At 54.8% G+C, this 57,543-nt stretch carries 54 protein-coding genes and 1 tRNA gene (2 of these 55 running past the window's edge); 39 read left to right on the forward strand and 16 right to left on the reverse strand.

The annotated features are described in order from the left end of the window. A protein-coding gene (locus EKM90_RS02175; protein ID WP_125579417.1) for an excinuclease ABC subunit UvrA crosses the window boundary here: on the reverse strand, positions 1-312 show its start. 2,226 nt of this gene lie to the left of the window's left edge; only the first 312 of its 2,538 coding nucleotides appear in the window; its start codon is at positions 310-312; its stop codon lies beyond the left edge, outside the window. Between the two features lie 47 nt (positions 313-359). Between EKM90_RS02175 and EKM90_RS02180 the strand changes: the two genes are divergently transcribed. Further along, a complete protein-coding gene (locus tag EKM90_RS02180; RefSeq protein ID WP_125579418.1) occupies positions 360-1,085 on the forward strand; it encodes a nitroreductase family protein in 726 nt (241 codons plus the stop codon). On the opposite strand, the gene EKM90_RS02185 is transcribed toward EKM90_RS02180, so the two are convergent. Next, a complete protein-coding gene (locus tag EKM90_RS02185) occupies positions 1,086-1,505 on the reverse strand; it encodes a MarR family winged helix-turn-helix transcriptional regulator (protein ID WP_164507818.1) in 420 nt (139 codons plus the stop codon). Between the two features lie 109 nt (positions 1,506-1,614). Here EKM90_RS02185 and EKM90_RS02190 point away from each other — a divergent pair, with 109 nt between their 5' ends. From EKM90_RS02190 to EKM90_RS02205, 4 genes are all read left to right on the forward strand, one after another. Beyond that, on the forward strand, positions 1,615-2,259 hold the full coding sequence (locus EKM90_RS02190; RefSeq protein ID WP_125579420.1) for an HD domain-containing protein: 645 nt from the start codon (positions 1,615-1,617) through the stop codon (positions 2,257-2,259). A 91-nt stretch (positions 2,260-2,350) separates the two neighbouring features. Further along, a tRNA-Thr gene (locus tag EKM90_RS02195) sits at positions 2,351-2,423 on the forward strand. 247 nt (positions 2,424-2,670) lie between these two features. Continuing rightward, positions 2,671-3,339 (forward strand): CPBP family intramembrane glutamic endopeptidase, encoded by a 669-nt coding sequence (locus EKM90_RS02200; protein ID WP_164507819.1) that lies wholly within the window; start codon positions 2,671-2,673, stop codon positions 3,337-3,339. Positions 3,340-3,448: 109 nt separating this feature from the next. Next, entirely contained in the window at positions 3,449-4,378 is a 930-nt protein-coding gene (locus EKM90_RS02205) for a DUF7916 family protein (RefSeq protein ID WP_125579422.1), read from the forward strand. A 64-nt stretch (positions 4,379-4,442) separates the two neighbouring features. Here EKM90_RS02205 and helD read toward each other — a convergent pair whose 3' ends face one another. Next, entirely contained in the window at positions 4,443-6,728 is a 2,286-nt protein-coding gene (gene helD, locus EKM90_RS02210) for an RNA polymerase recycling motor HelD (RefSeq protein WP_125579423.1), read from the reverse strand. A gap of 143 nt (positions 6,729-6,871) precedes the next feature. Here helD and EKM90_RS02215 point away from each other — a divergent pair, with 143 nt between their 5' ends. From EKM90_RS02215 to EKM90_RS02240, 6 genes are all read left to right on the forward strand, one after another. Beyond that, positions 6,872-8,404 (forward strand): ABC transporter permease/substrate-binding protein, encoded by a 1,533-nt coding sequence (locus EKM90_RS02215; protein ID WP_125579424.1) that lies wholly within the window; start codon positions 6,872-6,874, stop codon positions 8,402-8,404. Further along, positions 8,404-9,333, forward strand: coding sequence for an ABC transporter ATP-binding protein (locus tag EKM90_RS02220; protein WP_125579425.1), 930 nt, complete (start codon positions 8,404-8,406; stop codon positions 9,331-9,333). The genes EKM90_RS02215 and EKM90_RS02220 overlap by 1 nt, the downstream gene beginning before the upstream one ends. 68 nt (positions 9,334-9,401) lie before the next feature. Continuing rightward, positions 9,402-10,727 (forward strand): dihydrolipoyl dehydrogenase family protein, encoded by a 1,326-nt coding sequence (locus EKM90_RS02225; protein WP_125579426.1) that lies wholly within the window; start codon positions 9,402-9,404, stop codon positions 10,725-10,727. Positions 10,728-11,128: 401 nt separating this feature from the next. Next, a complete protein-coding gene (gene trpS / locus EKM90_RS02230; protein ID WP_125579427.1) occupies positions 11,129-12,145 on the forward strand; it encodes a tryptophan--tRNA ligase in 1,017 nt (338 codons plus the stop codon). Positions 12,146-12,285: 140 nt separating this feature from the next. Then, positions 12,286-12,870, forward strand: a complete 585-nt coding sequence (locus EKM90_RS02235) for a LemA family protein (RefSeq protein ID WP_125579428.1) — start codon at positions 12,286-12,288, stop codon at positions 12,868-12,870. A 9-nt stretch (positions 12,871-12,879) separates the two neighbouring features. Next, positions 12,880-13,758: a TPM domain-containing protein gene (locus EKM90_RS02240; protein WP_125579429.1), complete on the forward strand. Its 879-nt coding sequence runs from the start codon at positions 12,880-12,882 to the stop codon at positions 13,756-13,758. Positions 13,759-13,820: 62 nt separating this feature from the next. On the opposite strand, the gene EKM90_RS02245 is transcribed toward EKM90_RS02240, so the two are convergent. Then, entirely contained in the window at positions 13,821-14,675 is an 855-nt protein-coding gene (locus EKM90_RS02245; RefSeq protein WP_125579430.1) for an AraC family transcriptional regulator, read from the reverse strand. Positions 14,676-14,799: 124 nt separating this feature from the next. Here EKM90_RS02245 and EKM90_RS02250 point away from each other — a divergent pair, with 124 nt between their 5' ends. The 7 genes from EKM90_RS02250 (at position 14,800) to lepB (ending at position 24,092) form a co-directional block, all read left to right on the forward strand. Further along, a complete protein-coding gene (locus EKM90_RS02250) occupies positions 14,800-16,101 on the forward strand; it encodes a PTS sugar transporter subunit IIC (RefSeq protein WP_125579431.1) in 1,302 nt (433 codons plus the stop codon). Between the two features lie 26 nt (positions 16,102-16,127). Next, positions 16,128-16,601 carry a DUF3284 domain-containing protein gene (locus EKM90_RS02255; RefSeq protein WP_125579432.1) on the forward strand — a complete coding sequence of 158 codons (474 nt, stop codon included), beginning with the start codon at positions 16,128-16,130 and terminating at the stop codon, positions 16,599-16,601. Further along, positions 16,573-18,810: an alpha-galactosidase gene (locus EKM90_RS02260; protein ID WP_225422678.1), complete on the forward strand. Its 2,238-nt coding sequence runs from the start codon at positions 16,573-16,575 to the stop codon at positions 18,808-18,810. Before EKM90_RS02255 ends, EKM90_RS02260 begins: the two co-directional genes overlap by 29 nt. Before the next feature lie 96 nt (positions 18,811-18,906). After that, a complete protein-coding gene (locus tag EKM90_RS02265; protein ID WP_125579433.1) occupies positions 18,907-20,946 on the forward strand; it encodes a beta-galactosidase in 2,040 nt (679 codons plus the stop codon). Between the two features lies 1 nt (position 20,947). Further along, positions 20,948-21,940 carry an SGNH/GDSL hydrolase family protein gene (locus EKM90_RS02270; protein WP_125579434.1) on the forward strand — a complete coding sequence of 331 codons (993 nt, stop codon included), beginning with the start codon at positions 20,948-20,950 and terminating at the stop codon, positions 21,938-21,940. Between the two features lie 171 nt (positions 21,941-22,111). Beyond that, positions 22,112-23,494 carry an MATE family efflux transporter gene (locus EKM90_RS02275; protein WP_125579435.1) on the forward strand — a complete coding sequence of 461 codons (1,383 nt, stop codon included), beginning with the start codon at positions 22,112-22,114 and terminating at the stop codon, positions 23,492-23,494. Then, a complete protein-coding gene (lepB, locus tag EKM90_RS02280) occupies positions 23,475-24,092 on the forward strand; it encodes a signal peptidase I (RefSeq protein ID WP_125579436.1) in 618 nt (205 codons plus the stop codon). The genes EKM90_RS02275 and lepB overlap by 20 nt, the downstream gene beginning before the upstream one ends. 39 nt (positions 24,093-24,131) lie before the next feature. Here lepB and EKM90_RS02285 read toward each other — a convergent pair whose 3' ends face one another. Further along, a complete protein-coding gene (locus EKM90_RS02285; protein WP_125579437.1) occupies positions 24,132-25,142 on the reverse strand; it encodes an SDR family NAD(P)-dependent oxidoreductase in 1,011 nt (336 codons plus the stop codon). Positions 25,143-25,245: 103 nt separating this feature from the next. On the opposite strand from EKM90_RS02285, the gene EKM90_RS02290 reads away from it, so the two are divergent. After that, complete coding sequence (locus EKM90_RS02290) at positions 25,246-25,686, forward strand: MerR family transcriptional regulator (RefSeq protein WP_125579438.1); 441 nt, start codon at positions 25,246-25,248, stop codon at positions 25,684-25,686. A 73-nt stretch (positions 25,687-25,759) separates the two neighbouring features. On the opposite strand, the gene EKM90_RS02295 is transcribed toward EKM90_RS02290, so the two are convergent. Together EKM90_RS02295 and EKM90_RS02300 are read right to left on the reverse strand one after the other, a co-directional pair. Continuing rightward, positions 25,760-28,462, reverse strand: coding sequence for an SEC10/PgrA surface exclusion domain-containing protein (locus tag EKM90_RS02295; RefSeq protein ID WP_125579439.1), 2,703 nt, complete (start codon positions 28,460-28,462; stop codon positions 25,760-25,762). Positions 28,463-28,851: 389 nt separating this feature from the next. Then, positions 28,852-29,769 (reverse strand): aldo/keto reductase, encoded by a 918-nt coding sequence (locus EKM90_RS02300; protein WP_125579440.1) that lies wholly within the window; start codon positions 29,767-29,769, stop codon positions 28,852-28,854. Positions 29,770-30,564: 795 nt separating this feature from the next. Here EKM90_RS02300 and EKM90_RS02305 point away from each other — a divergent pair. From EKM90_RS02305 to EKM90_RS02325, 5 genes are all read left to right on the forward strand, one after another. Then, positions 30,565-32,094, forward strand: a complete 1,530-nt coding sequence (locus EKM90_RS02305; RefSeq protein ID WP_125579441.1) for a Ppx/GppA phosphatase family protein — start codon at positions 30,565-30,567, stop codon at positions 32,092-32,094. Further along, positions 32,091-34,271 (forward strand): RNA degradosome polyphosphate kinase, encoded by a 2,181-nt coding sequence (locus EKM90_RS02310; protein WP_125579442.1) that lies wholly within the window; start codon positions 32,091-32,093, stop codon positions 34,269-34,271. Before EKM90_RS02305 ends, EKM90_RS02310 begins: the two co-directional genes overlap by 4 nt. Then, positions 34,268-35,206: a Ppx/GppA family phosphatase gene (locus EKM90_RS02315; protein ID WP_125579443.1), complete on the forward strand. Its 939-nt coding sequence runs from the start codon at positions 34,268-34,270 to the stop codon at positions 35,204-35,206. Before EKM90_RS02310 ends, EKM90_RS02315 begins: the two co-directional genes overlap by 4 nt. Before the next feature lie 96 nt (positions 35,207-35,302). Beyond that, positions 35,303-36,286: a DUF1002 domain-containing protein gene (locus EKM90_RS02320; RefSeq protein WP_125579444.1), complete on the forward strand. Its 984-nt coding sequence runs from the start codon at positions 35,303-35,305 to the stop codon at positions 36,284-36,286. Between the two features lie 74 nt (positions 36,287-36,360). After that, positions 36,361-36,591 carry a hypothetical protein gene (locus EKM90_RS02325; RefSeq protein WP_125579445.1) on the forward strand — a complete coding sequence of 77 codons (231 nt, stop codon included), beginning with the start codon at positions 36,361-36,363 and terminating at the stop codon, positions 36,589-36,591. A 52-nt stretch (positions 36,592-36,643) separates the two neighbouring features. Here the strand turns inward: EKM90_RS02325 and EKM90_RS02330 are convergent, their stop codons facing one another. Both EKM90_RS02330 and EKM90_RS02335 read right to left on the reverse strand, forming a co-directional pair. Further along, the gene (locus tag EKM90_RS02330; protein ID WP_125579446.1) at positions 36,644-37,183 is read right to left on the reverse strand and encodes a dihydrofolate reductase family protein; all 540 of its coding nucleotides are present in this window, start codon (positions 37,181-37,183) and stop codon (positions 36,644-36,646) included. 59 nt (positions 37,184-37,242) lie between these two features. Further along, positions 37,243-37,752 (reverse strand): YbhB/YbcL family Raf kinase inhibitor-like protein, encoded by a 510-nt coding sequence (locus EKM90_RS02335; RefSeq protein ID WP_125579447.1) that lies wholly within the window; start codon positions 37,750-37,752, stop codon positions 37,243-37,245. A gap of 227 nt (positions 37,753-37,979) precedes the next feature. Between EKM90_RS02335 and EKM90_RS02340 the strand changes: the two genes are divergently transcribed. The 6 genes from EKM90_RS02340 to metG all read left to right on the forward strand — a co-directional run bounded on the left by EKM90_RS02340 (position 37,980) and on the right by metG (position 43,775). Next, positions 37,980-38,759 carry a PHP domain-containing protein gene (locus EKM90_RS02340; RefSeq protein WP_125579448.1) on the forward strand — a complete coding sequence of 260 codons (780 nt, stop codon included), beginning with the start codon at positions 37,980-37,982 and terminating at the stop codon, positions 38,757-38,759. A gap of 17 nt (positions 38,760-38,776) precedes the next feature. Then, complete coding sequence (locus tag EKM90_RS02345; protein WP_225422680.1) at positions 38,777-39,715, forward strand: hypothetical protein; 939 nt, start codon at positions 38,777-38,779, stop codon at positions 39,713-39,715. Between the two features lie 11 nt (positions 39,716-39,726). After that, a complete protein-coding gene (locus EKM90_RS02350) occupies positions 39,727-40,413 on the forward strand; it encodes an NAD-dependent protein deacylase (protein ID WP_125579449.1) in 687 nt (228 codons plus the stop codon). A gap of 10 nt (positions 40,414-40,423) precedes the next feature. Further along, the gene (locus tag EKM90_RS02355; protein ID WP_125579450.1) at positions 40,424-40,897 is read left to right on the forward strand and encodes an NUDIX domain-containing protein; all 474 of its coding nucleotides are present in this window, start codon (positions 40,424-40,426) and stop codon (positions 40,895-40,897) included. Beyond that, positions 40,890-41,711 carry a DUF72 domain-containing protein gene (locus EKM90_RS02360; protein WP_125579451.1) on the forward strand — a complete coding sequence of 274 codons (822 nt, stop codon included), beginning with the start codon at positions 40,890-40,892 and terminating at the stop codon, positions 41,709-41,711. The genes EKM90_RS02355 and EKM90_RS02360 overlap by 8 nt, the downstream gene beginning before the upstream one ends. Positions 41,712-41,795: 84 nt before the next feature. Next, positions 41,796-43,775: a methionine--tRNA ligase gene (metG, locus tag EKM90_RS02365; RefSeq protein ID WP_125579452.1), complete on the forward strand. Its 1,980-nt coding sequence runs from the start codon at positions 41,796-41,798 to the stop codon at positions 43,773-43,775. A 474-nt stretch (positions 43,776-44,249) separates the two neighbouring features. Here metG and EKM90_RS02370 read toward each other — a convergent pair whose 3' ends face one another. The 4 genes from EKM90_RS02370 to EKM90_RS02385 form a co-directional block, all read right to left on the reverse strand. Continuing rightward, entirely contained in the window at positions 44,250-44,645 is a 396-nt protein-coding gene (locus EKM90_RS02370) for an iron-sulfur cluster biosynthesis family protein (RefSeq protein ID WP_125579453.1), read from the reverse strand. A 60-nt stretch (positions 44,646-44,705) separates the two neighbouring features. Further along, on the reverse strand, positions 44,706-45,866 hold the full coding sequence (locus tag EKM90_RS02375; RefSeq protein ID WP_125579454.1) for an MFS transporter: 1,161 nt from the start codon (positions 45,864-45,866) through the stop codon (positions 44,706-44,708). A gap of 255 nt (positions 45,867-46,121) precedes the next feature. After that, complete coding sequence (locus tag EKM90_RS02380) at positions 46,122-47,126, reverse strand: tagatose 1,6-diphosphate aldolase (RefSeq protein ID WP_125579455.1); 1,005 nt, start codon at positions 47,124-47,126, stop codon at positions 46,122-46,124. A 92-nt stretch (positions 47,127-47,218) separates the two neighbouring features. Continuing rightward, positions 47,219-47,977, reverse strand: coding sequence for a DeoR/GlpR family DNA-binding transcription regulator (locus EKM90_RS02385; protein ID WP_125579456.1), 759 nt, complete (start codon positions 47,975-47,977; stop codon positions 47,219-47,221). 253 nt (positions 47,978-48,230) lie between these two features. Here EKM90_RS02385 and EKM90_RS02390 point away from each other — a divergent pair, with 253 nt between their 5' ends. The 7 genes from EKM90_RS02390 to EKM90_RS02420 all read left to right on the forward strand — a co-directional run bounded on the left by EKM90_RS02390 (position 48,231) and on the right by EKM90_RS02420 (position 53,351). Continuing rightward, complete coding sequence (locus EKM90_RS02390) at positions 48,231-49,004, forward strand: TatD family hydrolase (RefSeq protein ID WP_125579457.1); 774 nt, start codon at positions 48,231-48,233, stop codon at positions 49,002-49,004. A gap of 2 nt (positions 49,005-49,006) precedes the next feature. Further along, positions 49,007-49,570, forward strand: coding sequence for a ribonuclease M5 (gene rnmV / locus EKM90_RS02395; RefSeq protein ID WP_125579458.1), 564 nt, complete (start codon positions 49,007-49,009; stop codon positions 49,568-49,570). After that, positions 49,563-50,447, forward strand: a complete 885-nt coding sequence (gene rsmA / locus EKM90_RS02400) for a 16S rRNA (adenine(1518)-N(6)/adenine(1519)-N(6))-dimethyltransferase RsmA (RefSeq protein WP_125579459.1) — start codon at positions 49,563-49,565, stop codon at positions 50,445-50,447. Before rnmV ends, rsmA begins: the two co-directional genes overlap by 8 nt. Positions 50,448-50,581: 134 nt before the next feature. Further along, the gene (locus EKM90_RS02405; RefSeq protein WP_125579460.1) at positions 50,582-50,833 is read left to right on the forward strand and encodes a Veg family protein; all 252 of its coding nucleotides are present in this window, start codon (positions 50,582-50,584) and stop codon (positions 50,831-50,833) included. Between the two features lie 55 nt (positions 50,834-50,888). Beyond that, positions 50,889-51,380 (forward strand): GNAT family N-acetyltransferase, encoded by a 492-nt coding sequence (locus EKM90_RS02410; RefSeq protein WP_125579461.1) that lies wholly within the window; start codon positions 50,889-50,891, stop codon positions 51,378-51,380. A 68-nt stretch (positions 51,381-51,448) separates the two neighbouring features. Beyond that, a complete protein-coding gene (gene ispE / locus EKM90_RS02415; protein ID WP_125579462.1) occupies positions 51,449-52,297 on the forward strand; it encodes a 4-(cytidine 5'-diphospho)-2-C-methyl-D-erythritol kinase in 849 nt (282 codons plus the stop codon). 175 nt (positions 52,298-52,472) lie between these two features. After that, positions 52,473-53,351: a cation diffusion facilitator family transporter gene (locus EKM90_RS02420; RefSeq protein ID WP_125579463.1), complete on the forward strand. Its 879-nt coding sequence runs from the start codon at positions 52,473-52,475 to the stop codon at positions 53,349-53,351. Positions 53,352-53,616: 265 nt separating this feature from the next. Here EKM90_RS02420 and EKM90_RS02425 read toward each other — a convergent pair whose 3' ends face one another. From EKM90_RS02425 to EKM90_RS02435, 3 genes are read right to left on the reverse strand one after another with little or no spacing between them, the layout of a single operon-like run. Then, positions 53,617-54,375: an ABC transporter permease gene (locus tag EKM90_RS02425; RefSeq protein WP_125579464.1), complete on the reverse strand. Its 759-nt coding sequence runs from the start codon at positions 54,373-54,375 to the stop codon at positions 53,617-53,619. Beyond that, positions 54,372-55,022 carry an ABC transporter ATP-binding protein gene (locus EKM90_RS02430; protein ID WP_191987460.1) on the reverse strand — a complete coding sequence of 217 codons (651 nt, stop codon included), beginning with the start codon at positions 55,020-55,022 and terminating at the stop codon, positions 54,372-54,374. Before EKM90_RS02430 ends, EKM90_RS02425 begins: the two co-directional genes overlap by 4 nt. Positions 55,023-55,082: 60 nt before the next feature. Beyond that, positions 55,083-55,610 (reverse strand): GNAT family N-acetyltransferase, encoded by a 528-nt coding sequence (locus EKM90_RS02435; RefSeq protein WP_225422682.1) that lies wholly within the window; start codon positions 55,608-55,610, stop codon positions 55,083-55,085. Between the two features lie 208 nt (positions 55,611-55,818). Between EKM90_RS02435 and purR the strand changes: the two genes are divergently transcribed. Next, positions 55,819-56,667: a pur operon repressor gene (purR, locus tag EKM90_RS02440; protein ID WP_125579467.1), complete on the forward strand. Its 849-nt coding sequence runs from the start codon at positions 55,819-55,821 to the stop codon at positions 56,665-56,667. Then, positions 56,664-57,543, forward strand: the 5' portion of a protein-coding gene (locus EKM90_RS02445) for a VanZ family protein (RefSeq protein ID WP_125579468.1). It continues 275 nt past the right edge of the window; the window shows 880 of its 1,155 coding nt (coding positions 1-880); it begins with the start codon at positions 56,664-56,666; the stop codon falls past the right edge of the window. Before purR ends, EKM90_RS02445 begins: the two co-directional genes overlap by 4 nt.

The following is a 57,543-nucleotide window of genomic DNA, read 5'->3' on the forward strand; positions in this document are numbered from 1 at the left end:
CGTGGAACGAATGCCCGGCACCACCGGGCGCTGACGCAAGGCAATGGCGCTGGGAATATGCTGAATCGATTCGACTTGGGCATGGCCGACTTGGCCGAGCCGGCGCCGGGTGTAAGTCGACAGCGCCGAGACATAGCGCCGCATGCCTTCTGCATACAACACGCCCATGGCCAGCGATGATTTACCGGAGCCGCTGCGGCCGGTGATAGCCACTAGCTTGTGCAGGGGGATATTCACATTAACATGTTTGAGGTTATTGACGTACGCGCCAGTGACCCGAATTTGATCTGGAATCGTGGTAGACTGTGACATAGAAACCCTTCTTGGTGGATAAATTTGATGGTGAAAGTAGGCAAAAGATGACTGAGCAACCTTTGAAACACCGCAGTATTCGCGATTTTGCCGCGGCGCCGAGTGCCGCGCAACAGGCAGCGCTTGAGACCACCGCGCAGGAAACCGCCTCGAGCAATTATTTGCAGCAGTTCACCTTGATTAAGGTGACGGATACAGCCAAAAAACAGGCCATCGCTGAGCTGACGCATTGCCCGTTTGTGGCTGGACCGGGGCTGCTTTATGTGTTCGTGCTGGATACCCACCGCAACTTGCGGCAGGTGCCTGCTGCTGACGCTCATAATTTAACCGGCTGGGCGGCATTTCTCGCTGGTGCGGCGGATTGCCAGTTGGCAGCGCAGGCGCTGGTCAGTGAAGCCGAAACGCAGGGACTGGGGACGTGCTATTTGGGCAGTATCTTAAATGACCCGCGGCAGATGATTAGCCTGTTGCAGTTGCCGCGCCATACTTTTCCGTTGCTTGGCGTGATGGTTGGCGTGCCAGAAGGCTTATCGCAGCCCAAGCCCCGCCTGCCGCATGCGGTGGTGGTTGGGGACAATCAATACCCAACCTGGGATGCTGCTGCCCTTCAGGACTATGATAACACCACCCGCGATTATTATCGGAATCGCCCGGTGAATGCCCGTGATAGCGGCTTCGTCGACATGCTTTTGGCCTACACAAAAACCGACCTGCATCAAAGAGATGAGATCGGTCGAATTTTGAAGGCTCAAGGGTTTGAGCTGCCGCAATGATTACTCGGGATTAATCAGCACCTCATTGGCTTGATCCAGCAGGTCAATGAGTTTGTTGAATTGCTTTTTACCGAGGCCGGCTTTGAGCGTGTTCATCGGCTTGAAATAGGCTTCCGCCATTTCTCGCACAGCTGCTTTGCCTGGTTCGGTGACCACCAAGGTAAAACTGCGATTATCGTTAGGGTCGCCGATTCTCTCCAGCAGGCCGTCATCGAGCAGTGGTCCCATCATTTTGGTGATGGCGGCTTTGGATAGACCCATGGCATCAGCCAGCTCGGTCGGCGTTGGCGGCGTGTCCTCTGCCGCGACCCAAAACAGCAGATTTTGCTGCGCCAAGGGCCGCTCCTGGGCGCCTTCTGTGGCGGTGAGGCGGGTGAACTGGTTCAAGGTTTGGTTGATTTGAAGATGACGCAACTTCATGAAGTTCACTTCCTTTATGTTGATGATCCGGTTGACTACTTTAAGCATAGCCGGTTGCCAGTAAGGAAAGCAATTAAGAGGCGTCAAGGAAAGTGGAAGGAGTAAGCAGATGACCCCAGAAGCACAATTAATGGCCTACGCCGAGGCGGTACTGGCCGCGGACCATAGCGGCCACGGGCTGGACCATATCAAGCGGGTGGTGGCCACGGTCAAAACCCTGCTCGTGCAGACACCAGCAGCCAATCCGCGAGTAGCCATTGCCGCGGCGACGCTGCATGATACCTATGATGACAAACTGGTGGCTGACGTTGCCGCTGCCAAAGCGCGAACTGGCAAGGCGTTGACCGCGGCGGGGTATGCTGATGAAGAACAACAAGCCATTTTTGCCATTATCGATCACATGAGCTTTAAGGCCAACCTGGCTGGCCATCAGCCGCTGACGCTGACCGGCCAGCTGGTGCAAGACGCCGACCGACTTGATGCCATTGGCGCCATTGGCATTGCCCGGGCGCTGATGTATGGTGGGGCCCATGCCCGCCGCTTGTACGATCCGGCCGTGCCGCCGCGCTGTGAGCTGGATGCGACCAGCTACCGCGATACCACCAGCACCACGATTGATCATTTTTACGAAAAACTGCTTAAACTCAAGGATCAAATGAACACAGAAGCCGCCAAAACCTTGGCCGCTGGGCGTCAGCAGGTGATGCTCGACTATCTCGCTGAGTTCAAAGCCGAATGGCAAGGTGAACGGTAAAAAATTCTGCCGGAATTTTCCGGCCGAGGGTTGCGAGCACCTGATATATATAGTATATTGTTTAGGCAGTTGTTTTTACGAACAACGACATGCCGTCTTAGCTCAGTAGGTAGAGCGCATCCATGGTAAGGATGAGGTCGTCGGTTCAAATCCGATAGACGGCTGCACAGACCCGACAGAGATGTCGGGTCTTTTTGAATATAGGCGCGGAGGCCACCGTACTTAGCCCAATGAGCAGCCTAACCCAAGGCATTGCCGCTGCTTTTTGGCGGCGAGGCATTGGGTGTAGCTGGTCACTTGGGCGTTGGTGGCCGGAGCGCAACTATGCAAGGCTGCGGAGGGTGGCCGGTTTTAGCCACTCCCGCGTTGCCCACCGGAGCGCAACTAGAAGCTGTAGAAAAGAGGTCCCTCATGCTCAAACTACTTGGACGGGCATTGTTGACGATGTTGGCATTTGTTGCTTATTCCTTTGCCCAGTCGCTGGCGCTGGTGCCAACTCTAATGACGAAAGGCCAGGCTAGTGCCTTAGAAGTGGCTGGCGTCTTCATCGTGGTGTTTGGCGCATTGCTTTGGGGGCTTTGGCGCCTGTATCAACGCTTCTTAGCTAAGGAGCCGGCAGGGAAAACGTGGGGCCTCAAGCGCCTGGACCGGCAAACCTTGGGCTTTACCGTGCTCATGGCGGCGCTGTTGATCCTCATTCAAATCGGTGGCGGCTACTTGCAGTTGCGGCACATTACCGCCGAACCGGCCAATCAAAGCGCCCTTTTGCAGTTAATGCAGCAAGCGCCCTTGGCAATGGTGTTGATTGCCTGCGTCGGCGGCCCGGCCGCGGAAGAACTGATTTTTCGCGGGCTGTTGATGCATTGTTTCCCGCATCAGGATCAAACGCGCTGGCGCGCATTAAGCGGCTTGGTGTCGGCAATCATTTTTGGTCTGGCGCATAGTGGCTTCAGTGATCCGCTGAACTGGCTGATTTATGCCGGCTTAGGCGCGGTGTTTGCCGCAACGTATGCCCACACCAAAGATATTCGCTATTCAATGGTGCTTCATTTTCTTAACAACTTAGCCGCCTTATTATGATCCAGCATCGCGCTTGCGGTGCTTTTTTGTATGGGTGGCAGACTTGAACCGGGCGGCTCGTAAGTGTACCCTCGAACCTGTAAGCGGTTTAGCGCAAGGAGGAATTGATATGGTAAAACGTTTGATCAGTGCCAATACTAGTGAAATATTGGCCATGAACGGTGAGGAATTGAAGCAAAGCATCAAGGCCTCAGAAGGGCGCACGGTGCTGTCAGAGAATGTGGTGCTGCATGAGCCTGGCGATGGCATCACCACGGCGGAAATTGCAGCCGCATTTGGGGCGGATCTGATTTTGCTAAATGTGCTGGATGTGTTCAATCCGGTGATTTTGGGCCTGTATCCCGGCGAAGAAACACTGGCCACGGCCAAGCCGCATCATGATGGCGAAAGTATTCATCGCCTGCAGAAGCTGGTGGGCCGGCCCATCGGTGTCAACCTTGAGCCGGTGGATCCTGATGCCGACATGGCGGAAAATCGTCGCGTGATTCCGGAAGGGCGGATGGCCTCAGAAAAGACTTTGATTGAAGCGGAAAAACTGGGGATGAATTTTGTCTGCCTGACCGGCAATCCCGGCACCGGCGTCACCAACGCCCAAATCGCCGCCAACATCAAAGTGGCCAAGCGCGTCTTCAACGGTTTGATCATCGCTGGCAAAATGCACGGCGCTGGCGTGAACGAACCGGTGGTCTCCGTGGAAGCCACGCAAAGCTTCCTGGATGCTGGGGCCGATGTCATTTTGGTGCCAGCCGTGGGCACGGTGCCTGGGCTCGATGATGCTGACATTAAGGCCGTCGTGCGGCTGGCGCACGCCCATGACGCGCTGGTGATGAGCACCATTGGCACGTCGCAGGAAGGCTCCGGCGCCAGCTATGTGGAATCGATTGCCATTCGTAACAAAATCGATGGCGTCGACATTCAACACATGGGGGATGCCGGCTGGGGCGTTGTTTCACCACTGGAGAACCTTTACGCCTTAAGCCGCGCAATTCGCGGCGAGCGGCACACCATCTCGCGCATGGCGCGGTCGATTAATCGTTAGTCTGGTATCCATCCTACAAAAATACCGGCACTGTCCACACGGGATGATGCCGGTATTTTTTGCGTTAGAGCTGCTTGAGCGCCGTGGTTGGCTGGGTGTAGAGACTGGCATCCAGGGCCGTTAACAGCGGACTTGGTGCATCCAAACTGATCAAAACCAAGGTGTGCAGGGCGCGTGAGGCCAAGGTGTACAAGGTATCACGATCGCCGGGCTGATTGTAAGTGGTAGCTGAAATGTCAAAGCCGATCACCGCATCAAATTCCAGCCCTTTAGCTAGATAAACCGGTAAAATCACGCAGCCGGTTTGCATCTGATGATCATTGGGGGACAGGAGGGTGATTGGGACATCGAGCTGCAAGGTAGTGAACAGCTGCTCGGCGGTTTGCATATCCCGGGTTAAAATCGCCACTGTCGTGTTGGTCGCGAGGAGCTGGGTCACCTGCTTGATGAGACCGTTGCGGTAATCCGCGCGCGGTAGGGTGAGCACTTGCGGCTTTTGCCCATCGCGGTTGAAGGCTTGAATGTGATCGCTGGCCGGCAAAAAGGCCTTGGCAAAGTTGGTAATCGGTAGCGTGGACCGATAGCTGCGGTTTAGGGCAATGAGGCGCATGCTGCTGCGCGGAAAGACGGTTTTGATGTCGTGGCTGAAGTCACTCGGCGCATAGTCGCTGCTGAAGACATCCTGGCGCGCATCGCCCAGCAGGGTCAGCTTGGCTTTAGGGAAAGCGAAGTGCAAATAGCGCAGCTGGGCCATGCTGTAATCCTGCATTTCATCAATGAAGACGTACTGAATATTGTGGTTGCGCCCGGTGCCAGCAATCAAATCACGCAAGTACAGAATCGGAGCGGCATCGCTGAGGCGCAAGACGTGTTGCTCCAAGTCCTGACGGTAAGCGGTAATCATCTCTTGCCACACCGCTGCGCTCACCGGCGCCTGGCATTGGCTCAAAAAGCGGGCGTAGTCTTCGTAGGGATCCAAGAAGTAGTCATTGTAAATGGCATCATACACTGGGGCGAAGGCCTGCTTGACGAGCTGGGTGGCAATATAGCGCTGTTCGTCTTCGCCAGTGTCAAAGCGGCGGTCCTGCAAAAAGTCGCGAATCTGCTCATCGCTTAAGCTGCCCATGGCGTCTTGCACCCAGTCTTCATACACCGCCATTTTGATGCGAGTTTTCAGGCGGCGAATGAGCGTGTTTTTGGTGTCGAGAAACTTGTTGGCTGCGGTGGCTTGCGCCGGCTGGCTGGCGTAGATTTTGGCAATCGTACTGGCGGCGAAGAACACTTCACCGTTCAGGACGATGTCGACAAAGTACGGAATCTGGCCAGCTGTGTTGGCGTAAGCTTTCAGGGCCGTTAAGTAGGCGGCGTCTTCCTTGTAGCGGCGCATGGTTTTGGCTGCTGCTGGAAGGCCATTTAAGTCGCGTTCATAGCGTTCGAACAAGGTTTCCACATGCAATCCAGAGAAACGCTTGGCCAAAAACTCGCCTAAGGTGGCCTGCCGCATGTTCTTTTCCCCTAAACTGGGCAGCACGGCAGAAATGTAGTTGGCAAACAGCTGATTGGGCGAAAACAGCACCATTTGATCCGCATCCAAGCCGCTTTGGCTGTGGTACAACAGGTAGGCAACGCGCTGGAGCACCGCGGAGGTTTTCCCTGAACCAGCGACCCCTTGTACCACGAGCAAGTCGTGGCTGGTGTCGCGGATAATATCGTTTTGTTCCTGCTGAATCGTAGCGACGATGTTCTTCATATAGATGTCGCTTTGCGCGCCGAGCACGGCTTGCAGGATCTCGTCGCCGACGGTTTCATCGGTATCGAACATATTGGTGATGTGGCCGTTTTGAATCGTGAACTGGCGTTTGTTGACCAGCTGCACAGTTTCGGGGCCAAACGGGGCAGCGTAAGTGACTGGTCCCAGCGTGCCGTTGTAGTAAATGGCGGCAATCGGGGCCCGCCAGTCATACACCAAAAACTCATCATCGCTGTCGATGAAAGTGCCCAGGCCGATGTATAAAGTGTCAGGCTGACCGTCTTGAATGATATCGATGCGGCCGAAATACGGGTTGTCTTGAAGGAGCCGGAGCCGCTTTTGCTCGCTTTCGAGAATCATTTCATTTTCCACCGCGCGGGCAACCATGGTTTTCTGCTGCTGGACGGCAGCGTTGGTCTCCATCCGGTCATCAATTTCGGTGACGTTAACGCGGGTGGCTTCACCGTATGCCTGCTCGATGCGGGTGGTTTCCGCATGCGCCTTAGCGATTTGATCGGCAATGGCGACCAATCTGGCCTTGATGCGACTGCGCACCCAGTCCACCCGGGTTTGTTCTTCGGCTTGAGTCATATTTTGCACAGCGAAGGCCTCCTTTGGTGAAATCGTCCTACTAGTTTAGGGCACCGGCGCACAAAAGTAAAGTGACCAGCGCACGGCTGTTCGCTTACGATTTGTCAGCTATGTTATGATTAAAGTATCAATAAAAGCCTTGGAGGCGCAACATGCAGAACTTATGGGAGACCTTCCTGACCAGGCGCAGCGACCTGCTGGCAGCGCTCGGCGAACATATTCAGCTGTCGCTGATCGCCTTGCTGCTGGCGTTATTAATTGCGGTGCCGTTGGGAATTTGGGCGCAAAACCACCCGCGTTTTGCCGGCGCGTTGCTTCAGGTGACTGGCGTGCTCCAAACCATTCCTTCGCTGGCACTGCTGGGTTTACTGATTCCGATTGTCGGCATCGGGACGGCTCCGGCCATCATTGCGCTGGTGGTGTACGCCTTGCTGCCGATTTTCCAAAATACATACACTGGCTTGCACGAGATTGATCCAGCATACACCGAGGCGGCGGATGCCTTTGGGATGTCGAAGCCGCTGAAGTTGGTGAAGGTGCAGCTACCACTGGCGATGCCGGTCATTATCGGCGGTATTCGCACCGCTACCGTGCTGATTATCGGCACGGCGACGCTGGCAGCGTTGGTCGGTGGCGGTGGCCTAGGGACGTTTATTTTGCTTGGCATCAATCGCAACGACACGACCCTGACGCTGCTCGGTGCGATTGCCGCGGCACTGCTCGCGCTAGTGTTTTCCTGGTTCATCGCCCGACTGCAAAAGTGGCCGTGGCGCGTGTCAGTAGGCGTACTGGCGGCGCTGGCGTTGGCCTTTGGCGGCACTGCCGTGTATCAGGCGGTTGCCCCGCAACCGGAAACCATTATCGTGGCCGGCAAGCTGGGGAGCGAGCCTGAGATTTTGATCAATATGTACAAACAGTTGATTGAACAAACGGACGCCAAGGTCAAAGTCAGCCTGAAGCCTAACTTTGGCCAAACCAGCTTTCTTTTTAACGCGTTGAAGAGTAAGAAAATTGATGTCTATCCTGAATTTACCGGTACCGTCGTCACCAGTTTGGTGAAACCAACAGCCAAGCAAAATCAGGCTATTGCCAATGGCGCCGACAGCTATCCGATTGCGGAAAAGCTGCTTAATCAGCAACAACTGACCATGGGCAAGCCGATGAAATACAATAATACGTACGCCGTGGTGGTGAAGCGGGATTTTGCTAAGGCTCACCAGATCACCAAATTATCGCAGCTCAGTCAGTTTGCCACGCCGCTCAAAGCTGGCTTTGACTTGGAATTTAACTCGCGGCAAGACGGGTACAAAGGCATTCAAAGCTTGTATGGCCTGACCTTCAGCGTGCAGACCCTTGATGCCTCGCTGCGGTATCAGGCGCTGGATGGCGGTCAGGTGCAAGTCACCGATGGCTACTCCACGGATTCGCAAATCCGGCAGTATCACCTGCTGGCACTGCAAGACGACAAGCACCTGTTTCCGGTGTATCGCGGCGCACCGCTGATGCGTCAAGATTTTGCCCAAGCGCATCCGCAAGTGGTCAAAGCCTTGAATCGGCTGGCTAATCGCATCACGGAACCCGAAATGCAGGAAATGAATTACCAAGTCAATGTGAAAGGGCAAAGTGCGGCCAAAGTGGCTAAAGCTTACCTGAAGGCCCATGGCTTGCTCAAGGAGGCGCGCTGATGAACGTCTTAAAATTTGACCATGTCACTAAGCGTTACGATGGCCGCGCCGTGGTCGAGGACTTGTCCTTGACGATTGGAGAAGGGGAACTGTTCGTGCTGGTCGGGGCGTCTGGCTCCGGGAAAACCACCACTTTGAAAATGATCAACCGCCTGATTGAGCCCACCGATGGCGATATTTACTTCAATGATAAGCGGCTGATTGATACTGACCTGCGCGATTTGCGCTGGAATATCGGTTACGTCTTGCAACAGATTGCCCTGTTTCCGAACATGACCGTCGGGGCCAATATTGCGCTGATTCCGCAGATGAAACACTGGCCGAAAGATCAAATCAAGCAGCGAGTGGATGAGATGCTCGAGGCAGTCGACCTCGCCCCGGAGAAATATCGCGACCGCATGCCAGATGAACTGTCCGGTGGTGAACAGCAACGCGTCGGCATTTGCCGGGCCCTGGCTTCCAAGCCGCCGATGGTGCTGATGGATGAACCGTTCTCGGCGCTGGATCCCATTTCCCGCACCAGCCTACAAGACATGGTGCTGCGGTTGCATCGTAAGCTCAAAACCACGATTGTTTTCGTCACGCATGACATGAACGAGGCGATGAAGTTGGGGGATCGCATCGCGGTGATGCGTTCGGGCAAGTTGCTGCAAGTGGCGACGCCAGAAGAAATAGCCGCTAACCCCGCCACCAGTTTTGTGTCGGACTTCTTCGCCGGCGCGGCGCCGGCACTGCTTGAAACGCCGATTTTTGAACTGGCCAGTTTTGGCACCCCGACCACCGAGCAAGGTAGTTATGCCGAAGACACCCCGTTGCAAGTCGTGCTAGCGCCCCTGGCCGAGGGTAAACACGTGACAGTGGCGGCGCAAGCAGGTAACTTTAAGTTGAATGCCTCGCAAGTGTTGGGGTATCTGGCGAAGGCGAAATAGTTGTGAGATCCCATTAGTGTGCTCCCTTTCACGCATCAAAAACGCTGACTTTCAGGAGGTTTGATCCTATGGAAAAGTACGATGTCATTGTTATCGGCGGCGGTCCTGGCGGCTTGGCCGCGGCATATCCTTTGGCTGCTGGCGGCAAACGGGTGCTAGTGGTGGAGCGCGACTTATGGGGTGGTACCTGCCCGAATTACGGCTGTGACCCCAAGAAAATGCTGTATAGTGCGGTTCAAGCTAAAAAACGCGCCGCGCGAATGACACGGGCGGGCCTCGTTGGCATTCCGGACATCAACTGGCCCAACTTGATGGCCTTTAAAACTAGCTACACTGAAACGGTGCCCACCGGGACCCGCGCCGGGTTAGTTGACCAACGCATTGCTGTTGTTGATGGTGAAGCGCATTTTGTCGATGAACAAACCATTGTGGTGGGCGAGCAGTCCTTTTGGGGTGCTGACATCATTATTGCCACCGGCCTGCAGCCGGTTTTGCCAAATGTCCCTGGCAGCAGCTTAGTCCAAACCAGTCGTGATTTTCTTGAAATGCCGCAAATGCCGCAAAAAATTGCCTTCATCGGGGCCGGCTATGTGGGCATGGAACTGGCTAACATTGCTGCCGCCGCGGGGGCGGAAGTGCATATCATCATGCACGGCGACCGCGCCTTGCGCGCCTTCCCAGCTGCGGCGGTGACCGCTTTGGAAACCGAAATGGAAACCGGCCATGTTTATTTTCACAAGAATGTGACCTTGGACGCCATCGAACCGCTAGGCAATGGCGTGCGGCTGATGGCCCCGGACTTTACGCTTGATGTGCAGCAAGTCTTTGCTGCGATGGGCCGGCGCCCAGATGACCAGCTGATGCTCAATCGTGGCCGGATCCGATCCACCCCGCAAGGCATTTTGGTTAACGACCACCTCCAAACCAGTAATCCGCATGTCTATGCCATTGGGGATGTCGTGGCGAAAAACCAGCCGAAGCTCACGCCAGTCGCCGGTTATGAAGGCCGCTATGTCGCGGCTCAAATTCTTGGTGACACCGAGCCCATTAGCTACCCAGCGATTCCGGTCACGGTGTATGGCGCTTTGGAAGTGGCCCAAGTTGGCCTGAGCGAAGCGGAAGCCAAAGCCGCACCAGACTATTATGCCGTTAACACCCAGGATGTCACCCACTGGTACACTTACAACCGCACCTTGGAACCCCACGCCAGCGTCACCATCATCAAGGCGAAAGCCACCGATGAAGTGGTCGGCGCCGTGGTGGTATCCAGCAGCGCCGAAGACCTGATCAACGTTCTCACCGTGGCCATCAACCAACACTTAACCGCAAAAGCCGTCACCGCCATGATTTTTGCCTACCCAAGTGAAGCCAGCGATTTGAGCTACTTGCTATAAGTGTGATGGGGCGACCGCAGAAATTAGTGGCGAGTGGACCGACTCATCACTGGCCTGCAGATGGGTCGGTCAGTCAGGCCTTGCTACGGAGGCTGTCCTGCCCGGCCGCTACCGTCCCGGCTGTGCGGGCGGTAATTGACTTTCAAGACCGCCTTAGCTATCATCAAGGTATATTCGCGTCAATGCGTGTGATGAGTAGCTAACCCAAGCGTGTGCAGGAAGCCGTCGAAACTGGAAAGACGACCACGGGGGTGAGTGAATTGGCTCACACAAGACGCTCGGTGGGTGCGCCTTAAGCCAACGAGAGCATCCAGATTTTGGATGAAGTTAGGTGGTACCGCGCATCAGCCGTCCTATGTTGATTTCAACATAGGACGGTTTTTTATTTTTAGGAGGTTAACATGACAAAAAAAGTGATTTTAACAGGTGATCGCCCAACCGGCCGCTTGCACATTGGCCATTACATCGGCAGCTTGAAGAACCGCGTGGCGCTACAGAATTCCGGTGATTACAATACCTTCATCATGATTGCGGACACCCAGGCGCTGACCGACAACGCCCGCAATCCTGAGAAAATCCGGCATTCCCTGATGGAAGTTGCCTTGGATTATCTGGCGGTGGGCATCGATCCCGCCAAGTCCACGATTTTGGTGCAAAGCGGTGTGCCGGCGTTAACCGAGCTGACGATGTATTACCTGGACTTGGTGTCGGTTTCCCGGTTGAATCGCAACCCAACGGTCAAAACCGAAATCAAGCAAAAAGCGTTTGGTGAATCTGTCCCGGCTGGCTTTTTGATTTATCCGGTCAGTCAGGCTGCCGATATCACAGCGTTTAAGGCTGACACGGTACCAGTCGGTGATGATCAAGAACCGATGCTGGAACAAACGCGTGAAATCGTGCGCACCTTCAACCGCACCTACCAAAAAGACGTCCTAGTAGAACCGGAAGGCTATTTTCCGCCTAAGGGCCTCGGCCGCCTGCCTGGCATCGATGGCAACGCCAAAATGAGCAAGTCACTGAATAACGGCATCTACTTGGCCGATGACGCCGATACCGTACAAAAGAAAATCATGAGCATGTACACTGACCCGGATCACATCCACGTCCAAGATCCCGGCAAGGTTGAAGGTAACGTGGTCTTTACTTACCTGGATGTTTTTGATCCGGACAAAGCCAAAGTCGCTGACCTCAAAGCCCAGTACGAACACGGCGGCTTAGGCGATGTGAAGATCAAGCGCTATTTGAATGAAGTCATGGAAGCAACCCTGGCCCCAATTCGGGCGCGGCGGGAAGAGTACGCCAAGGACATGGATGCGGTCGCGGATATGTTGATTGCTGGTACCAAGCATGCCAATGAAGTGGCGAACCAAACCTTGACCGAAGTGCGTGATGCGATCGGGTTCAATTATTTCAAATAAATGAATGTGCAGGATTATTCCTGGCGATAAACATCCTGCTTAGGGCTGATGCCCCTTAGTCGAAACATGATAGACTTAGGGTATCAGCCCATTTTAATGAGGACGGTTGAAGCTTGCTTCGGCCATGAAGGAGAACAATTATGGACAAGAAAAAACTCAGCCCAGTGGCCATTACGGGGATTGTGATTGGCATTGTGGCGGTGATTATCGGTATCTACAGCATCAGTACCTACAACTCTTTGCAACGTGAAAACCAAGCGGTGGAAGCACAGTGGAGTCAGGTAGAAAATGTGATGCAACGACGCGCGGATTTGGTTCCGAACCTGGTCAACGCCGTTAAGGGTTCCATGAAGCATGAAGAGAAAATCTTCACGGCGATTGCCCAGGCCCGCGAGAACTACAACAAGGCCACCAGCACCACCAAAAAGGCCCAAGCCGATGCCCAAATCAACACCAGCGTGGGTACCTTGTTGTCAGCGATTAACGAAGATTATCCTGATCTGAAGAGCAACAGCAACGTGCAGACCCTGATGACGCAACTGGAAGGCAGCGAAAACCGCATCTCCGTTGAGCGCAAACGTTACATCGAAGATGTGCGCGACTACAACCAAGCTGTCGTGACCTTCCCGAAAAATCTGTTTGCCAACATGATGGGACTGGGGCAAAAGGCGACCTTTAAGGCTGACCCTGGCGCTGAAAAGGTTCCAACCGTCAATCTCGATTAGAGGCCCGCGATGAAAAAACGGTGGCTTTGGTTCCTCCTGCCACTGGTGCTGCTATTTGGGCACGCCAGTCCAGTCCAAGCAGCCGCTTATCCAGCGGCCCCAACGAACGGGCATTACTATGTGGACCAGCTGAATCTGCTGGATTCATCGACTCGCGAGTTGATTGATCAGAAAAACCACACCTACGAAGCGACCAAGCAAAATCCTGCCATTGCGGTGGCAGTGATTAAATCTTCGGATGGCCAAGACCTTGGCGAGTATGCGCCCGAACTCTTCAGTCGCTGGGGCGTCGGCCAAAAAGGCAAGGATAACGGGGTGCTGTTGGTGTACGCCGACAATGATGGCCAGCAAAATCTGTTCATCGAAGTCGGTTATGGCCTTGAAGGCGTGCTGCCCGATGCCTTAGCCGGGCAAATTCTTCAGCAAAACAAGGCGGCCATCAAAGCCAAAGACCCGGCGAAGATCAACGCCGGCTTGCGGAAAGTCTTCAACGCGGTGGCCACGGTCATCGACAAGAAGTATAAATTTCCTAAGGATAGTAACACCTTGTCCAGCAGTCAGCTGGCCCGCTATCAAAACGAAGACGAAACCGATAACGACAGCGGCGGGGGCGGCATTCTCGTGACGCTGATCACGATTTTCATTGTGCTGGCCGTGATTGCCTTGCTGTTTGGCGGCAATAATCGCGGCGGGCGCGGTGGCGGTGGCTCCAGCTTCTGGCTATGGATCCTGCTCGATGCGCTATTTTCTAGCAACAATCGCGGCGGCCGCTGGGGCGGTGGCTCTGGCTTCGGCGGTGGCGGTGGTTTTGGCGGTGGCGGCTTCGGTGGGGGCTCCGGCGGTGGTTTCGGCGGCGGCTCTTCTGGCGGCGGCGGCGCCGGCATCTAAGCGTAAGAAAAAACAAACACAGGCCCGAACGCGCTATTGCGTTCGGGCCTGTTTGTTTTTGACTATTCGGTCGGTTGATGTTGCTTGCGGTAAGCGCGCGGCGACAGGCCAGTTTCCTGGCTAAAGGCTTTGGAAAACGAGAAGGGATTCTGATACCCCACCGCATGGGCGATGACGCCGATGGGGTAGTCGGTTTCGGTGAGGAGCTGGGTGGCGTGCTGCATGCGGTAGGTTTTGATATACTGCTGCGGCGACTGGCCAACATGCTTGACGAACAGGCGGTGCAGGTAAGTACGGTCGATGTGCAGCGAATCGGCAATTTCACTGACCGAGATGTCTTCACCGTAGTTATTGGTGATATAAAACAGTGCTGATTCCAAGGCTTCTTTTTGGTCCAGATTGGTACGCACCGCGAGACTGGGGTAGGTGGAGCTCAGCTGATAAAGGAATTCATACAGGCGGCCGGTCATCAAAAGATTCCGATTGCGGCTGGTGTGTGAGGCAGCAATCACCGCCTGCGCCGCTTGGATCACTGGGCCATCCGGGTTAAAACTGAAGGTAGGGCTGCTGTTATCCAGCGCGGTGGTTTGCACATAGCGCTCAGCGGCCCGGCCGGAAAAGCCGATCCAGAGGTAGGTCCAAGGCTGACGATGATCCGCTTCGAACCGAATAAGGGTGTGGGGTTCAATAATAAAGCCCTGACCAGCTTTCAAGGCATAGAAGTGGTTGCGCACCGTGTAGCTGCCTTCACCGGCCAAGACAAAATACAGCATATAGCCGCTGCGCACGGTGGGGCCGTACGAATGATCCGGCTCGCAGCGTTCGGTGCCGCAAGTATAAACATTGATATCAAGATTAGCGTTGCGATTGAGACTAGAGAAATCATCAACGCGGTGGTTTTCGTCATTTGTCGACATTTGGACAGGTTACCTCAACATTCTGCTATTTTGTTAGGGCTTACACGCAGTTATCATAACTCTTGTAAACCGATTTACAAAATTCATTTTATTGCTATTATCAACCCAAGGAGGGGTGGATCACATGAGTTTACAAGACACCATGAACGAGAAAGTGTTGCCACTGGCAACCAAATTCTCCCAAAATAAGTTCCTCATGAGTATCCGTGATGGCTTCATGGTTGCGTTCCCAGCGACCATGTTTGCTTCCATCATGATCATCATCCAGAACTTGCCAACGACTTTCGGCTTTGCCAAGTACATGCCGCAGCCGGTGACCGACTTTTTGAACAATTTCCTCGGCCCGGTTTCTAACGCGACGATGAATATTACCTCACTGTTTGTTGTCTTCGGGGTTGCTTATGCGTTGGCTGGTCAATACCATGCCACTCAGCTGTATGCTGGTGGGATCGCAATGTCCGCCTTTGTTATGTTACTCCCAATTATGTCCAATAAGAACGGTTCCTACATTGACATCAATTTGCTTGGTTCCAAAGGCATGTTTGTGGCTTTGCTGACCGGGATTTTTGCCACGATTATTTACTCCAAGCTTGAAAACGCCAACATTACGATTAAGATGCCAGAATCCGTGCCACCGGCAATCGCGCAGTCCTTTATCGCGGTGATCCCTGGTGCTGCTTCGCTGCTGACGTTCACCTTCATTCGCTGGTTGTTCACCTTCACCGCCTGGGGCAATGCCTTTGACTTCATTTATGATGTCCTGCAAGTGCCAATTCAAGGTTTAGGCGCAACGCTGCCAGCGACGATTGTGGTTTTGTTCTTCTCCCAGTTCCTCTGGTGGTTCGGGATTCACGGCACTTTGCTGGTTAACTCAGTGGTTTCGCCTATTTATGCCGCTTTGGATATCCAAAACTACAATGCTTACCAAGCAGGCAAGTCCATTCCTAACATCATCTGCTCCACGTTTGCCGGCAGTTTTGAAACCACGGGGATGATTTTGGCCATTTCCTTGGCTGGTTTGTACATTGCCAAGTCTTCACGGCTGAAGCACACCATGGAGCTCACTGCGGTGCCATCGGTCTTTAACATCAGTGAACCGATGACCTTCGGGGTGCCAATGGTCTTAAACCCAACCATCTTTATTCCTTGGATTTTGTCGCCAATCATTGTTGCTAGTGTCAGCTACTTTGCTTTTGCTTCTGGTCTGGTGCCATACCCAACTGGTGCGACGGTCGTTTGGTCCACACCAATCATCCTTCAAGGCTGGCTTGCTACCGGTTCTTGGCGTGGTGCGGTATTGCAGATTGTGATGTTCGCGTTGTACTTCGTGATCTGGTTCCCATTCCTCAAGGTTTTGGACAAGCAATATCTGAACGAAGAAAAAGCACAAGCAGCCGAAACGCAAACCGAAACTTCGGCGCAGTAATCGCTGATTAGACTGGAGGGACCAACATGGCCAAAACAATGACGGTCGTCTACACCATGGCGCAGCCTAGCGCTGCCGTGTACCAGACGATTGTGGCGTCGCAGCTGGCATACTTCAAAGACCGCAACGCCGGTATTCATGAGCTGGCTGTTGGGACTTCCGTCGCGACCACACTGCACACCAAAACTGATCAAATGCCGGTCGCCGCGACCATGACTGTGACGCAGCTAGAGGTTGACCGCGTGTTTGAGACCGAAGTGACCTATGCCGCTGGTCGAATTGTGACCACCTATCAGCTGGCGCCAGCGGCTGAAGGTACCAAAGTCACTTATAGTGAAACCAATACCTTTAACAAGAAAAATTTTACCAACAGTTTTTGGGTGGTTGGTTGGGTCTACACGCTGTTTTACCGGCGTAATATCAAAAAACGGCTGCAGTGGATCGAAGAAACTGCCGCTCTGAGTAAAGTAGGTGAGTCTAACGGCACTGCAAGTCATTGATGAAAAGTTTTTTCACTTAAGTAACGACCGCGTCAGCTATATTATCGCGGTGATGCCCAATGGTCAGTTAGGCCACGTGTACTTTGGCCCAAAACTGACCCTGGATCGAGCGCAACTGGAAGCCTTGGTGGCTCCGGTGAGCAAATCTGCCGGCACGGTCAAGTTCAGCGCTGACGATCACCAATTCAGTTTGGCGGATCAGCAGCAAGAACTGCCAGTTTATGGCTCCACCGATTACCGGCAGGGTAGCCTCGGCCTCAAAGCCGATGGCGCACCGTTGTACCTTGATCTCAAGTATCAAAGTTATACCACCGCTAGCAGCAAACCCCGGGTGTTGACCACCCCAGGCGCGTTTGGCGATCAGGCTGATTGCCTGAACTTGACAGTGAAAGATAGTACCTGGCAAGTGGAGGCGGTGCTGCATTACACGCTGTTTCCTGATGCCGCCGCGGTCGTGCGGTCGGTGACGGTGACCAACCACGCCCAGCAGTCTTATCTGCTGGAGCGGTGCCTGAGCGCCACGCTAGATCTGCCCACGGCTGATTATGAATTTCTTCATTTGTCGGGCAACTGGGCCCGCGAACGCCAGGTGCAAACCCAGTCGCTGGCGCATGGCATTGCCAGTGTGGAATCGTTGCATGGGGCTTCCAGTCATCAACAGAATCCCTTTGTCGCGTTGGTGGCCACTGACGCCACGTTGCGGCATGGTGAGGCTTACGGGGCTAATCTGATTTACTCCGGTAACTTCCAGGCCAGCGCTGAAGTCAATGAGTGGCGCCAGACCCGGCTGACCACTGGGATTCATCCTGAGCAATTTGAATGGCAGTTGGATCCTGAGACGGCGTTTACCTCACCCGAAGCGGTGCTCCTGTACTCGGATAGTGGCCTAAACGGGCTGGCGCAACAAGCGGCGCAGTTTGCCAATCAGCATATCATTGCGCCGCATTGGCAGCACCGGCCGCGGCCAGTGGTACTGAACAGCTGGGAAGCGGCGTACTTCCATTTGGATCCTAAGGTCTTGCTGAAGTTAGCGGATCAAGGCAAACAAATCGGTGTCGACTGCTTCGTGCTGGATGACGGCTGGTTTGGTAATCGTGATACGGACAATTCCTCGCTGGGCGACTGGCAAGTGGATCGCCGCAAGTTTCCGGCTGGGCTAGGGGCTTTTGCTCAAGCCATTCATGCTAAAGGCCTGCAGTTTGGCCTGTGGTTTGAACCGGAAATGGTTTCCCCGAACAGTGCGCTGATCAAGGCGCATCCTGACTGGGTGGTGGGTCCAAACCGTGGGCGCCGCTCGGTTGGTCGCCATCAGTACGTGTTGGACTTTGCCAATCCGGCGGTGGTTGAGAATCTGTATGAGCAGATGCGGCGCGTGATTGATGAAACGCAGCTGGATTACATCAAGTGGGACATGAACCGCGATATCACCGAAGCTTATTCGGCTTACCTCGCGCAAGTGGGGCGGCCGCAAGGGGAATTCTTCCACCGGTATATTCAAGGCGTTTATGCCTTGTATGCGAAATTGCTGACGGCCTACCCTGATGTGCTGATTGAAGGTTGTGCCGGTGGCGGCGGCCGCTTTGACCTTGGTATTCTGTTCTATTCGCCGCAGATCTGGGTCTCTGACGACAGTGATGCGGTGGAACGCCTGCGCATTCAGTTCGGCACCAGTCTGGGTTATCCGCTGAGTGCGATGAGTAATCACCTCACCAAGGTGCCCAATGATCAAGTGGGCCGCACCACCCCGCTCGCCATGCGCTTTAACGTGGCAACGTTCGGCGTGCTGGGCTATGAGCTGGATCTCACCAAGTTGACACCAGCCACGCTGACGGCCCTCAAACAGCAAATCGTCCAGTACCGGCAAAACCAGGAATTGATTTTGCATGGCCAGTTCGAATTGCTGCCGCCAACCGGGAAAAACTCGAATGAGTTTGCTTGGGCGGTCGTGAACGCGGCACGCACAGAAGCGCTGGTGGGGTTCTATCGGCTATTAGCCACCCCAGGCCAGACCGTGGCCGACCGCTTATCGTTGCCATTTTTGAACGGCGAGCAGCAGTACCAAGTCGAAGGCCAAACCGTGCCCATCAGCGGCAGTGTGCTAAAGCATGTCGGCTTGCCGCTGCCGGTGCAGTTCAATGGGGTGAACCCCGACACCGCCACCCTCAAAGGTGACTATCAATCATGTTTGTTGCATCTGCTGGCCCTTTAATCGCTGCCGGATGCCATATAATGGGGATGTGATGCCATCACATCCCCTTTTGTGAATAAGGCGGCGCGGGCTGCCTGCTGATAGGAGGAAAGACTCGTGAACTTCAATGTTGATGAACGCTTGCTGCATGGCGGCGATTACAACCCCGACCAATGGCTGGATTATCCAGCGGTAATTGAAAAAGATTTTGCGCTGATGAAAAAGGCGCAGATCAACACGCTGACCTTAGGCGTTTTTGCTTGGTCGGCGCTGGAACCGGAGGAAGGCCACTTTGACTTTGGGTGGCTGGATGACATTTTTGACCGGGTGAACCAAATGGGTGGCAATGTGATTTTGGCCACGCCAAGCGGGGCGCGGCCGCAGTGGCTCAGTGAAAAGTATCCGGAAGTCAACCGGGTGGATGAGCGCCTGCAGCGTCACACCCACGGGTTCCGGCATGATCATTGTTTTTCCAGCCCAGTTTATCGGGAAAAGGTCCGCATCATCAATACCAAGCTGGCCGAGCGGTATGGCCATAATCCGGCGCTGGCGATGTGGCATGTGTCCAACGAATATTCCGGCACCTGCTTCTGCGACTTGTGTCAGGCGAACTGGCAGCAGTGGCTACAGAATAAGTATCACACCCTCAAGGCCTTGAACGATGCCTGGCTGATGAGTTTTTGGGGTGGCACTTATACCGACTGGGCGCAAATCAAAGTGCCTAGTCAACTGGGCTCCAGTAAGGTCCATGGCATGGCACTGGACTGGCAGCGGTTCAACACGGCGATGACGATCGACTTTTTCGACGCTGAAGTCAAGCCGCTGCGGGCGGCGAACCCAACCATTCCGGTGACGACTAACTTTATGGCAGAAGGCCCGAATGGCGATTTTATTCCGCTGCAAGGCATCGACTATGGCGCTTTTGCCAAGCATGTCGATGTCGTCTCCTGGGACAGTTATCCGCAATGGAACAACAACTTTGAACCGCTCGCCGAAACCGCGATGAAAACGGCCTTTGTCCATGACACCTTTTACGGCCTGAAAAATCAGCCCTTCTTGGTGATGGAATCCGCGCCTTCGCGGGTCAATACCGCGGTGGCGAAGCTGAAACGGCCAGGCGTGCATGCCCTGGCGTCGTTCCAGCAGATCGCGCATGGCTCTGAAGGATCCTTATACTTCCAAATTCACGCCTCCCGGGCGAATTCGGAAAAGTTCCATGGCGCCGTGATTGGCCATGATGGCACCGGCGACACCCGGGTGTTTAAGGAAGTGGCGGCCTATGGTGAACGCTTGACCCACCTTAAAGGGTTGCGCCACACCAAGCGTCAGCCGCATGTCGCCATTTTGTTCGACTGGGATGTCCTGTGGGCGCAAAACCGGGAAGCGGCATTCGGCCGCGACCGCAAGCGTTACTTCCAGACCTTGGAAGATCATTACAGCTACTTCTGGCAACATGACATTCCGGTAGCCGTCCAACCGGTCGATCACGATTTTAGTCAGTATGACTTGGTGATTGCCCCGATGCTGTACCTGATGCGGCCGGAATTGATGGCGCGGCTGCAGGCTTATGTCAAACAAGGCGGCACACTGGTGTCCTCATACTTCACCGGCATTGTCGATGAACATGACTCAGTTTACCTTGGCGGCTGGCCTAAGCCGCTGCAAGAGACCTTTGGCGTGGCACTCGGGGAGTTTGATTCAGTTTACCCTGGTGAGCACAATCATGTCAGCTATGCCGGCCAAACGTTTGAAACGCATGATTACAACCAGCTGATCACACCTAAAAGTGCGCAAGTGTTGGGTCAGTATGAGAACGACTTTTATGCTGGCACTGCCGCAGTGACCCAAAACGACTACGGCGCTGGCCACGCCTACTATATCGGGCCGTGCACTGGCCGCGACTTGCTAGATAAGCTGTATGCAGGACTGCCGGTGGTGCAGACCGTGACGAGCGACCAGTTGGCAGTGCCCAATGCCGCCGTGTCGATTCAAACCCGCCAAGGCGAAGCTGGGACCTTTGTCTTCATCATGAACTTTAGCGAGCAAGCACAAACCGTGACGCTGAAACAAGCGCTGGTTGATGTTGAAACTGGTGCGCCGCTCAGTGGTAGCTTGCCGCTGAATCCGTATCAAGTCGTGGTGGCCAAGGAGGCCTAACTTGGAGCAAGAGGGGATTGACTTTCATAATGTGGCGTTAATTCGGCCCACGCCGGCTGGGCCACTGCTGGATCGACTACCGGCAGCGGTGCGCGCTCAAGTCGATGAACCGGCGACACATACCTCATCGGATGCGTCAGGAGTCGAGCTGCGCTTTGTCATGCAAGCGCCACAGGTGAAGTTGACCTTGGCGGTGGAGGCGGCAGCGGAGGCGCAAATTGCCTACCTACGCTTCGGGACTTTTCCCGGCACTTGGACCGCTTCAACGCGGATTTTAACGACCAAACCGACTACGCTCACGATTGCCCAACCGCAAAACCTAGTGCGACTGCAAGGCCTCGCCAAGACCAAGCATCTGGCCTTTGATCCAGCTGTGGTGCGCGTCTGTTTGCCGTACTGTCGTAATTACTTCTATCGGGTCGAAGGGGCGGTGACGCTGCCAGACCCTCAGCAACTGCCGCCATGCACGTACTTGGCTTATGGTTCTTCCATCACTCATGGTTCGATGGCGCTGAATCCTATGGCGACGTATCCGCAATTAATTGCGGATCGGTTGGGGACGGATCTGCTGAACTTTGGCTTTCCAGGATCGGCGTGGCTGGAGCCGGCGGTGGCCGATTACCTGGTAAGCCGCTCAGATTGGCACTTGGCGTCGCTGGCCATGGGCATCAATATGCTTGACGCATTTTCGCCAGCCGCTTTCCGCGCGCGGGTGCGACGCTTCATCGCGCCTTTTGCCGCCGATCCGCGGCCGGTCGTGGCCACGGATATGGTGGTCACCGATTATCCGGCCGATCCTGGCAAAGTGGCGCAATTTCGGCAAATCGTTAAAGAGGAAACCGCTGGCAAGTTGCCCTACATCAGCGGTTTGGAGCTGCTTGGGGATGAAACTGACTTGAGTTCAGACTTGCTTCATCCCACGGCCACTGGCATGCGGCAAATTGCGCACCACCTCGGTGATTTTCTGGTGGCGCACGCCGGTAAAATGGATTAGGTACAATTGAATAAGGCGCCGCACCCATCCGCATGAGCGGCAGGTGCGGCGCTTTTTAAGTAGCTTCACCAGCTGGGAAAAGTTGCGGGGTTTCTTTGCGAAAATGACGCCTAAACCGTGGGCATTTGTGATAGAGTGGGGCAAGATATTGAAGATGAGGTAGGTTGTAGCATGCGGACTTTGACGAAAGGCAATCCCCTGAAGCTGGTATTCTTTTTCACGATACCGCTTTTGATTGGGAACCTCTTTCAGCAGCTGTATAGTTTCATGGATGCGCTGATTGTCGGGCGGACGATTGGTAAAGACGCGCTGGCCGCAGTCGGCGCCACCAGTAGTATCAATTTTTTGATTATCGGGTTCGCCCAAGGGTTAACCGCCGGCTTGTCCGTGCTGACCGCGCAAGCGTATGGCGCGCGGGATGAACGCGGAGTGCGCAAGAGTTTTGGCACCAGCGTCTGGATTTCAGCCGCCATTGCCTTGGTCCTGACCATTGTAGCGGTGGCGATGACGCGGCCGATGCTGGTCCTGATGCAAACGCCGCCGGCCATCCTGGAAGATTCGATTGCCTTTGTGCGCGTGATTTTCTATGGGATTTTTGCCTCGATGGCGTTTAACCTGTTATCCAACATGATGCGGGCGTTGGGCGATTCACGCACGCCGCTGATTTTTTTGATTATCGCGACCGTGATCAACATCATCTTGGAATTCACCTTCATCCTGGGCTTTCACATGGGGGTCGCCGGCGCCGGCTGGGCGACGGTCACCGCGCAAGTGATTTCGGCGTTGCTGTGTTGGTGGTACATCAAGCGCCGCATTCCGCTGCTCAACATTCATAAAGAGGACCTGGTCATCGACTGGGCCGCCATTAAGCATCACGTTGTCGTGGGGATGCCGATGGGCTTTTCCATGTCGATCATTGCGATTGGCTCGATTATTCTGCAGGTCATGCTCAATACCTTGGGTACCGATGCCGTGGCGGCTTACACCGCCGCTGGCCGGATTGATCAAATTGCGACGCTGCCGGCGTCTTCCTTCGGGGTGACGATGGCCACTTATGCCGCGCAGAACTTAGGGGCGCGTGAATATGGCCGCATTCGGCGCGGGGTGCATCAGACCTTGCTACTAAACGTCGGGATTTCGGCGGTGTTCGGGGCGTTGATTATTGTTTTCTCCAAGCCACTGGTCAACCTGTTCTTGGGCCCGAATCAGCCTGCCGTCACCGCACTGGCGCAGACCTATTTCCACTTTAATGCCAGCATGTACTGGCTGCTGGCGATTCTCTTTACGATGCGGAATTTACTGCAAGGGTTGGGCCACACATTGGTGCCAACCGTCGCTGGGCTGTTTGAACTGATGATGCGGGCGTTTGCCGGCATTATTCTGGTGTCGCACCTCGGCTTTACTGGGGCGGCGATGGCCAACCCGCTGGCCTGGGCCGGGTCGGTATTTGTTTTGGTCAACATGTACATTCGCACCATGCGCAAGATTAGGCAGAAGGAAGATGCGCAAGCCGCACAGTTGGCAGGAGGGCAAGATGAGCAAACCCCAGTCTAACCAATGGCAGCTGCTTCGGCGCGTGCTGCGCTGGCTGGGTACCGTGGTGTTGATTATGGCCGTGGTCTTTGGCGTCAAAATGGTGCTGGGCCTGTTCTTAAGCAATGACCAAGTGTCCGGCAACTCGATGCAGCCCACTTTAAAAAATGGGGACCGCTTGGTGGTGGTGACGCAAACCAGCATCAAACGCAATGCCATCGTCACCTTGAAAAGTCCGATGCAGGCCGATGAACAGTACATTAAGCGGGTGATTGGCCTGCCTGGTGATACCGTGAGTGTCAAGAATGATCAACTGTACATCAATGGCAAGCGCACGGCCCAGCCTTATTTGAAAACGAGTTTCATGGTCAAGAGTCTGCAACTGTCTGAAGTGCAAAACGGCGCAGTCACCAGCGGCCAGCATTTCACGCCGAACTTCAGCCTCGCCACGCTTAAGGCCACTCAGACAGCGCGAGTGCCGAAGGGAAGTTACTTTGTGCTCGGCGACAATCGACCAGTGTCTTACGACAGTCGCAAGTTCGGTTTTGTGAAACGCAGTGATATTTACGGGGTCGTCAAATGGCGGTATTGGCCGCTTAATCAAATGAAGACCTTTTAACCAAAGCGGCCTGAGCGGTTAACTCAGGCCGCTGTTTTTTTATTTGGTCAGTTGATCAACGGTGCGTAAAATGGTGGCTTCGGTGCTGTACTGCGGCCGCCAGCCAAGGCTTTGGGCAGCGGCCGTGCTGGTATGGCGATTGGTGATCAGCATCAGGCGGCCTTCCTTGGCCCGAGAGGAAAACGGGGCCAGCGTCTTGACCAGCCAATTCGGCAAGGTCCGGGTCGGAAGCTTAGCCGCCAAAGCGGGCCGCTGCCGGCGAATCAAGGCCGCCATTTCTGGCAGGGTGATTTGCCCGTCGGCACTGGCGATGAAGCGGTGCCCGGCAGCTGCGGGTTGCGCCATTGCTAAGCGATGCAGGGTCGCGACATCCACCACATCGACCACATTCACAGGGACGTTTGCCAGCGGATGGTGCTTGCCATCGAGCATGCCCGCCACCAAGCCAAAGCTACCGGAAACATGACCGTTCAATGAGCGGCCCAGCATCGCAACCGGATTGACAACAGCCAGTTCTGGTTGGCCAGGGTGGGCGGCGGCAAACTGCCAAGCGGCTTTTTCGGCGAGTAGTTTGGATTTTTCATACGGAGATAGACCTGGTTCTGCTGGGTCCGTCCAATCGGCCTCAGTGGTCACCTGGCTCAAGTCATGGTTGGAATAGCCAATCGCGCCCCAGTTACCGGTCATCACCACGCGCTTGACCCCGGCTAGATTAGCGGCTTTCAGAATGCGTAGGGTGCCAGCCTCGGCCTCGTGCGCCAAAGCGGCGTCACTCGCGCCAGCCACAAACACTGGTGCGGCGACGGCATAGACGCCGTCGATATTGGCCATCGCTTCGGCCCAGTTGGTGTCATGGGTCAGATCAGCGGCAATAAAACTGAGCTGGTCGAGATGCTGCACCTGATTGGCAGCCAACGTCTGTTTAACTGCAGCGGCTTGTTCCAGGCGGCGCAACGTGGCGCGCACAGTCGCGCCATGATTGAGCAGCTGGGCAATCAGTTGCAGGCCCAGGAAACCATTACCGCCAGTGACTAAAACCTTTTTGATCATCTTGATAAACCTCACTTGTTTTTAGATTAAGTAACGACTATGCTGGTGAGCATAAACCTTAGAGTGTGCTCTAAGGCAAGACTTAATTTTTTCGGAGGCTGACATGCGTTATTCCATCCAAGAAGTGGCCGCTAAAACCGGCTTGTCGAGTTATACCTTGCGCTATTACGATAAGGCGGGGTTGCTACCTTTTGTGGCCCGCAACGCCGCTGGGTACCGCATCTTTACTGACGGTGATTTAGTCCTACTTCACACCATCATGTGCTTGAAAAATACCGGCATGGCGATTAGCGATATTCGTCGCTACATTGATGATGTCATGGCCGGTCCGACCAGCATTGAAGATCGCAAAGCGTTGCTGACAGCGCATCGCGCTAAAGTCTTGGCCAAACAGCAAGCGCTCACTGAAAACCTACGTGAAGTCGACTATAAGTTGGGGCTATACGCCGCGCCAGATGCAGTCGCACAGGTGCAAGGCGAGCTGGCAGCGGCCCGCGCGGATAAAGCCGCAAACGGGCTAGCAGATCCTTACCCGGTGGTTTAGGCCAAAAAGGGCGCGTCTCCAGTGACGGAGGCGCGCCCTTTGGTTCAGACTTTACTGCAGTTTGCGGCTAATCTTAGCGGCGTTTCAGGCCAAAGCCAAGTAAACTCAAGGCAGCCATCAGCGTGAGGCCCAAAGCACTCAAGTTGTTGTCAGATTCGCCTAATGGAGAAAGTTTCCGGTTGCCAGTCGCTTGGGCCGGCGTTGCCAAGAGCGACCTTGGGGCGACTTGCGGCTTGCCTGCATGATTGACCGGTTGCAGCGTTGGGTTGCCGCTCGGTTGCGGGCGCCCTTGATGATCAGTCGGTTGGGACGTCGCACCTGAGTCAGGCTGCTGGCCTTCATCAATGCCCGCAGCCAGATCGGCGCGGCGTTGAGCTTCCGCCAAAGCGGTCTTGGCCTCAGCCAGTGCGGCCTTTGCGGCAGCCAAAGTGGCCGCAGTTTGAGTTGCATCGGCATTGGCGGCGTTGGCGGCTGTTTGGGCCTCAGCCAGGGCCTGCTGGGCCGCATCAACGGCTGCTTGCGCAGTAGCGACGGCGGCTTGAGCGGCCACCAGGTTGGCTGCCGCGTTGGTCATGGCGGCCAGTTGTTGTTGAAGGTCAGCTACGGTTTGCTTGGCCGCTTCAACGGCCGCAGCGTCAGTTTCTGCAGTGGCTTTAGCGATGCTAGCCGCCGCTTGGGCCGCGGCCAAAGTGGCCTGCTTGGTACTTAAATCATTTTGGGCGTCAGTTAACGCTGGCTGCAAGGTGGTTAGCTGCGTTTGCGCGGCGGCGAGCGTCTGCGCTTTGGTGCCGGCATCGGCGGTCGCTTCAGTCAGCGCCGCTTGTGCGGTTGCCAGCTGGGTCGATGCCGCGGCGGCCTTGGTGTTCGCAGCGGTGAGTGCCGTGGCTGCGTTAGCGGCGGCGGTTTGCGCAGCGGTCAAGGCCTGGTTGGCTGCCGTCAGGGCTTGCGCGGCCTGAGTGGCGGCAGTTTGCGCATTCGTCAACGCGGTGTTGGCGGCTTGAGCGGCTGCTGCGGTCTGAGCCGCCGTGCTTTGGGCGGCGGTCAGTGCTTGCTGCAGGTCTGTTGTCCCAGTTGCCGCAACAGGCGCCAGCATCTTTTGACCTAGCTCAGAACTAGGGTCGGTGATCAGTTGGGTATCGATGGTTTCATAGTGGATTTGGCCGTATTGATCCACCGCCAACCCGAATGAGAAGGTGGATCCGTCGTGAAGCCAGCCAGTCAGGTCCTTGGTATGGCCTAACGCTGAGCCGCCGTCATCAAACATCATGCTGACAATGCCATCCCACACGGACTTGCGGACATCAGCAAAGGTGTGTTCACCTGGTTCTGTGATGGTGTCGTTCAGATCACTGTAGAGCCAATTGTAGTCAGTGTTGCCTTTGAACTTGAGATAAAAACTGGCGCTGGCACTGCCATCGGTTTGGGACGGGTCGGTGCCGGCAATCATATCTTTCGTCATAAAGCCGGCGTTAAAGCCGCTGTACATGTCTTCATAATAATTACCGCCTGGATTGAGGCCAGATTGTTGCGCGGCGGCAGAAATCGCCGGCACGTCATGACCGGGATTATCGAACATATTCCACTGATCGGCATTGTAGCCTTCAACCACCAACTGAGCAAAAGCCATGCCGCCTTCGGTTACGGTGACCGCTGGCTTACCGCTGATGGCGCGAATCTGATTAATCAAATCCGCCGCAAACTGCGCCAGTGACGTCAGCATTGCCGGCGTTAGATCCTTGGCGTTTTGAATTTTAATGGCCTCGTCGGCCGGCGTATTCACATACTTATTAAGCCCCATGCCTGCTGCTAGGGTCTGCAAATCAGCATCGGTGTAAGTGCCACCGTTGAAGAGCCGCTCAAAAAACGCGGCATCCACGCCTTCCGGCATCTGAATGGTATTAGCTAAATGGTCGCCAGTCGCATTCGTCAAAGCATTTTGTGCGGCCGTTACGGCGGTTTGGGCCGCGGAATCAGCCGCTGTTGCCTGCGCGGCGTTCGTTTGCGCATTGGCAACGGCTGTGTTAGCGTTGGTGGCCGCAGTTTGGGCGGCATCGACAGCGGCTTGTGCTGGAGCGATTGCGCCATCGGCATTCGTTTTCGCGGTAGCGGCGGCAGCGGCCTCGCTATTGGCCGTGTCAACTGCAGTCTGCGCAGCGTCAACGGCTTGCTGGGCGGCAGCGGCGTCGGTGTTATCGACTGCTTTTTGCGCATTATCGACCACTGTTTGTTGGTTATCGACGGCAGTTTGGGCTGCATCCACTGCCGCCTGCTGGTCAGCCACCGCCGTTTGCGCCGGTTCAATCGCCGCATCAGCCGCGCTGGCGACAGCGGCGCTGGCTACAGCAGTGGTTTCTGCTTCCGCTTCGGCGGTCTGGGCGGCGGTGATTTCTGCTTGCTTTGCGGCCTTGTCTGCATCAGTGGCCTCAGCATTGGTGGCTGCTTGTGCTTCATCAGCTTGGGCCTGAGTCAAAGCTTGGTCGGCCGCAGACTTCTCGGCGGCCGCGGCGGTGGCAGCATCATTCGCTGCAGTTGCTGTCGTTTGCGCCGCGTCATTGGCAGTGGTGGCCGCGTCAACGGCGGCTTGTTGCTGGTCAACGTCAGTCTGCGCTGCTTGAACGGCTTCTTCCGGGGTCGTCACTGGTGTCGTCGCTACCACTGGTGTTTCTGTATCATTCGTGTCGGCATGCACGCGTTCTGCTTTCGTGCCCCATACCCCAACGCCTGCAAGCATCAGGGCCGAAATTAATGCGCCACTTGCTGCTTTCCCTTTTTTCATTCCATTTCCTCCTCAAGCCTGTGAACGGCTGCGTGGCCGTTACCTATCTTCTAAAAGCATTCAGATTCAGAACCTTTCCCCCAAAGTAAGCCGCCAGCTGCTTGCTGATCAAGTGTTAAAATCACAAGTGAAGCCGGTTTCTTACGCCTTTTATATTATTAAAAAATATCTAAAACGTCAATCTGATGATAATTAGACACAAAAAGTAAATATTATTTTTGCCATTAACTATATTTGGCAATCTTCATCGTCCATTATGTCAATAATGGCATGACAGCAACTACTCTTAAGCTAGTTATTTATTCCTGATTGTCTAGTCCAATCACCTGCGAGGACAAAAAAAGAGCCCTCATGGATGAGGACTCGCTTGCCGTATTCAAAATGGTTCATCAAGGCAAATCGTTGCCAGCCGCGAAGTATACGTCGTACCACTGCTGGCGCGTTAAGGTGATGTCGCCAGCCTCGGCGATATCAGCAATGCGCTTAGCATTGGTGGTGCCAGCGATGACTTGCACATCAGGAATCCGGAGCAACCAAGCTGCGGCAATGGCGCTGGTATTGGTGTGATATTCATCAGCCAATTGCTTCAAGCTAGCGTTTAGCTTCGGGAACTTCGGATTGTCGATGAACACTCCTTCGAAGAAGCCATACTGGAAGGGGCTCCAGGCTTGAATGGTCATATCATGCAGGCGACTGTATTGATAGATGCTACCATCATGATCCACTGAGCGGTCATCGGCCATGTTCACGTGAATGCCATTGTCCAGCATCCCGGTGTGCATCACGGACAACTGCAGCTGATTGGCCACCAGCGGCTGCTTGACGGCTTTTTTCAGTAGCTCAACCTGCATCGGGTTGAAGTTCGACACGCCAAAGTGCCGGACTTTACCGCTGGCTTGCAAGGTGTCAAAGGCTTCAGCGACTTCTTCTGGCTCCATCAGCGCATCTGGCCGGTGCAGTAGCAGGGTGTCAAGGTAGTCCACCCCTAAGCGGCTCAAGCTGCCATCAACGGCTTCGAGAATATGTTCCTTGGAAAAGTCATAGCGCTTGCCCGGGACGATGCCAACTTTGCTTTGCACCAGCACATCCTCGCGGCTGAAGTTGGCATCGCGCAATGCTTGGCCAAACAGGGTTTCTGACTTACCACCGTCATAAATATCAGCATTATCAAAGAAATTAATGCCGGCATCATGAGCGGCTTCGAGCAACTTGGTGGCGCCGGCGCGGTCGAGTTTGGTGATTCGCATGACCCCTAACGCAACGGCGGAAGCTTTCAGGCCAACATGGCCAAGATCGATAGTTTTCATAATCTCGCTCCTTTATCCTAGGTCTTCATTTCGACCCGCAGATTCATTTTCATTTTAGCACAGTGAGCGCTTTCGTTAAATCTGGGCGTGGCCGCAGGCGGGGTTGGCGTGGCGCCGGGGCGGGGTGGTCCTGCTGCGGGGTCGGCTGGAGCCAAAATGCGGTCTCCAGCCTCAAATGTGAACCGCCATCGCTACGCTCAACGGCGTTTCACATTTGCCCCCAGTCAAGCCAGGAACAGCCTGCAAAGCCCGCAGTCTATTCGTGTCTTGACTGTTTCGCGGCTGGACCACCCCGCCCCTCTGCCAAGCCAACCTCACCTGCTACATGGTCGTGAGGCTTATCAAGATGATGACACAGCAGCGATAGCATTGACTCCTGATTGTGAGTGAAACGTGATAGCCGTTACCGTCAAGATTGTGACAGCAACAGGCTATTCATCGTTGTCAAGCCGGGTTTGGTGGCAGTCGGCGGAGTTAGGCAGGGGTCTGGCAGTGAATCGATTGGCGACAGGAAGACCGGCGTGGGTTTGGCGCTGGGCTTCCCAGATAATCTTAGCAGTTTTGAAGACGCAACGGAGCGTAGCGACTGCAGCTTCAAAACTAGGCCCGAGGCCGGTTTGTGGCTCGGACCGGCCGCACTGCCAGCACCCCCGCCAAGCGGAGCCCACTGGCGCCGAACCCAGCGGCCTCAAACGCAGATCGAGAACCTGCGCCCAGTCGGGGGTGAACATGCTATGATGGGGACAGCAGGATTGGTGAAAAGTGGTCAGGGTAGACCACTGAAAAAGGAGCGCGATGGCAATGAGCGAACATGGCTTTGTGGTGATTGGGGCGCAAAGCGTCTTCTTTAGTATCACGAACCTGAAAACCTTAGTGGAAGTCGAACGCGGTGCCTATCCGGTGTCAATTGGGGAGGATATTTTTGCCACCCATGAAATTCAGCCCGGTACCGTTGATCAGCTCGTGGTGGCGCTGCAAACCATTGATCAGCTGATGACCGACTATGGGGTCAAAAGCTATGAGATTATCGGTACCCACAGCTTTTTTGAAGCGAAAAATTCGCAGTTCGTGTGCGACCAGCTCTTCAGTCGTACCGGCCGACCAGTGGCCACGCTGACCTTATCGCAGGAGTCCTACTACCGCACGCAAGCGGTACTGGGGAAGTTCCCGCATTTTGACCAAATCACCCAAAAAGGCACGGTGCTGATTGACATCAGTTCCGGCTCTGTTGAGCTGACAGCTTTTGCCAATGGCGAGTTTGGCTTCTCGCGCAACTTGTCGCTCGGCCCGCTACGGGTGTTTGAAGTGATGGGGGACTTGCAGCGCACGGTGCCAAACCCGACCGAGGTGATGCGGGATTACATTGACAGCCGGCTGGCGGATTTCATGCGCCTGCTACCGAAAAATCAGCACTACCCGCACATGATTTTGATGGGCAGTGCCTTGTCGGTGTTCAATACCTTGATTCCCAGCGGCGAGGAAATGGTGGAAACCGATCACGAAGGCTTCCGGCTGATTTACCAGGAAGTCGTGCAGGCCAGCGACCAGTACTTAAGTGATCATTTTGACTTAACCCCAACCCAGACAGCGCAGGTGCTGCCAACGGTGCTCTTGGTGTACCGACTTCTGAAAACCCTGAATGCTGAGCGGGTCTGGATTTCTAACCTGAAGTTACTGGATGGTATTGAGCTATCGGCGGCAGGGGAAGCAGGCTCCCAGGCGGCAGCGATTGATCCCACCCGCGAGATTTTGATTTCCGCCCAGAACCTGGCCGATCGCTATCAGGTGGATCCGAAGCATCGCGATAGCACCGTTAATTTCGCCTTGCAGCTGTTTGACCGGCTGAAGAAACTGCACGGACTGGGCAAGCGTGAGCGGCTGCTGCTGCAAATTGCGGCGACCGTCAATGACGTGGGGAGCTATGTCGATACCCACAAGCACTATGAACATTCTGAATACATCATCAACTCTTCGGAGCTGATGGGCCTGACCATGCCAGAGCAACGCATGGTGGCGGCAATTGCCCGCTATCATTCCAGCGATACCCCGCAAACGGACCTGAGCGACTTGCATGAACTTAACTCCACCCGGCGGCTGATTATTGCCAAGCTCTCGGCGCTGCTGCGAGTGGCGGATAGTCTGGATGCCTCACGCCAACAGAAAATTCAGAAAATTCGGGTCTCGATTCAGCCCACCCGGGTGCTTTTGACCGCCACGGCGACCGATGATGTCGAGCTGGAGCGCTGGACGTTGCAAACCAAAGGCGAGTTCTTCGCAATCGTCTTTGGCCTGCCCATCGAATTGAAAGGAAAGAAGCGCTTATGAGCAAAAAAGCCATCGATTTTAAAGACAGCAAGTACTACAACAATCGCGAGCTCAGCTGGCTGGCCTTCAATGACCGGGTGCTGGAAGAAGCACGTGATAAAACCAATCCGCTGTTGGAGCGGGTGCGTTTTTTAGCCATTACCCAAAGTAACCTGGATGAATTCTTCAACGTCCGGGTGGCTTCACTGCGCAAAATGGTCGCCGTCAATTACGACACGCCTGATGCGGCGGGGATGACGCCAATGCAGCAGCTGACCGCGATTGCCAAAGCCGCCCATGCCATGGTCGATAAGCAATACACCACCTGGAGTCGCTCCCTCGAGCCGCGGCTGGCGGAGCTGGGCATCAAACTCAAGGGGATGGACGAATTGTCGCCGCACCAGCAGCAGTTCTGCCGCGATTACTTCGAGCAGGAATTATATCCGGTGCTGACCCCGATGGGCGTTGACCCGACCCGGCCGTTTCCCTTTTTGGCGAATAACAGCCTGAACCTGGCCATTCGCTTGCAACGGCCGGAAGACGAAGGCGAGGACAACGAGAAGGCACGCAGTTTTGCCACCGTGCAGATTCCCGATATGTTTCCGCGGGTGCTCCGGCTACCAGACGGCGAAAATGATTTTATTTTGCTGGAGAACATCATCAAGGCCCACTTGGGGTCGCTATTTGTCGGCGCCACCATTCGCGAAACTGCCTTGTTCCGCGTGACGCGGGACATGGACCTCGATGTGGCGGAAGAAGACGCGTCGGATTTGATGAAAGAGATTCAGTCGCAGCTCAAAAAGCGCCAGCGCGGCAAGGTGATGCGGCTAGAAATCGACGCCGAAATGAGCAAGTACCTCAAGAAAAAGCTGATCAAAGGGCTCGATATTGAAAAAGAAGCCGACGTCTATGCCATCAAAGGCCCCATCGACTTGAATGTGCTGAGCAAACTGGTCAAGCAGGTGCAAGGCCACAGTGAGCTGCAATACCCGCCGTTCACGCCATATCTGGATCAAACCCTGATGCAAGGTAACTTGTTCGCCCAAATCCGGGAGCACGATTTGTTCCTGCAGCACCCTTATGACTCCTTCACGCCGGTAGTGGAGTTTATCCATCAGGCGGCGCTGGATCCGCAGGTGCTGGCGGTGAAAATGACGCTGTACCGCGTGTCATCCAAATCGCCGATTATCAGCTATTTAAAGCTGGCTGCGCAAAACGGTAAACAGGTCACGGTGCTGGTCGAGCTGAAGGCCCGTTTTGACGAAGAAAACAACGTCCACTGGGCGCAAGAGCTCGAACGCGCCGGCTGCCACGTGATCTACGGTTTGGTGGGGCTGAAAACCCACTGCAAGCTGGCGCTGGTAGTGCGCCGCGATGAAGACGGCATTCGTCGTTACATGCACATGGCCACTGGGAACTACAACGATGTCACCGCGCGCGTGTATACCGATATGGGACTGTTCACGGCGGATACCGAAATGGGTACCGACGCCTCCAACATTTTCAACATGCTGTCTGGCTTCTCGGAACCGGCGTACTTTAACAAGCTGGTGATTGCGCCGCTGGGTATTCGCGATTTTCTCAAGGAACGCATCGAAGAAGAAATCGCGGAAGCGCAGGCGGGGCGCAAGGCCTTGATTGCGATGAAAATGAACTCCCTGTCAGATAGCGATATGATTGAAGCCCTGTACCGCGCCTCGGCGGCTGGGGTCAAGATTCATTTGATTGTCCGGGGTATTTGCAATCTGCGGGTCGGCATTCCAGGCGTGTCTGAAAACATCACGGTGCATTCGATTGTGGGTCGCTTCCTCGAACACAGCCGGATTTATTATTTCTACGCTGGTGGTGAGGAACATCTCTACTTGTCTTCAGCGGATTTGATGAAGCGCAACCTGTCGCGGCGGGTGGAGCTATTGTTCCCCATTCTGCAGGATGACATTCATGCTCGGATTTGTGAGATTTTCCAGACCATGTGGGACGACAATGTCAAAACCCGGCTGCTCCAGCCCGACAACTCATGGGACCGCGTGGATCTGCGCGGAGTCAACAAACTGGATGCACAAGCCACCTTCCTGGCGGCGGCGCAGGCCCAAACCGCGGCGCAGCTGGCGCGCCGGGAAGATAACCAAGAAGACCCGCAAGCCAACCGCCGCTTTACGCCGTTAACGGCGCCGCAAGATGAGGAGGCCGGCGAATGACGCATTTTGGGGTCATTGATTTAGGTAGTAACTCGGCGCGGCTGTCCATTTGGCAAATCGATGGCAATCATCAGCCCCATGAAGTGCTCAAGCTCAAGGAGATGGTGCGCCTGTCTGAGGACATGGGGCCAGAGCAAACGCTCAAGCCCGCCGCGATTGCCCGCACCTTGGCAGCGCTGCAGCGGTTCAGCGCCGCGGCTAAGGCCTTTCCAGAGTTAACGCTAGAGGCTTATGCCACTGCGGCCGTGCGGCAAGCGGGCAATCAAAAAGCTTTTCTCAGGCAGGTCAAAGCCGAAACCGGGCTGACCATCACGGTGATCCCCGGCACCCGCGAGGCCGAGCTGGACTATCTCGGGGTGGTCAACACCTTACCCATTCAAAATGCCTTGATTATGGATACCGGTGGGGCATCCACCGAGCTCATTTTGGTGCAAAACCGCAAACTCATTCACCGCGTGTCCTTGCCGGTAGGCTCAGTGAACTTATCGGAGCGTTTTTTGGACGCTGATGTGGTGCGGCCGGCGCAACTGTTCAACCTGATTACCGAATTCTCCAGCATGCTTAATGGCATTTGGTGGCTGCGCAAGGCCTTGAATCTGCCGATTGTGGCGCTGGGCGGCTCCAATCGGACGTTGGCCAAAATTCAGCGCCGGCGTGAACAGCGGGGCAGTTATGAAGATATTCATGGCTACCGCATGGCCACCACTGCCGCGAACAAGATTTATGCCGACATCTTGGACAAGGACCTGGTGGCACGCAAAGAAGTCCCCGGTTTGTCCAAGTTTCGGGCGGACATCATTGTCGGCGGGTTGACGCCTGTGATTACAATGATTCGCTACCTCGACAGCGACCGGCTGCTGTTTTCCCAGTACGGCTTGCGCGAAGGGGCGTTGTATAGCTACCTGAACGCCAATGAGTTAGGCCAAGAGGCGTGACTGCAAAAGCTTTCCTTAAATCCCGGCTGGGCTGCTTCCGCTGCCAAGCCGGGTTTGGTATAACTGGGGTATTAAAAAACGAATGGAGCAATGATCATGAAAAAAGGCTTATTCACCTTAATGGCGGCTGCCGCCTTTGCGTTGGTGGCGGCTGCCACCCAAGCGGCGCCAGTGCATGCGGATGAAACCTGGGCCCCAGTGGCCACGCTGGGGGTGTCGCTGACCGCCGATCAGAAAACGGGCACGTTGAACACCTTGGAAAATGCGGCCAATGTCACCAATCCCAGTGAATTAACGGTTAATGGGAATACTTTGGTCAAATACCTCAACCCTGCCGGTAGTACCTTCACAGCGAGCTCTGGCGTGTGGTCAAGTGCCTTGGTGCAAAAAACCAGCAGCGGCGGCATTAATGTCACGATTGTGAACTATAACGGCACCAACAACATCACCACCATCACGGCTGATCAGTACCGCAATGCGGCGCTGACCGCTGGGGTGACGAATGCGAATATCTACATTACATCGGCGGTGCGGATTGACGGCTCCGGTGCCTTAGCCGGCGTTTATGCGGCTTTTGCCCAAAATGGCCAAACCCTGAATTCGGCGCAGATCACGGCGGCGCAGGATGAAGTCAACACGCTTTCCGGTATCACGTCTGCGAACAAAGATAAGGATGGGTATTCGGATAAACAGCTTAACAACGCGGTGGCGGGGATGAAGTCGCAAATGGCCAGCCAAAGCAATAACGGTTCCCAAACCCTGTCGCAAAATCAAATCGGCAATATCGTCGACTCCCAGCTCAAAGATAACCAACTGGCCGGGGTCATCAACAACAACCAGCGTACCCAAATCATCAATTTGCTGGTCAAGATTCAAAACTCTGGGGCCCTGAAGAGCAGTGATTTTAAGGCCCAAGCCCAAAAGTTGATGTCGAGCATTCAAGACAGCGCCAAGAACCTCTTCAGTAAGCTGAAAGGTTTGGACACCCAAGAGAACCGCAACTTACTGCAGAAAATCTGGGATGGCATTGTTAGTTTCTTTAGCCAGATTGTGGCCTGGGTCCAAGGGCTGTTCAACTAGCTAGAAGCGGCACTGACGGCGCGTGGGCAAATGCAGCCAGTGAGTGTGACACAGCAGGAAAAAGGGATGGGTGCATGGTTACCACAGTTGATAAAGTGTTTTTGGTCCTTTATGCGCTGACCGCAGCGGTGATGTTCTACCTGGCTGGCGTTCAGTTCGGCGCCGCTTGGTTTGGCCGCTACAGCGACACCGCCGACATCTGGATCAGCTTGCTATGGCTAGTGCCGGCCTTCATGGCGCTAGCGCAATTGGGCCGCGAAGTCTGGCGCCTGTTAGGTCTACGAGCCAAGCAACTTGAGAAATAAGCAGAATCAAAATCACGCCCAGGAGGCGTGATTTTTTTGCCTAAAAGCAAGGCTATTTGGTTTCGGTGCAGACGCGATACGTCAAGGTCACGAATTGATCGTGCTGGGCGGTGGTTTCCAGCTTCAGCGGTACATCCGTCAGGTTACTGGTGACCAAGCTGATGCCATCGCCTAGAAGCACTGGGGCAATGGTGATAATCAGCTGATCGATCAAGTTGGCTTTGAGTAATTCGGTGAAGATATCCGCACCACCAACGAGCCAAATGTCATGGCCCTTTTTGGCTTTGAGTTGCCGCACGAATTCGGGGATGTTGCCAGCCACCACTGTCGTAGGATCATCAGTATCATGCAGGGTGGTGGAGAAGACGTAGCTTTCCTTGTCTTGATAAGGATAGGTGCCAGCTAACCGCAAAGCGCGCTGGTAGGTTTTGCGCCCCATCAGCACGGTGTCGATTTGTTGATAAAAAGTCTGATAGGCGGCATCGGCCGCTGATGAATTCAGCCGGCTCAACCACTTGGTGCCACCATCTGGTTCGGCAATGAAGCCATCCAGACTTTCAGTTAGATATAAAATCACTTTTCGTTCAGACATACTGCCACCTGCTTTCCTTTGTTACGTTAATTATATCACAAAAGAAAGCGGTTTCTCTTTTACTTTCGCGACCAGAGATCCACACTGACTTCGGCCAGAATGTGCCCGGCCATCGCATGGCGCGCTTCGTTGAGCCAAAACCCGTCATTCAGCGGGAGCGTGGTGTCAAGCGCAAACACCGTGAGGGTGTAGGCGTGATCGGCATTCGGCGGTTGCGGGCCGACGTAACCCGTGGCCGTCACTGGATCCGTGTTGCCGACCATGGCGCCGGAGGAGGAGTTGTGGCCTTGCACCATCGCGGTCAGGCCGGTGTGGCTGGCATTTTCCGCAATGGTCGTAGTTGTGGCCGGAATATTAACGGCGACCCAGTGAATCCAAGGAAAACCAGAAACCGGGACGGCATCGAAATCAATCAGCTGCAGCGCAAACGTCTGCGTTCCCGCTGGCGCCTCCGCGATGGTAATAGGGAAGCTGCGAGTGGGCGTACCTTGGTGTTGATCCGTCGGCGAGGCATACTTACCAAACCGGTCAGCGAGGTAACCATTGGTTGTTGGCACGGTGATTTTCATCTTCAGGACTCCTTTACATGTATAATTGATATAGATTAAGCATAGCACTTTGACCCAGGCTGTGGAGATTGGCGGTTTTAGCTCGACGAGTAGCCTAGCATTGGGCATTGCCGCGGTACGCGGCGGGGACCGATGCGTAGCTAATCGCTCGAGCGTTGCCAATCGCAGCGCAACTAAAGGCTGCAAGCAAAGCCACCCACCCGCACCCAAGAAAAGGAGTTAGCCCAATGCCAGTTTATGACCAGCATGTGCACACTTATTTTTCCTTTGATTCCTCAGCGCAATTTGAGGATTATCTGGCCCAAACCCAGCAGCCCTTTGTGACCACTGATCACTTGGAGCTCAGCAATCCCGATGATGGCGGCGGGGATGACAAGCCAGACTTTGCCGCGTATCAGGCAAAGCTCAAGGTGCTGCATCAGCAGTACCCCAATCGGCTCCTGCGCGGGGTTGAGTGTGGGTATTTTGCGCCGCGGGCAGCGGACCTGGCAGCATACCTCGCGGCAGGCGACTATGATTTGGTGCTACTAAGTTTTCACCATGATGGCCAGTACGATTATCAAAATCCGTATTTCAAAACGGTTGACCAAAAGGCGCATGTTCAAGCCTATTATCAGCGCATGCTCAGCGGCCTCAAGCAGGCCAACTTTGGCGATGTGCTAGCGCATTTTGATTACGGCTTGCGGGTGCTGGACGTCACGCCGGCTCAACTCACAGCTTGGGCTAAGCCGCAACTGCTTGTCATCTTGCGACTGCTGGTGGCGAAGCACATGGCCTTGGAAGTGAATACCAAGTCACTGTATCGCTGGCAAAATGCCCCGCTGTATGAGTTGGTGCTACCATGGTACAAGCAGGTCGGGGGCAAGCTTTTGACCTTAGGCAGTGATGCGCATACCCCGGATAAGTTTCAAACCGAATTTCCGGCGGCCAAGACCCTGATCAAGCGGGCCGGTTTTAGTCAATTAGCGGTTTATCATCAGCATCAGCCAACGCTGGTGGCATTTTAAATAAAGGAGTTAACATCTTGGACGAAACCATTACGAAGTTATTAGAAGCAGTTAAAAGCAACTACGCCATGCCCATCGAAGTGGTGGTGGCAGGCGAAGCTTCGGGCCAGCTCAATCACAGCCAGTCGGGGCAAAAACTCCTGACCAATGGCCATTTGGAAGTGCGCGTCACGGACACCACGGCGCCTGATTACACCTTGAGCCATGAACTGATGCACATGCTGTTGATTACCACCGGGTTTCCGCAACTTCAGTATCACTTGGCTAGCGGCGAACCGGCGCTGGATCAACAGTTTTTCGCCGTCAGTACGGCATTGTACGATGCAGCGCTACATGATTTGATTCGCCAGTGGCAAGCCGAACATGGCATCTTAACCGCTGAGGTGATGACGGCTTTGGCTACCGGGGTCGAGGCGGCGCTACCTGCCGTGGATGAATTGAATGATGGTTTGCTGGTCTACTGTACGATGACCCTGCTGGATGCCTTGGTCATGTTTGAAGGTGGCAGTAAGGCGCAACAGAAGCACTGGAGCCATGATTATCCGCAGGCGATGACCTTGGCGCAGAGTTTGTATGCCACCATTACCAGCAAAAAGCATGCTACGCCATTTGATTTTCGCCGGCTAGTGGTGCGCTTGTGGCGTCAGTTTGATGAGATGCTTCAGCACGCCGGCTTCCAGCCGACCGTCAACGCCGAATTTGCCACCTTGCCGCCGGTGCTGTCCGAGCGCCAGTTGCGGCTGGCGGTTAATCAGACCTATGGACTACTCCACAGTGAAATGCGGGACCTAGAAACCAAAAAGCGTGCCTATGTTGCCATGGGCAAGGGCGATGGTCAAAACGCCTTTGTCCTGCCTGTGGGAGATTTGAGTCCTGAAGGGTTCCAGCAGCTGTACCAGGCGCCGTTGAAAACGATTTTGAATCAGTATGACATTGATTATGCCATCCGCGACTAAGGAGTAAGGGTATGTTTGACTTGAAACAAGCGATTGCGAACGCTCATTTTGTCACGTTTTTGACTGGTGCCGGGGTGTCGACCGCTTCCGGCATTCCTGATTACCGGAGTAAAGGTGGGCTTTATGCTGATTTGGCCAGCCCAGAAGAAGCGCTGTCGATTGAGAATCTGCAGCAGCATCACCAGGCTTTTCACGACTGGGTCACCAAGAAAATGTACTATCCTGACGCCCAGCCTAACGTGATTCACGAAAAAATGGCGCAAATCACCAATGCCAAAGGCGCCATTGTCACGCAAAACGTGGACGGCTTGCATCAGCGCGGCGGCGCCAAGCATGTGGTGGAGTTTCATGGCAACTTGTATCGCATTTATTGCCAGACTTGCGGCCAGCAAATCGACGATCAGGCTTATCTGCAGTCGGATGTCCACGCCGAAGATGGCGGCATCTTCCGGCCTGATATTGTGCTGTATGGGGAACCTATCAAACCTGATGTCATCAACGCTGCGGTTGAAGCCGTGGCCAAGGCGGATTTGATCGTGGTGGTGGGGACCAGTTTTCAGGTTTATCCCTTTGCCGGGCTGCTGCAAATGGCCCAGCCGACCGCCGTGCTGGCTGCGGTCAACCGCGAGCCCATCAGTTTGCCGGCTGGCGCTCACATGGTGATGGGGGACGCGACAACGATTTTCGCGACACTGTAGGGAGGAAATGATGGTCAAAGCCTTAACAGTCGGGTTGGTCGAAACCGCTTCTGGGTTTCTGCTGATTAACCGGCAAAAGCCGCCTTACCGCGGATTATGGAACGGCCTAGGCGGTAAAGTCGAGCCTGGTGAAACCGCGCTGGCCGGCATGCAGCGTGAGCTCGCTGAAGAATGTGGCCTGCACTTGCCGCAAGCCGCCTTTACCGCGGGGGGCTTGGTCCACTGGTATGTTGATGGCAGCTTGCGCGGCGAGTTGTATTTGTATACGGCTAAAACCGACCTGCCGTTTGCCGAGCCGCTGGCTACCCGTGAAGGCATCGTTGCCGCCATGGCTCGTGCTTGGTTGCTGGCACCGGATAACCTAGGCCTGGTGCCAGATCTCGCGCCACTGCTGCCGGCGCTGCTGGCCGGGGAAGCACATACCTATCGCTCGGACTTTACCGGTGATCATTTTGATGGCCTGCAGGTGCTAGCGCATGATTGACGTGGGGCTCACTGCCGTGGCCGATCATCCCAGCTTGGCCAGCGGTAAAACCAGTAGTTTGGCGGATCTGGCGGCGGTGTTTCCAGTGGTTGAGCTGGATACCACCTACTACAATGTGCCGAGCCAGCCGGTGGTCACCAACTGGTTGAAACAAGTACCAACCGGCTTTCAATTCATTGTCAAAGCGACTCAGGCTATGTCGGCCCACAAGGTGGAAGCGGGCCATGATGCCGGGGCAGAATTCACCGGCTTGCGGCGGGCACTGGCACCAATGATTGAGCGCCAACAGTTGGCCGCGATTTTGTTTCAGCTGCCGCCGTATTTTGGCGTGTCCGCGACCAATATTCATGTCTTGCGGCGCATCAAGACCCTGTACCCGGATTTACCCTTGGCGATTGAGTTTCGCAATGCCGGCTGGTATTTGCCGGAATACCAGACGCAAACGCTGGACCTGCTGCAGACGCTGGGTTTCATTCACGTGGTCGTGGATGAGCCACAAAGCGCGGCCGGCAGTGTGCCGCTAGTAGCGGAAGCGACTAATGAGGCTTTGACCATCATGCGCCTGCATGGCCGTAACCTTGCCGGCTGGCAGCGCGGCGGTGCCCAGTGGCGCAGCCAGCGAACGAACTACCGCTACTCGGCTGAAGAGTTGCAAACACTTGGCACAGTGGCTCAAAATTTGGCCAGCCGGCGGGTGATGGTGATTTTTAACAACAACGGGGGCCACGATGCCGCCGATAATGCGCAACAATTCATTGCCCAGCAAGGTTTGCACTACGATGATTTGGGGCCCCACCAATTGGATTTGTTCTAGCGGGTAGGCGCCAATATGCTATACTTAAGGCAATTTAGCGCTTGTCGTCATTTCGACAGGCGATGCTCAGGAGGCACACTTTTCATGGCAAAACCCACGTTTTATGTCACCACGCCGATTTACTATCCATCTGGTAAGCTTCATATCGGCAATGCATACACGACCATTGCAGCCGACGTGCTCGCGCGTTACAAGCGCCTGACCGGCTACGACGTTTTCTTCTTGACCGGCACCGATGAGCACGGTTTGAAAATCGAGCAAAAAGCCGACAAGCTCGGCATCACCCCGCAGGCCTTCGTCGACGGGATGGTGACGCAGATCAAGCAATTATGGAAAATGCTTGAAATCACCAATGACAAATTCATCCGCACCACGGATAAAGAACACGTGGCAGCGGTGCAAAAAATCGTTGAGCGCCTGATCAAGCAAGGCGACGTGTATCTTGGTGAATACACCGGCTGGTACTCAGTGGAAGATGAAGAATACTTCACCGAACCTCAACTGGCTGAAGTCTACCGCGACGAAGCGGGCAAAGTGATCGGCGGCAAGGCGCCATCTGGTCATGACGTCAAGCTGGTCCATGAGCCGAGCTACTTCTTCCGGATGAGCAAGTACACCGACCGGTTGTTGAAGTTTTACGATGAGCACCCTGATTTCATTCAGCCTGCTTCGCGTAAAACCGAAATGATCAACAACTTCATTAAGCCCGGCCTGGAAGATCTCGCCATGAGTCGCACCAGCTTCAACTGGGGCGTGCCGATTCCTAGTGACCCGAAGCATGTGGTTTATGTCTGGGTGGACGCGCTGCTCAACTATATCACGGCGCTGGGTTATGGCTCCGATGACACCACCTTGTTTGACAAGTACTGGCCAGCAGATGTGCAGTTGATTGGGAAAGAAATCGTGCGTTTCCACACCATTTACTGGCCAATCATCTTGTTTGCTCTAGATCTCCCGCTGCCGAAGAAGATTTACGGCCATGGCTGGTTAGTGATGAAAGACGGCAAGATGTCCAAGTCCAAGGGCAATGCCATTTATCCTGAAATGATCGTCAAACGCTATGGGCTTGATGCCTTGCGTTATTACCTGATGCGAGCCATTCCGTTTGGCAATGACGGCATCTTCACGCCGGAAGACTTTATTGATCGGATCAATTTTGATTTGGCCAATGACCTTGGCAACTTGCTCAACCGGACTGTTGCCATGATCAACAAGTATGAAGGCGGCATTTTACCTGACCTGAGCCAAACCGAAGCGACCGAATTTGATGCCGACCTTGAAGCTGTCGCCAAAACCGCCATCGCTAAGTACGGCGACTTGATGGATAATCTGCAGTTCTCCGACGCCTTGGATGCCGCCTGGAAGCTGGTTGCGCGAGCGAATAAGTACATCGATGAAACCGAGCCTTGGACTTTGGCCAAGGATCCTGCCAAAAAAGCTCAGCTGGCCAGTGTCATGGGGCACTTGGCTGAAAGCTTGCGCCTGATTGCACTGCTCATTCAGCCAGTGATGACGCATGCGCCGAAGCAGATGTTCGAACAATTGGGCATGGATCCAGCGCTGGAAGCTCAGCAACAGCTGGAATGGGGCCATCTGCCAGCCGGCAACCGGATTGCCGAACAAGGCACGCCAATCTTCCCGCGGCTTGATGTCGAGGAAGAAGTGGCCTACATCAAGGCTCAGATGCAGCCGCCGAAGAAACAAGCGACGGTAGACGAAAAGACCCGCAAAGGCGAAATCGACTTCAAGACTTTCGACAAGTCAGAAATCCGCGTGGCCGAAATTCTTAATGTGGAAAAAGTCCGCGGCGCCGATAAGCTCTTGAAGTTCACCTTGGACGCGGGGGATGAAGGCACGCGCCAGATTTTGTCTGGCATCGCCGAATATTACCCCCAGTTCAAGCAGTTGATCGGCAAGAAGGTTATGGCCGTGGTTAACTTGAAGCCACGTAAGCTCAAAGGCGAAATTAGTGAAGGCATGTTACTTTCTTCCGAAGACAATGCCGGGCACATCACCCTGCTTGAAGTTGCTGCTGGCATTCAAAACGGCAGCCTCGTCGGTTAACTGAAACCTGAATAGCCACTCAAAGCTCGGCTGCGGCCGGGCTTTTTGTATGCGTTGGGGCCGCGGGCCCGGCTGGTGAGGCGCCGGGGCCTGGCGGTCTAGCTGCGGGGTCGGCTGGAGCCGAAATGCGGTCTCCAGCCTCAAATGTGAGCCAGCATCGCGCATGCGCTCAACGCTGTCTCACATTTGACCCCAGTTGGCCCAGGAGCTGCCTGCTACGCAGTCACCTCGTGGGCCAACTGTTTCGCTGCTTGACCACCACGCCCCTTTGCCTCCCCAGCCGGGCCCGCTCGATGACAGTAACGGTAACATGGCATTGTCAGTAGCTAGCCGTCATGAAGCGGGCTGCGAATAACTAACCCTGTCATTGGCTCGAACCGACCGGACAACGAGTACCACCACGAGCCGGACTCTTGCCCTGCGGCAGGACAACAAAAAAGCGAACCGACCGTAGTCAGTTCGCTGGGTGAAGCATTAGCATGTTTTGCCATCGACCATGACGCCTTGTTTGAAGGCGGCAAGGACGTCGGCACCGTTAGCGATGCGGACGCTGCTGTCAAGGGCATGGGCGTTGTCGCTGATGCTGATGGCACCACCTTTAAAGTCCATCTTTAAGCCGGGATTGAAGAACAGCATGTCGTAGTCAGACGTGTACAAGTGGAGGCCGGCGGTGTTTTCTAGCGTGACATCATAGTCGGCGTCAGGCTGATCGAGAATGATCAGCGAGAACTTGGTGCCGATGCTACAAGCGCCGCCTTGAAGGGAATAACGCCCACCGCCATCATCGGCGATGAGTAGAATTGTTTTGTCGGCATAGCCATTTTGGCGCATCCGTGAAACGAAAGAATCAGAAAGCTGAATCGTTGCCATTAAAATTATCCCCTTTCACAACACTATCTTGCACAACCTAATTTCAGTATAAACCTGCTGTCAAGCTTGGCGGTGCAAGCGGCGTAATCCAAGCAGACTGGCGAGGGCGAGTAAGAACCCACAGGCGCCAAAGGTCCAGGCGAAGCCAATTTGCTGGATGGCCCAGCCCAGCAACGGAAACAGGCCGATCATGGCCAGCGAGTACAAGAGTGACGCCACTGACAACAAGGTGGCGCGTTGCGCGCTGGGAATGCGGGCGTTGTACAACACCGTGAACACCGGCGGCATCAGCGCGGATAAGCCGTAAATAAGCAGGAATAAGGCGCTGATGACCGCGGTTTGACCAATGGCGGTGAGTAGGAGCAGTAGGCTCAAAACGCCGAGCACCCCAGCTAAGAGGCGATTAGTGTTGAGCTTGAGAAGCCGCGGCGACAGCCGGATGGTGAGTACGGCGACAACTGTAGTGCCAGCCAGCAGCAGCGTGATCAGCGGTGTGCTGAAGTGGCGCGCGGTCATCACGTTTTGAAAATAGAAATAGTAAGCGGCGGCAATCGCCGAAACTGTGGCGTCAAACACCATGAGTCGGCGCAAGGTAGGCTGCTGACGCAACACGGTAATGGCCTCGCGGATGATTTGGCCGATGGTTTGGCGGTCCGCTGGCTGCTTGTGCTGGCGCGGCTCATGCAGAAACAAGGTGGCCAAAATGCCCAGGCCTGCAAAGCCCAAGGCCAGCCAGTAACTCACAGCCAGGTCCCAGTTGACCATGGTGCCGGCCAGGAGGAGGCCAGAGGTGGTGGCGATTTCGATGACAATATTCAGCCGACTGGACACTTGCGGCCAGCGGGCTTTTTGGTCAGTCTCGAGGAGCGATTCATATAGTAAGGCTTCCAACGTGCCGGATTGCAGGTTGTAAGACCACGCCGAGAAAATGAAACTCAAGGCGAACCAGGCAAAGCCGCCGTTGATCAGCATCATGGCCGATGAAATGAGGCTCATGACCCGGCTCAAAATGAGCATGGTGCGGTAGCTGAAGCGATCAGCGAGGACGCCGGAGGGCACCTCAGACAAGAAACTGGCCACATGGAAAATACTTTCACACAAGCCAATGGCAACCAGACTCAAGCCTTGTTGGCCGAGGTAAATGACCCAAAGCTGCGTGATGCCGAAAAAAGCGAAGAAGCTGTACGCATAAGCGGCGTAGAGCTGTTTTTGGTGATTCATTGATTTATCCTAACTGCGTTTTTGCGCAAAACAAAGGCCATCGCAAAGATGGCCAACGGCCACGAAAGAGGGCAGATTCCACCCCTTAAGCGGCAAAATTGTTAATAATCGCGTGGGCACGAGCAAGCCAGGATAACACGATGAAGACCTCCGATAATTGTTAGGTTGATTTTAGCACGTTCGATTGCCCAGCGCAATTCGGCTTGCGAGGGCAAAAAAACACCTGCGTCGCCGCAGGTGTCGGATCTTGCTTAATTACTTTTCAACTTCAACTTTGCTGTCCCAAGGGGTAGCCGTTTCAGCCAAGACCTTGTTCAGGCGGTCAATGTTTGCTTTACCTTCAGTTTGGAGCCATTGCTTGCCGGCGTCTTCGCCTTTAGCAGCGAATGGTTCAACGCCAAGCTTCCAGGTGGCGCGGCCGCAGAGGACACCGTTAAAGGTGGAGCCAGCAGCCTTAGCGAACTTCAATTCATCCAAGAACAGTTCGTTGGTGACGCCAGCGGACAGGAAGATGAATGGCAGGTCAGTTGCGTCGCTTTGTTCCTTGTAGTACTTAGCGGCTTCTTCCTTGGTGTAAACTGGTTCCACACCGTCATCGGTGAAGCCTTCAACGAACTTCTGGTTAACTGGCACTTCAAGCTTCAGGACGGAAACGTTGTAGCGAGGGTCGCTGAATTCGCGGGTCATTTCGATGACCTTGTGTGGCTTTACCTTAGCGTATGCGGCATCGGCAACGCTATCGGAGTTGGCATCGTAAGAAACCAGTTCCAAGAACATTGGCAGGTTGTTGGCCTTAGCTTCGGCACCAACACGTTCAACGAAGGCTTTCTTGCGATCGTTAACGGCGTCGCCTTCATCGGCATCGTAGTAAAGCAGGAACTTAACCGCGTCGCCGCCTTCTTCAGCAATGCGCAAAGCGGATTGGTTTTCAATCAAATCTGGGAAACGACCAGGTTCGGTTGCATCGTAACCGGTCTTTTCGTAGGAAAGGAGCAAGCCGGCTTTGGAATCACGCGCCTTAGCAGCTGGCAGGCCGTATTCTGGGTCCAGCAGAATGCTGCTTGCATACTTGGTCAGCTCTTCAGAAACCGCAACTTTGAAGTCCACGATGGTGGTTTCGTTAGCAGGTTGGTTAGCCGCAGCGGCGATCATCTTTTTCAGAGAACCCCGTTGGTCGATGGCCAACGCGGAAATCACATCGTTGTCATCGGACAGTTGCTTCAAGTGTTCAAATTGACCAGCAGTAAGTTTTACAGACATTATAGTCCCTCCATGTTTTTAATCGGCATGAGCCGTTCATCAATAGCGTACTCTATTTCAAACAAAAATGTTCACTTTTTTTCGAAAATGTTTCACACCGTGATAATTTGCGTGAGGCGCGAATAGGTGGCCTGATCTTGGGCGGAGATGGTGGCGTTGGTAATCAGCGCGTCCATCTGGTCCAAATCGTAAAACGAATAGAAATCCCGGTGGTTCAGCTTACTGACGTCGCAGCACAGATAGCGTTGTTCAGCATTGTTCAGGGCGAGACGCTGGACTTCGCCTTCTTCAGGGCTGGCGTCGTATAGCGCGTTGCCAGCGATGCCATTGGCGGAAGTGAAGGCCTTGCTCAGGCTCAAGTGGCGCAAGGCGCTGGTGGCCATGCTACCAATGAAGGCCCCTGAGCGACTGCGGTAAATGCCACCTACCATTTCCAAAATGAAGCGATCCGCATGACGTTGAAAGCTTTCAAACACCGGCAAACTGTTCGTGACGATACGGACATCAGGCACTTTGACATAGGCGGCAATCAACTCGTTGGTGGTACCAGGGCCAATATAAACCGCATCACCAGCTTCAATCAAGCTTGCTGCTCGGCGTGCCACCGCGTCTTTCTCGACGGTATTCAGCGATTGCTTTTGCAGCCGGGTGAGTTCATGGGTGCGCTCAAACGCTAAGCTTTGGGCACCGCCATGAACGCGCGTTAGCAACTTTTGGGCGGCCAACTCTTCCAAATCGCGGCGGACGGTCATTGTTGAGACGTCGAGTTCCGCACAGATCTCGTTGACACTGATGATTCCGCGGGCGTCGACGAGGCCTTGAATCGTCAGTAACCGTTCGCGTTTCAGCAATTTATCACCTCTCTCCCATGTTCGAAATTGTTTACTTTTGTTCGACTTAAACTTTAGCATGCAGAGTAGGTGAGGTCAAGAAATGTAGACCTGGAATGGCAAATTTTTGAGGCGGCCGCCTACGGTAATGTCGCAAGCTAGGCTATCCGTCCGGCTAAGTGCGGCCACCCTCCGCGGCCTGTAGTTCCGCCGCCTTTTGCCTTCCTTTCGCCACCTGCGTATAATAACTGTCAGTATATAAGAGGAGAGCGTTATGCAAATTTTTGATTCTCATACGCATTTGAACGATACGCCATACGCTGGCCAAGAGGCACAGTATGTGCAGCAGGCGGCGGCACTGGGCGTGACCAAAATGGCGATTGTTGGTTCCAATGCCGGCTTGAACGCCGGGGCGTTGCGGCTGGCGAAACAGTTCGATCAATTGTACGCCATTGTCGGTTGGCATCCAGATGATAGCAAGGACTATGATCAAGCCGCGGAAGACCTGCTGGAAACGCAGTTGGCGCTGCCGAAAACCGTCGCGTTAGGCGAAATCGGGTTAGATTACCACTGGGATAACAGTCCCCGCGAAATTCAGCGCCGTGTGTTTCGCCGTCAGCTGGCCATTGCGCGGGAGCTGCACATCCCAGTCTCGATTCACTCCCGGGACGCGTTTGAGGATACTTATGCCATTTTGAAAGATGCGCAGCTCTCAGAATTTGGTGCCATCATGCACAGCTTCACCGGCGATGGCGAGTGGGCCAAGAAGTTCCTCGATTTGGGGATGTATATTTCTTATTCCGGCATTGTCAGTTTCAAAAATGCCCCTGAGGAACATGAGTCCGTGCAGGTGGTGCCGGCAGACCGGCTGCTGGTGGAAACCGATGCCCCTTATCTGACGCCAGCGCCTTACCGCGGCCGGCAAAATGAGCCGGGCTACACGCGCTATGTGGTTGAGGCGGTGGCCAAGTGGCGGCAGGAAGCGCCTGAGGCTGTCGCCCAAACGACCTGGGACAACGCGCATCGCATTTTCAACTTGAAAGGGTAGTTATGACGTTTAAACAAATTATTGTCGTGGAAGGTCGCGACGATACCAAGCGGCTCACCGAAACCTTTGGGCCGATTGACACGATTGAAACGCGCGGTAGCGCCATTGACGAGGCCACGCTGGCGCTGATCAAAAAAGCGCAGGCCAGTCGCGGCGTGATTGTGCTGACCGACCCGGATTTCCCTGGCGAAAAGATTCGCAAAACTATCAGCCGCGCCGTGCCAGGCGTCACCCACGCCTTTTTACCGGTCGCGGCGGCGGTACCAGATCACAAAGGCTCGCTCGGGGTGGAACACGCTAGCCCGGCAGCGCTGCGCGAGGCGTTAAGCCATTTGGTCGTGGAAGTGCCAGACGCGCCGGTGCAGATCCCCCGGGCAGTGCTGGAAGCGCAAGGCCTGATTGGCGGGCCGGCTGCGCGCCATCGCCGTGAGCGGCTGGGTGAGCTGCTGCATATCGGCTACACCAACGGCAAACAACTACAGAAACGCCTAGCACAATTCCGGATCAGTGACTCAGATTTTGCGACGGCAGTCAAAACCATCAATGCGGAGGATGCTCATGCCTGAAGATCACCATATTGCCACCCCGGCACGCACCAAAGAAATCTTGCAGCGCCACGGCTTTCGGTTCAAGAAGCGCCTGGGCCAGAATTTTCTGACTAATCCCGCGGTGCTGAAGCGGATTGTGGAGGCCGGTAAGGTCACCGCCGCCGATGATGTGGTTGAAATCGGTCCAGGTATTGGCGCCTTGACCGAATACCTAGCGGAATCAGCCCATCAGGTGATGGCCTTGGAAATCGACCCGCAACTGATTCCGGTGCTCGCCGAAACCATGGCCCCGTATCCGAATGTCACTGTGGAGGAGGCCGATGTCTTAAAGGTCGACTTGCCCACGCTGCTGAAGGCGCATTTTGACGGTCAGCACGCGGTGAAGGTGGTCGCCAATCTCCCGTATTACATCACCACTCCGATTCTGATGCATCTGATTGAAGCACCGATTGATTTTGCTAGCATCACCGTCATGATGCAAAAAGAAGTCGCCGACCGTCTCACTGCCGGTCCCGGGAGCAAGGACTATGGCAGCTTGAGCATTGGTGTGCAGCAACGGATGGCGGTGGCGGTAGCCTTTACCGTTAGCCGCACCGCTTTTGTCCCGGCGCCAAATGTGGATTCGGCCATTGTGACGCTGACTAAACGGCCGCAGCCGCTGGCCAGCGTGCATGATCAGGCGGCCTTTGATCGCTTGGTGCGCGGTAGCTTTGCCGCCCGGCGCAAAACCTTGTGGAACAATTTGCAGGGCCTTTATGGGAAAGATGCCGCGACGAAAGCGCAATTAACCGCGGCGCTCACGGCAGTTGAGATTGCGCCCAGCGCGCGTGCCGAAACTTTATCCATCACCGCTTTTGCTCAACTCGCCGATGCGCTCAAAGCCGCGGGGCTGTAATGTTACGGCGAAAATAAAAAAATGGTGAGAATTGTACAAAAGTCAAAAGATGATGCTTGTTTATGCGCTTTTGTAATGGTATAATTGCAAATTTCTTGCTTTCGTGCTATGATTGCAGACAAGGGGTGAAGTGCATGCCAATTACTTTAGCAAGCATCAAGCAGCAACTCGACCGCAAGATCGGGGAAAATTTAACCGTTGTCGCACAAGCAGGCCGTAAAAAGGTCACTCGGCGCAAAGGGACACTCAAAGAAACCTACCCAGCCGTTTTCGTGGTTGCCTTAGACCAAGACGAAAACGCCTTTGAGCGTGTATCCTATAGTTACGCTGACCTCCTCACCAAATCGATTCAAATTACATTTGATGACGAAGAGCAAGCATCATAACAAAACAAACCAGCCACTCATTTGAGGGGCTTTTTTGTTTGGAAAAGAGGAGCCTATGTTACGTTTCCATCCGGTCAAATCTGCGGCAGACGAAGCGGCGGTGCTGGCGATTTATCAAAGCAATCCTGACTATTTCACGTTGACCGAGCAGTCTCAGCCAACGTTGGCCATGGTGCAAGAAGACGCCGCAGCGCGGCCAGCTGAGGTGAGCAAGTGGGATAAACATTATGGCCTGCTCAAAATCGATGATCGACCAGTTGGCGTTTTGGACCGACTCAATGGCTATCCCGAAGCCGATATTGTCTATATCGGCCTGCTAATGTTGGCCAAAAGCGAGCAAGGCCAAGGCTTGGGCCAGCGCGTCATGCGAGGCTTAAGCAAGCAGTTTAAGCAACAAGGCTTTAAGCGCGTGCGGGTGGCCGTGGTCAGTGCCAACACCGGCGCCTTGACGTTTTGGGAACAGCTGGGCTTTAAGCCGCTGGGCGAAAGTCAGGCCCAAGTGGGGGCGGCGCCACAGGCAGTGGTGATTTTGGAGCAGGCATTATAGCGTCAGCCGTGTTCAAATGCGCTTGAAACCGGTATAATCAGCTTAACAACTACAAACGGTGATAGCCTATGGAAATCGTCCAGAAGGCCCCAGCCAAGATCAATCTCAGTCTAGATGCGCTTTACCAACACCGTGATGGGGCCCACGAGTGGGAAATGGTGATGACCTCGGTCGATCTGGCAGACTATGTGCATATTAGCCCAAGCAGCCGCCTGTCGGTATCCACTGATAGTGGCTTTTTACCTGAAGACCCGCGCAATCTGGCGTATCAAGCCGCCTTAGTGTTGCAGAGGGCCGCTGGCGTGCACCAAGGCGCCAAAATTCGCTTGGAAAAACATATCCCGGTGGCGGCCGGCTTAGGCGGCGGCTCCTCGGATGCCGCTGCGGTGCTACGCGGGCTCAATCAGCTTTGGGGTCTGAATTGGCCACTTGAGCGCTTGGCCAAAATTGGCTTGGCAGTGGACTCCGATGTGCCTTATTGCGTGTATTCCCGCACGGCCTTGGTCACCGGCAAAGGTGAGATTGTCACGCCGCTGGACCGACGCCCAGATTGCTGGGTGGTGCTGGCTAAGCCGCGGGTGTCGGTGTCGACGCAAAGCATTTTACGGGCCATCGACTATGAGCAAACCGTGCCGCATCCAGACACCCCAAAAGTGGTGGCTGGCATCAAGCAAGGCGATCTACCGCTGATGATCAGTGGCATGGCCAACAGCCTGCAGCCGGTGACGGCCGCTAAGCATCCGGAAATCTTAGCCTTGCAGCAGCGCTTGGTGCGCTTTGGCGCGGATCACGCCCAAATGTCCGGCAGCGGCCCGACCGTGTTCGGCGTGTGCCGCAAACGCAGCCGCGCCCATCGGGTGTACAACAGCATGAAAGGCTTTTGCCGCGAGGTTTATCTCGTGCGGCCACTTCAATAACGGATTCAGCTGACGCCAAGGTCAGCTTTTTTTGTTGGTCAGCCTTATTCGTAATGACTCCTAAAACGCCGGTGCGACGGGGTTTGCGTTGACTTTGCTGGGGCGATGCGCCACAATGAAGGCGTCCGCGCAGTGTGATTTTTTGGCTGATTGCGGCTAGACAGGAGGGATTAGGATGCAACAACCGAAACCGAATCAAGCGTTTCGCTGGGGAATACTCCTCAATTCAATTTATATTATCGCGGAGGCCACTTTTGGCCTGCTGATTGGCTCCATTGCCTTGCTGGCTGATGCGGCGCACAACTTAAGCGACGTGCTGGGGCTGGGCATTGCCTGGTTTGCCGATTGGCTCTCCTGCAAGCGGCCGACAGCAAATCGTACTTATGGCTACAAAGGCTCATCGATTTTGGCGGCGCTGATCAATGCGGTGTTTCTGCTGGTGGCCATGGGGGCCATCATTGTGGAAGCGGCGGGCCGGTTTGCGCATCCGGAACCGATTCAAGGTGGCACTGTGATGCTGGTAGCGGGCATTGGGATTGTGATCAATGGCGCCACGGCGCTGTTGTTTCATCAAGGCCAGGCCCATGACCTCAATATTCGCGGGGCTTTCATGCACATGGCCGCTGACGCCGGGGTGTCGCTGGGCGTCGTCCTCGCCGGCGGGCTGTATTTGCTAACTGGCTGGGAGTGGCTTGACCCCTTCGTGTCCATTCTGGTGGCGATTGTGGTACTGATTGGCACCTGGGGCCTGCTCAAAGACGCGGTGAACCTCGCCATGGCGGCGGTACCGAAAGCGATTGACACCACCAAGGTGCAAGCGATGATCAACGCTTACCCGACAGTGGCCAGCTGTCACGACCTGCATATTTGGGCGTTGAGCACCACCGATGTTGCCTTGACGGTGCACATCACCCGCAAAACGGATGCCAATAATGACCAGTTTCTGACGGATCTAAGTCACAAATTGCGGCACACCTTTGACATCGCGCATGTCACCATCCAAGTCGAGTACGGCGATTATCAGCCGCTGCAAGATGGCGACAATGCATATTAAGGGCTGTGACAAAAGGCGGTTTTGGAGCCGACAGGTAGCCTTTCTAACGCATGTCAGCCTGTACGCGCTTTGCGCTACGGGCTGTTCAAGCCAGCCACCAAGTCCGAATTTTGGACTCGGTGGCTGGCGTAGCTACATGCTCGGCTCCGGCCTTTTGGCGCGTAACTCTGCTGAAATAGTCGAAATGAATCTAGCGGCAGTTTGGCGCATAAAAAACAGCCGGTCTTCACCCGCGTCACGCGAGTGGAGGCCGGCTGCTTTTGGCTTAGCGCAGCTGTAGATCCTCATTGTAGAACTGCGGGTAAGCGCGATAGCAGGCAATGACACTGCTGATGGAAGTGGCCGCCAGCAGCATGAACGTGACCATAATCTGATACATAATCGCCTTGGTGGGGTCAATGCCGGCAAAAATCAAGCCGGACATCATCCCCGGCAGGCTCACCAAGCCAACGGTTTTGGCCGAGTCAATCGTCGGCGCCATGCCGGTTTTGATGGCGACCCGCACAATGGGCATCGTCGCTTGCTTCAGGTCGGCACCTAACGCCAGCCGCTCCAGCAATCCTTGGCGCTGATCATGAAAGCTGGCATTCAAGCTCCGGTAGCACAACCCAATGGCGACCATGGCGTTGGAGGCAATCATGCCAGAAATCGGCACGATTTGACTGGGGGTGAACTTGACCGCATGCGCCACCACCAGCAGGACAATGGTGGTCAAGGTCGCTACTGAAATTGCCAGCAAGCTAATGACGAAGGCGTGCGGAATGCCGGCGGCGCGCTTGCGGGCGTTTAACGCGGCGTTAAAGATGATGATGGCCACCATCAGCAGCGTCAACCAAACGCGGTCGACGCGGATGATGTAGGTCAAAACGTAACCGACCACGGTAAGCTGAATCACGGCCCGCACCACGCCGATCAGCATGTCTTTTTCAAGGCCAATGTGTTCCTTGAAGTTCACCGCCAGGGCGATCAGCACCAAAATTACCGCGAAGGCCAGCGCGGTGGGACTTACAATTAAATTGTTCATTGGGCGGCCTCCAATCTGCCGGCGGTAATGGTGAGCAAACGATGGGCAACGTTGATTTCCGTTTCGTCATGCGTCACGGCCAGCACCGTCAGGCCTTTTTGGTTCAGGCCTTCGATCAGCTCATGGACGATGGTTTTGGTGGCTGCGTCCAAGCCAGTGGTCACCTCATCGAGCAAAATGACATCCGGTTCAAACAGCAAGTTGCGGATTAGGGCCACGCGCTGTTTTTCCCCACCTGATAGCTCCGTGATCGGTTTGGTCAGCATGCTGGTGGGCAAATCGACTTGTGCGAGTGCGGCTTGGGCCTTGGCCGCATCAAACGGCTGGTTGCGCAGCTCAAATGGAAAGGCCAAGTTATCCTGCACCGTGTCGCCAAAGAGGCTGGGCTGCTGGAAACAATACGACACCGCTTGCCGGTACGTTGTTTTAGGGTACGCACTTTGCGGCTGGTCGCGGTAGGTGATCTGACCGCTGGTGGGCGTCAAGAGCGTTGCTAGCAGGCGGAGCAGCGTACTTTTCCCGGAGCCTGAAGGGCCCGAAATGGTGACATATTCGCCGGCATCAACGGTGAAGCTAATGTCGGTCAGAATCTCACGGTCAGGGGTACGATACCCCACGTGATCCAGTGAAAATAACATCGAGGTCATCCTTTCAACTTGTTTATAATCATTCTAATATAAAAGCCAAGCGAATGCACCTGTTCCAACCTAAAACTCGAGGTAATAGTTGATATCCGTTTCCCCACGGGCACTGGTAAAGTGATAATCTGCGGTATTCAGGCCACCGATATGGAAGCCGTACTTCAGATAGAAGCGATTAGCGGCCAGATTGGACCCTTGAGCAATCGTGCACAGGCCTTGGTTGCCATGCGCTTTGGCGAGTGGAATCGCCGCGTCAAGCAGCTGGTGGCCGATTCCTTGGCCGCGGCAGGCCTGATTGACCTTTAAATCAGCCAAATAAAGGTAATGATTCCACCGAAACTCGTATTCAAAAGTCGCCAGGCCGATGCACGTCGCCTCGTCAAAGGCGCCTAAGGCAAACCCAGCGGCATCGATGTCTGCTAGTTGGTAATGTTCATCGGGGAAGGTCTGGGTGAAAGGCGTCGGCAAAAGCCGTTCGTGATGATGCCAGCCTTGGTCATCGCGAGTCACCATGAATTCCCCAAACCGACTGAAAGGTTCATTTGGTAGCTGGAGGGCAGCTTGGTTCGCTGCGGTGATGCGTTCAATTTTCATTAGTGACACTCCTTCATGAGGTAACATCTCGCCTGAGTATACGCCAGCCCGCCAGTAGGGACAACGCACTTCGGCCAAGGAATGCGAACAATAATGGAAATTATCGGAAATTGACTGGGATTTTGTTTGCCAATCCCGTATAATTGTGAGGATTAATGTCAAACGAGGCAGGATAATCCAAATATTCGGAGTTAAGGAGTAATACAATATGAAAGTTCGGCGTAGCGACCGGCTCATCGACATGACCCGGTACTTATTAGAACGGCCCCACACCTTGGTGCCATTGACTTATTTCTCGAAGCGGTATGATTCGGCCAAGTCTTCGATTTCCGAAGACCTTGCCATCATACGTCGGGTGTTCGCCCAGCGGCAAACCGGCATTCTGGAAACCGTCCCTGGTGCCGCCGGTGGGGTGCGCTTTGTGCCAGTGATGGGGCTGGCAGAAGCAGAACAATTCGTCACCGAAATGGCGCACCGCTTGTCGGAAACCGACCGCCTGCTGCCAGGCGGGTACGTCTACTTATCTGATTTGTTGGGTAGCCCTGATGTGCTCCGCCAAATCGGCCGTGCGATTGCCACCCAATACTTAGATGCCAAAGTGGATGCTGTGATGACCGTGGCCACCAAGGGTATTCCGATTGCCCAAAGTGTCAGCCAATACCTCGATGTCCCCTTTGTCATCGTCCGCCGCGACTCCAAAATCACGGAAGGCTCGACCGTGTCGGTGAACTATGTGTCCGCTTCTTCGGCGCGCATCGAAAAGATGGAGCTGAGCAAGCGCAGTTTGCCAGCGGGCAGTCGGGTGCTGATTGTGGATGACTTCATGAAAGGCGGCGGTACCGTCAACGGGATGCGCAGCTTAATCACCGAATTCGATGCTGAATTGGTGGGCATCTCGGTGTTTGCAGAAGGCAATTTCTCCGGCGACCGGATGGTGTCGGAATACACCAGTCTGATTCGCGTGGATGAAGTCGATACGAAAGCCAACACGCTGCATGCTGTACCAGGGAACTATTTGGATCAGAACATGAGCCGGCTGAAAGGGTTGGCGGAATGAGTGCGTATCTAATTCCGATTAAAACCGCGGCGCTGGTGTTTCCATTTTTGGCCTTGCTGCTGGCACTGCCGTTCATGATTGCGCAGTACCGCCGCTATGGGAGCTTTATCTTTTGGCGGGCCGTGGTGCTTTATACCTTCGTCTTTTACCTGATCACGGCGTATTTTCTTATCACCTTGCCGCTGCCCAGCATTGCCAGTGTCGCAAAATTGACCACGCCGCGCTATAACCTCGTACCATTCATGGCGCTACGCACGTTCCTGAATACCACGGTGTTTTCTCCGCTGCATCCAGGGACTTGGTTGGCGGCGTTGAAGCAACCGGGGTTCATCCAGCCGGCGTTCAACTTGCTGCTGACCGTGCCATTTGGGGTCTATCTGCGTTATTACTTCAAGCGCAGCGTGCCGCAAGTGCTGGTGATGACGTTTGGCCTCAGTCTATTCTTTGAACTGACCCAGCTATCTGGCTTGTACGGCATCTATCCGCGGCCATACCGGCTGTTTGATGTTGATGACTTGATAATTAACACCACCGGCGGGGTGCTGGGCGGCTTAATTGCCCCAGCCTTGATGCGGGCCTTTCCAAGCCGCGATGAAATGGATGCCAAAAGCCGCGCCCGCGGCGGTCAGGTGACTTGGCTGCGGCGCTTTGTGGCCTTTCTCGTCGACAACCTGCTGGGCGTGTGGTTGATTGGCGTGGTGCTGGAGTTGATTGCCACGCTGCTCGGCGTGCGGTCGGCGCTGGGGGATGTCATTGTGACGCGGGTTCTGGCACCGGTTTTCATCTTCGTGGTCTACCCGTTGGTGCGACATGGCGCGACGCCAGGCAAAGCGCTGGTGCGCATTCGCATTGTCCAAGAAGATGGCTCACCAGTCG

Source organism: Lacticaseibacillus suibinensis, from assembly GCF_003946175.1.
In the GTDB taxonomy this organism is placed as follows: Bacteria; Bacillota; Bacilli; order Lactobacillales; family Lactobacillaceae; genus Lacticaseibacillus; species Lacticaseibacillus suibinensis.

Bases quoted from the DNA above. Each gene is read 5' to 3' on its own strand.
- EKM90_RS02225 (WP_125579426.1), top strand. From the start codon at position 9,402: ATGGAAAAGTACGATGTCATTGTTATCGGCGGCGGTCCTGGCGGCTTG.
- EKM90_RS02435 (WP_225422682.1), bottom strand. From the start codon at position 55,610: ATGAAAATTGAACGCATCACCGCAGCGAACCAAGCTGCCCTCCAGCTA.
- metG (WP_125579452.1), top strand. From the start codon at position 41,796: ATGGCAAAACCCACGTTTTATGTCACCACGCCGATTTACTATCCATCT.
- EKM90_RS02380 (WP_125579455.1), bottom strand. From the start codon at position 47,126: ATGTCTGTAAAACTTACTGCTGGTCAATTTGAACACTTGAAGCAACTG.
- EKM90_RS02370 (WP_125579453.1), bottom strand. From the start codon at position 44,645: ATGGCAACGATTCAGCTTTCTGATTCTTTCGTTTCACGGATGCGCCAA.
- EKM90_RS02325 (WP_125579445.1), top strand. From the start codon at position 36,361: ATGGTTACCACAGTTGATAAAGTGTTTTTGGTCCTTTATGCGCTGACC.
- EKM90_RS02335 (WP_125579447.1), bottom strand. From the start codon at position 37,752: ATGAAAATCACCGTGCCAACAACCAATGGTTACCTCGCTGACCGGTTT.
- EKM90_RS02300 (WP_125579440.1), bottom strand. From the start codon at position 29,769: ATGAAAACTATCGATCTTGGCCATGTTGGCCTGAAAGCTTCCGCCGTT.
- EKM90_RS02430 (WP_191987460.1), bottom strand. From the start codon at position 55,022: ATGACCTCGATGTTATTTTCACTGGATCACGTGGGGTATCGTACCCCT.
- EKM90_RS02235 (WP_125579428.1), top strand. From the start codon at position 12,286: ATGGACAAGAAAAAACTCAGCCCAGTGGCCATTACGGGGATTGTGATT.
- EKM90_RS02410 (WP_125579461.1), top strand. From the start codon at position 50,889: ATGTTACGTTTCCATCCGGTCAAATCTGCGGCAGACGAAGCGGCGGTG.
- EKM90_RS02390 (WP_125579457.1), top strand. From the start codon at position 48,231: ATGCAAATTTTTGATTCTCATACGCATTTGAACGATACGCCATACGCT.
- EKM90_RS02425 (WP_125579464.1), bottom strand. From the start codon at position 54,375: ATGAACAATTTAATTGTAAGTCCCACCGCGCTGGCCTTCGCGGTAATT.
- EKM90_RS02360 (WP_125579451.1), top strand. From the start codon at position 40,890: ATGATTGACGTGGGGCTCACTGCCGTGGCCGATCATCCCAGCTTGGCC.
- purR (WP_125579467.1), top strand. From the start codon at position 55,819: ATGAAAGTTCGGCGTAGCGACCGGCTCATCGACATGACCCGGTACTTA.
- EKM90_RS02290 (WP_125579438.1), top strand. From the start codon at position 25,246: ATGCGTTATTCCATCCAAGAAGTGGCCGCTAAAACCGGCTTGTCGAGT.
- EKM90_RS02215 (WP_125579424.1), top strand. From the start codon at position 6,872: ATGCAGAACTTATGGGAGACCTTCCTGACCAGGCGCAGCGACCTGCTG.
- EKM90_RS02190 (WP_125579420.1), top strand. From the start codon at position 1,615: ATGACCCCAGAAGCACAATTAATGGCCTACGCCGAGGCGGTACTGGCC.
- EKM90_RS02310 (WP_125579442.1), top strand. From the start codon at position 32,091: ATGAGCAAAAAAGCCATCGATTTTAAAGACAGCAAGTACTACAACAAT.
- ispE (WP_125579462.1), top strand. From the start codon at position 51,449: ATGGAAATCGTCCAGAAGGCCCCAGCCAAGATCAATCTCAGTCTAGAT.
- EKM90_RS02275 (WP_125579435.1), top strand. From the start codon at position 22,112: ATGCGGACTTTGACGAAAGGCAATCCCCTGAAGCTGGTATTCTTTTTC.
- EKM90_RS02245 (WP_125579430.1), bottom strand. From the start codon at position 14,675: ATGTCGACAAATGACGAAAACCACCGCGTTGATGATTTCTCTAGTCTC.
- rnmV (WP_125579458.1), top strand. From the start codon at position 49,007: ATGACGTTTAAACAAATTATTGTCGTGGAAGGTCGCGACGATACCAAG.
- EKM90_RS02420 (WP_125579463.1), top strand. From the start codon at position 52,473: ATGCAACAACCGAAACCGAATCAAGCGTTTCGCTGGGGAATACTCCTC.
- EKM90_RS02180 (WP_125579418.1), top strand. From the start codon at position 360: ATGACTGAGCAACCTTTGAAACACCGCAGTATTCGCGATTTTGCCGCG.
- EKM90_RS02350 (WP_125579449.1), top strand. From the start codon at position 39,727: ATGTTTGACTTGAAACAAGCGATTGCGAACGCTCATTTTGTCACGTTT.
- EKM90_RS02205 (WP_125579422.1), top strand. From the start codon at position 3,449: ATGGTAAAACGTTTGATCAGTGCCAATACTAGTGAAATATTGGCCATG.
- EKM90_RS02330 (WP_125579446.1), bottom strand. From the start codon at position 37,183: ATGTCTGAACGAAAAGTGATTTTATATCTAACTGAAAGTCTGGATGGC.
- trpS (WP_125579427.1), top strand. From the start codon at position 11,129: ATGACAAAAAAAGTGATTTTAACAGGTGATCGCCCAACCGGCCGCTTG.
- EKM90_RS02405 (WP_125579460.1), top strand. From the start codon at position 50,582: ATGCCAATTACTTTAGCAAGCATCAAGCAGCAACTCGACCGCAAGATC.
- EKM90_RS02240 (WP_125579429.1), top strand. From the start codon at position 12,880: ATGAAAAAACGGTGGCTTTGGTTCCTCCTGCCACTGGTGCTGCTATTT.
- EKM90_RS02285 (WP_125579437.1), bottom strand. From the start codon at position 25,142: ATGATCAAAAAGGTTTTAGTCACTGGCGGTAATGGTTTCCTGGGCCTG.
- EKM90_RS02185 (WP_164507818.1), bottom strand. From the start codon at position 1,505: ATGAAGTTGCGTCATCTTCAAATCAACCAAACCTTGAACCAGTTCACC.
- EKM90_RS02315 (WP_125579443.1), top strand. From the start codon at position 34,268: ATGACGCATTTTGGGGTCATTGATTTAGGTAGTAACTCGGCGCGGCTG.
- EKM90_RS02220 (WP_125579425.1), top strand. From the start codon at position 8,404: ATGAACGTCTTAAAATTTGACCATGTCACTAAGCGTTACGATGGCCGC.
- EKM90_RS02340 (WP_125579448.1), top strand. From the start codon at position 37,980: ATGCCAGTTTATGACCAGCATGTGCACACTTATTTTTCCTTTGATTCC.
- EKM90_RS02200 (WP_164507819.1), top strand. From the start codon at position 2,671: ATGCTCAAACTACTTGGACGGGCATTGTTGACGATGTTGGCATTTGTT.
- EKM90_RS02375 (WP_125579454.1), bottom strand. From the start codon at position 45,866: ATGAATCACCAAAAACAGCTCTACGCCGCTTATGCGTACAGCTTCTTC.
- EKM90_RS02305 (WP_125579441.1), top strand. From the start codon at position 30,565: ATGGCAATGAGCGAACATGGCTTTGTGGTGATTGGGGCGCAAAGCGTC.
- EKM90_RS02250 (WP_125579431.1), top strand. From the start codon at position 14,800: ATGAGTTTACAAGACACCATGAACGAGAAAGTGTTGCCACTGGCAACC.
- rsmA (WP_125579459.1), top strand. From the start codon at position 49,563: ATGCCTGAAGATCACCATATTGCCACCCCGGCACGCACCAAAGAAATC.
- EKM90_RS02320 (WP_125579444.1), top strand. From the start codon at position 35,303: ATGAAAAAAGGCTTATTCACCTTAATGGCGGCTGCCGCCTTTGCGTTG.
- EKM90_RS02295 (WP_125579439.1), bottom strand. From the start codon at position 28,462: ATGAAAAAAGGGAAAGCAGCAAGTGGCGCATTAATTTCGGCCCTGATG.
- EKM90_RS02355 (WP_125579450.1), top strand. From the start codon at position 40,424: ATGGTCAAAGCCTTAACAGTCGGGTTGGTCGAAACCGCTTCTGGGTTT.
- EKM90_RS02255 (WP_125579432.1), top strand. From the start codon at position 16,128: ATGGCCAAAACAATGACGGTCGTCTACACCATGGCGCAGCCTAGCGCT.
- lepB (WP_125579436.1), top strand. From the start codon at position 23,475: ATGAGCAAACCCCAGTCTAACCAATGGCAGCTGCTTCGGCGCGTGCTG.